At 39.7% G+C, this 57,671-nt stretch carries 53 protein-coding genes (2 of these 53 cut by a window edge); 31 read left to right on the top strand and 22 right to left on the bottom strand.

Going from position 1 to position 57,671, the window contains the following annotated elements; all coding sequences use genetic code 11:
• A protein-coding gene (locus tag J7E57_RS17605) for a Gfo/Idh/MocA family protein (protein ID WP_215131535.1) crosses the window boundary here: on the top strand, positions 1-337 show its end. The gene continues 782 nt to the left of window position 1, outside the view; the window shows 337 of its 1,119 coding nt (coding positions 783-1,119); its start codon lies beyond the left edge, outside the window; the stop codon is at positions 335-337.
• Positions 338-412: 75 nt separating this feature from the next.
• On the opposite strand, the gene J7E57_RS17600 is transcribed toward J7E57_RS17605, so the two are convergent.
• From J7E57_RS17600 to J7E57_RS17590, 3 genes are all read right to left on the bottom strand, one after another.
• Positions 413-1,864: a PAS domain-containing sensor histidine kinase gene (locus J7E57_RS17600; RefSeq protein ID WP_215131534.1), complete on the bottom strand. Its 1,452-nt coding sequence runs from the start codon at positions 1,862-1,864 to the stop codon at positions 413-415.
• A gap of 209 nt (positions 1,865-2,073) precedes the next feature.
• On the bottom strand, positions 2,074-2,826 hold the full coding sequence (locus tag J7E57_RS17595) for an SDR family NAD(P)-dependent oxidoreductase (protein ID WP_215131533.1): 753 nt from the start codon (positions 2,824-2,826) through the stop codon (positions 2,074-2,076).
• A gap of 90 nt (positions 2,827-2,916) precedes the next feature.
• Complete coding sequence (locus tag J7E57_RS17590) at positions 2,917-3,504, bottom strand: Crp/Fnr family transcriptional regulator (RefSeq protein WP_215131532.1); 588 nt, start codon at positions 3,502-3,504, stop codon at positions 2,917-2,919.
• A gap of 290 nt (positions 3,505-3,794) precedes the next feature.
• On the opposite strand from J7E57_RS17590, the gene J7E57_RS17585 reads away from it, so the two are divergent.
• Positions 3,795-4,283, top strand: a complete 489-nt coding sequence (locus J7E57_RS17585; RefSeq protein ID WP_215131531.1) for a hypothetical protein — start codon at positions 3,795-3,797, stop codon at positions 4,281-4,283.
• A 119-nt stretch (positions 4,284-4,402) separates the two neighbouring features.
• Positions 4,403-5,254: a helix-turn-helix domain-containing protein gene (locus J7E57_RS17580; RefSeq protein ID WP_215131530.1), complete on the top strand. Its 852-nt coding sequence runs from the start codon at positions 4,403-4,405 to the stop codon at positions 5,252-5,254.
• 19 nt (positions 5,255-5,273) lie between these two features.
• Here J7E57_RS17580 and J7E57_RS17575 read toward each other — a convergent pair whose 3' ends face one another.
• A complete protein-coding gene (locus J7E57_RS17575) occupies positions 5,274-5,768 on the bottom strand; it encodes a hypothetical protein (protein ID WP_215131529.1) in 495 nt (164 codons plus the stop codon).
• Positions 5,769-5,814: 46 nt separating this feature from the next.
• Positions 5,815-6,723 carry a leucine-rich repeat domain-containing protein gene (locus tag J7E57_RS17570; protein ID WP_215131527.1) on the bottom strand — a complete coding sequence of 303 codons (909 nt, stop codon included), beginning with the start codon at positions 6,721-6,723 and terminating at the stop codon, positions 5,815-5,817.
• A 463-nt stretch (positions 6,724-7,186) separates the two neighbouring features.
• On the opposite strand from J7E57_RS17570, the gene J7E57_RS17565 reads away from it, so the two are divergent.
• Together J7E57_RS17565 and J7E57_RS17560 are read left to right on the top strand one after the other, a co-directional pair.
• A complete protein-coding gene (locus J7E57_RS17565) occupies positions 7,187-8,158 on the top strand; it encodes an aldo/keto reductase (protein WP_215131526.1) in 972 nt (323 codons plus the stop codon).
• Positions 8,159-8,971, top strand: a complete 813-nt coding sequence (locus tag J7E57_RS17560) for a helix-turn-helix domain-containing protein (protein ID WP_215131525.1) — start codon at positions 8,159-8,161, stop codon at positions 8,969-8,971.
• A 117-nt stretch (positions 8,972-9,088) separates the two neighbouring features.
• Here J7E57_RS17560 and J7E57_RS17555 read toward each other — a convergent pair whose 3' ends face one another.
• The 5 genes from J7E57_RS17555 to J7E57_RS17535 form a co-directional block, all read right to left on the bottom strand.
• Entirely contained in the window at positions 9,089-9,544 is a 456-nt protein-coding gene (locus J7E57_RS17555; RefSeq protein ID WP_215131524.1) for a hypothetical protein, read from the bottom strand.
• A gap of 131 nt (positions 9,545-9,675) precedes the next feature.
• Positions 9,676-10,137 carry a DUF4262 domain-containing protein gene (locus tag J7E57_RS17550; RefSeq protein ID WP_251029960.1) on the bottom strand — a complete coding sequence of 154 codons (462 nt, stop codon included), beginning with the start codon at positions 10,135-10,137 and terminating at the stop codon, positions 9,676-9,678.
• A gap of 154 nt (positions 10,138-10,291) precedes the next feature.
• Entirely contained in the window at positions 10,292-11,293 is a 1,002-nt protein-coding gene (locus J7E57_RS17545; RefSeq protein ID WP_215131523.1) for a DNA-processing protein DprA, read from the bottom strand.
• A 42-nt stretch (positions 11,294-11,335) separates the two neighbouring features.
• A complete protein-coding gene (locus tag J7E57_RS17540; RefSeq protein ID WP_215131521.1) occupies positions 11,336-11,974 on the bottom strand; it encodes a phosphoribosyltransferase in 639 nt (212 codons plus the stop codon).
• Positions 11,975-11,976: 2 nt separating this feature from the next.
• Positions 11,977-12,576 (bottom strand): HAD family hydrolase, encoded by a 600-nt coding sequence (locus J7E57_RS17535; protein WP_215131520.1) that lies wholly within the window; start codon positions 12,574-12,576, stop codon positions 11,977-11,979.
• An 855-nt stretch (positions 12,577-13,431) separates the two neighbouring features.
• On the opposite strand from J7E57_RS17535, the gene tcmP (J7E57_RS17530) reads away from it, so the two are divergent.
• Positions 13,432-14,277 (top strand): three-Cys-motif partner protein TcmP, encoded by an 846-nt coding sequence (gene tcmP / locus J7E57_RS17530; RefSeq protein WP_215131519.1) that lies wholly within the window; start codon positions 13,432-13,434, stop codon positions 14,275-14,277.
• Here tcmP (J7E57_RS17530) and J7E57_RS17525 read toward each other — a convergent pair.
• From J7E57_RS17525 to J7E57_RS17495, 7 genes are all read right to left on the bottom strand, one after another.
• Complete coding sequence (locus tag J7E57_RS17525) at positions 14,274-15,035, bottom strand: DUF5131 family protein (protein WP_215131518.1); 762 nt, start codon at positions 15,033-15,035, stop codon at positions 14,274-14,276. The genes tcmP (J7E57_RS17530) and J7E57_RS17525 overlap by 4 nt on opposite strands.
• A gap of 3 nt (positions 15,036-15,038) precedes the next feature.
• Complete coding sequence (gene tcmP / locus J7E57_RS17520) at positions 15,039-16,118, bottom strand: three-Cys-motif partner protein TcmP (protein WP_215131517.1); 1,080 nt, start codon at positions 16,116-16,118, stop codon at positions 15,039-15,041.
• A 317-nt stretch (positions 16,119-16,435) separates the two neighbouring features.
• Positions 16,436-16,972: a hypothetical protein gene (locus J7E57_RS17515; protein ID WP_215131515.1), complete on the bottom strand. Its 537-nt coding sequence runs from the start codon at positions 16,970-16,972 to the stop codon at positions 16,436-16,438.
• A gap of 258 nt (positions 16,973-17,230) precedes the next feature.
• The gene (locus J7E57_RS17510) at positions 17,231-17,749 is read right to left on the bottom strand and encodes a hypothetical protein (RefSeq protein ID WP_215131514.1); all 519 of its coding nucleotides are present in this window, start codon (positions 17,747-17,749) and stop codon (positions 17,231-17,233) included.
• Between the two features lie 23 nt (positions 17,750-17,772).
• The gene (locus tag J7E57_RS17505; protein WP_215131513.1) at positions 17,773-18,387 is read right to left on the bottom strand and encodes a hypothetical protein; all 615 of its coding nucleotides are present in this window, start codon (positions 18,385-18,387) and stop codon (positions 17,773-17,775) included.
• Between the two features lie 13 nt (positions 18,388-18,400).
• Positions 18,401-18,622 (bottom strand): hypothetical protein, encoded by a 222-nt coding sequence (locus tag J7E57_RS17500; protein WP_131030720.1) that lies wholly within the window; start codon positions 18,620-18,622, stop codon positions 18,401-18,403.
• A 295-nt stretch (positions 18,623-18,917) separates the two neighbouring features.
• Positions 18,918-21,302: an outer membrane beta-barrel protein gene (locus J7E57_RS17495; RefSeq protein WP_215131512.1), complete on the bottom strand. Its 2,385-nt coding sequence runs from the start codon at positions 21,300-21,302 to the stop codon at positions 18,918-18,920.
• 109 nt (positions 21,303-21,411) lie between these two features.
• On the opposite strand from J7E57_RS17495, the gene J7E57_RS17490 reads away from it, so the two are divergent.
• Entirely contained in the window at positions 21,412-22,866 is a 1,455-nt protein-coding gene (locus tag J7E57_RS17490; RefSeq protein ID WP_215131511.1) for a sensor histidine kinase, read from the top strand.
• Complete coding sequence (locus J7E57_RS17485; protein ID WP_215131509.1) at positions 22,853-23,545, top strand: response regulator transcription factor; 693 nt, start codon at positions 22,853-22,855, stop codon at positions 23,543-23,545. Before J7E57_RS17490 ends, J7E57_RS17485 begins: the two co-directional genes overlap by 14 nt.
• 82 nt (positions 23,546-23,627) lie before the next feature.
• Here the strand turns inward: J7E57_RS17485 and J7E57_RS17480 are convergent, their stop codons facing one another.
• On the bottom strand, positions 23,628-26,171 hold the full coding sequence (locus J7E57_RS17480) for an SEL1-like repeat protein (RefSeq protein WP_215131507.1): 2,544 nt from the start codon (positions 26,169-26,171) through the stop codon (positions 23,628-23,630).
• 197 nt (positions 26,172-26,368) lie between these two features.
• Positions 26,369-27,796, bottom strand: coding sequence for a S41 family peptidase (locus tag J7E57_RS17475; protein ID WP_215131505.1), 1,428 nt, complete (start codon positions 27,794-27,796; stop codon positions 26,369-26,371).
• A gap of 413 nt (positions 27,797-28,209) precedes the next feature.
• Between J7E57_RS17475 and J7E57_RS17470 the strand changes: the two genes are divergently transcribed.
• The 3 genes from J7E57_RS17470 to J7E57_RS17460 are packed head-to-tail and all read left to right on the top strand — an operon-like array spanning position 28,210 to position 30,805.
• Entirely contained in the window at positions 28,210-28,827 is a 618-nt protein-coding gene (locus tag J7E57_RS17470) for a YceI family protein (RefSeq protein ID WP_215131503.1), read from the top strand.
• 23 nt (positions 28,828-28,850) lie between these two features.
• A complete protein-coding gene (locus J7E57_RS17465) occupies positions 28,851-30,167 on the top strand; it encodes a hypothetical protein (protein ID WP_215131501.1) in 1,317 nt (438 codons plus the stop codon).
• Between the two features lie 47 nt (positions 30,168-30,214).
• Entirely contained in the window at positions 30,215-30,805 is a 591-nt protein-coding gene (locus tag J7E57_RS17460) for a YceI family protein (protein ID WP_215131499.1), read from the top strand.
• 24 nt (positions 30,806-30,829) lie between these two features.
• On the opposite strand, the gene J7E57_RS17455 is transcribed toward J7E57_RS17460, so the two are convergent.
• Positions 30,830-31,195 (bottom strand): helix-turn-helix domain-containing protein, encoded by a 366-nt coding sequence (locus J7E57_RS17455; RefSeq protein ID WP_215131497.1) that lies wholly within the window; start codon positions 31,193-31,195, stop codon positions 30,830-30,832.
• 223 nt (positions 31,196-31,418) lie between these two features.
• Here J7E57_RS17455 and J7E57_RS17450 point away from each other — a divergent pair, with 223 nt between their 5' ends.
• The 17 genes from J7E57_RS17450 to J7E57_RS17370 all read left to right on the top strand — a co-directional run bounded on the left by J7E57_RS17450 (position 31,419) and on the right by J7E57_RS17370 (position 49,697).
• Positions 31,419-32,135, top strand: a complete 717-nt coding sequence (locus J7E57_RS17450) for a universal stress protein (RefSeq protein WP_215131495.1) — start codon at positions 31,419-31,421, stop codon at positions 32,133-32,135.
• 157 nt (positions 32,136-32,292) lie between these two features.
• Entirely contained in the window at positions 32,293-33,327 is a 1,035-nt protein-coding gene (gene adhP, locus J7E57_RS17445; protein ID WP_215131493.1) for an alcohol dehydrogenase AdhP, read from the top strand.
• A 33-nt stretch (positions 33,328-33,360) separates the two neighbouring features.
• Entirely contained in the window at positions 33,361-33,816 is a 456-nt protein-coding gene (locus tag J7E57_RS17440; protein WP_215131491.1) for a pyridoxamine 5'-phosphate oxidase family protein, read from the top strand.
• Between the two features lie 183 nt (positions 33,817-33,999).
• Positions 34,000-35,781, top strand: a complete 1,782-nt coding sequence (locus tag J7E57_RS17435) for a hypothetical protein (RefSeq protein WP_215131489.1) — start codon at positions 34,000-34,002, stop codon at positions 35,779-35,781.
• A gap of 57 nt (positions 35,782-35,838) precedes the next feature.
• Positions 35,839-37,029 (top strand): PAS domain-containing sensor histidine kinase, encoded by a 1,191-nt coding sequence (locus tag J7E57_RS17430; RefSeq protein ID WP_215131487.1) that lies wholly within the window; start codon positions 35,839-35,841, stop codon positions 37,027-37,029.
• Between the two features lie 24 nt (positions 37,030-37,053).
• Positions 37,054-38,085 (top strand): response regulator, encoded by a 1,032-nt coding sequence (locus tag J7E57_RS17425; RefSeq protein WP_215131485.1) that lies wholly within the window; start codon positions 37,054-37,056, stop codon positions 38,083-38,085.
• Between the two features lie 635 nt (positions 38,086-38,720).
• On the top strand, positions 38,721-39,149 hold the full coding sequence (locus tag J7E57_RS17420; RefSeq protein WP_215131483.1) for a lactate dehydrogenase: 429 nt from the start codon (positions 38,721-38,723) through the stop codon (positions 39,147-39,149).
• Positions 39,149-40,495, top strand: a complete 1,347-nt coding sequence (gene hemN, locus J7E57_RS17415; protein WP_215131481.1) for an oxygen-independent coproporphyrinogen III oxidase — start codon at positions 39,149-39,151, stop codon at positions 40,493-40,495. Before J7E57_RS17420 ends, hemN begins: the two co-directional genes overlap by 1 nt.
• 12 nt (positions 40,496-40,507) lie before the next feature.
• Positions 40,508-42,892, top strand: a complete 2,385-nt coding sequence (locus J7E57_RS17410; RefSeq protein ID WP_215131479.1) for a heavy metal translocating P-type ATPase — start codon at positions 40,508-40,510, stop codon at positions 42,890-42,892.
• Positions 42,889-43,068: a cbb3-type cytochrome oxidase assembly protein CcoS gene (gene ccoS / locus J7E57_RS17405; protein WP_215131476.1), complete on the top strand. Its 180-nt coding sequence runs from the start codon at positions 42,889-42,891 to the stop codon at positions 43,066-43,068. Before J7E57_RS17410 ends, ccoS begins: the two co-directional genes overlap by 4 nt.
• Positions 43,069-43,141: 73 nt before the next feature.
• Positions 43,142-45,283, top strand: a complete 2,142-nt coding sequence (ccoN, locus tag J7E57_RS17400; RefSeq protein ID WP_215131474.1) for a cytochrome-c oxidase, cbb3-type subunit I — start codon at positions 43,142-43,144, stop codon at positions 45,281-45,283.
• A gap of 3 nt (positions 45,284-45,286) precedes the next feature.
• Complete coding sequence (locus J7E57_RS17395; protein ID WP_215131472.1) at positions 45,287-45,469, top strand: hypothetical protein; 183 nt, start codon at positions 45,287-45,289, stop codon at positions 45,467-45,469.
• Positions 45,456-46,424, top strand: coding sequence for a cbb3-type cytochrome c oxidase N-terminal domain-containing protein (locus tag J7E57_RS17390; RefSeq protein ID WP_251029958.1), 969 nt, complete (start codon positions 45,456-45,458; stop codon positions 46,422-46,424). Before J7E57_RS17395 ends, J7E57_RS17390 begins: the two co-directional genes overlap by 14 nt.
• Complete coding sequence (ccoG, locus tag J7E57_RS17385) at positions 46,408-47,787, top strand: cytochrome c oxidase accessory protein CcoG (RefSeq protein ID WP_215131470.1); 1,380 nt, start codon at positions 46,408-46,410, stop codon at positions 47,785-47,787. Before J7E57_RS17390 ends, ccoG begins: the two co-directional genes overlap by 17 nt.
• Before the next feature lie 123 nt (positions 47,788-47,910).
• On the top strand, positions 47,911-48,339 hold the full coding sequence (locus J7E57_RS17380; protein WP_215131468.1) for a FixH family protein: 429 nt from the start codon (positions 47,911-47,913) through the stop codon (positions 48,337-48,339).
• The gene (locus J7E57_RS17375; RefSeq protein ID WP_215131466.1) at positions 48,336-49,037 is read left to right on the top strand and encodes a sulfite exporter TauE/SafE family protein; all 702 of its coding nucleotides are present in this window, start codon (positions 48,336-48,338) and stop codon (positions 49,035-49,037) included. Before J7E57_RS17380 ends, J7E57_RS17375 begins: the two co-directional genes overlap by 4 nt.
• Positions 49,038-49,394: 357 nt before the next feature.
• Positions 49,395-49,697 carry a hypothetical protein gene (locus tag J7E57_RS17370; protein ID WP_215131464.1) on the top strand — a complete coding sequence of 101 codons (303 nt, stop codon included), beginning with the start codon at positions 49,395-49,397 and terminating at the stop codon, positions 49,695-49,697.
• Positions 49,698-49,798: 101 nt separating this feature from the next.
• Here J7E57_RS17370 and J7E57_RS17365 read toward each other — a convergent pair whose 3' ends face one another.
• Positions 49,799-52,342, bottom strand: coding sequence for a heavy metal translocating P-type ATPase (locus tag J7E57_RS17365; protein ID WP_251029957.1), 2,544 nt, complete (start codon positions 52,340-52,342; stop codon positions 49,799-49,801).
• Positions 52,343-53,204: 862 nt separating this feature from the next.
• Here J7E57_RS17365 and J7E57_RS17360 point away from each other — a divergent pair.
• From J7E57_RS17360 to J7E57_RS17350, 3 genes are all read left to right on the top strand, one after another.
• Positions 53,205-54,029, top strand: coding sequence for a hypothetical protein (locus J7E57_RS17360; RefSeq protein ID WP_215131462.1), 825 nt, complete (start codon positions 53,205-53,207; stop codon positions 54,027-54,029).
• A gap of 522 nt (positions 54,030-54,551) precedes the next feature.
• A complete protein-coding gene (locus tag J7E57_RS17355) occupies positions 54,552-55,256 on the top strand; it encodes a hypothetical protein (RefSeq protein ID WP_215131460.1) in 705 nt (234 codons plus the stop codon).
• A gap of 137 nt (positions 55,257-55,393) precedes the next feature.
• Positions 55,394-56,683, top strand: coding sequence for a T9SS type A sorting domain-containing protein (locus J7E57_RS17350; protein ID WP_215131459.1), 1,290 nt, complete (start codon positions 55,394-55,396; stop codon positions 56,681-56,683).
• Between the two features lie 601 nt (positions 56,684-57,284).
• Here the strand turns inward: J7E57_RS17350 and J7E57_RS17345 are convergent.
• On the bottom strand, positions 57,285-57,671 hold the final stretch of the coding sequence (locus tag J7E57_RS17345; RefSeq protein WP_215131457.1) for a response regulator. It continues 666 nt past the right edge of the window; the window shows 387 of its 1,053 coding nt (coding positions 667-1,053); the start codon falls outside the window, past its right edge; it ends in the stop codon at positions 57,285-57,287.

Here is a 57,671-nt window from a genome sequence, read left to right as displayed (position 1 = left end):
TCAATTGGGTTTTCCGAGTGGTGCGGTAGCCTCCTGCTTGTCTAGTTATAACATTAATTACCTGGATAGATTTTTTATGAGCGGCGACAAAGGATTTGCAGAAATGCAACCTTCTACCGGTTATGGCCCGATAAAGGGTAGAACACATCAGGGTGAACTCACGCAGCCCATCACTACGCATCAAACTGTACAGATGGATGAAATGGCAACTATTATTTTTGAAGATACCAAGCCGATAGTCCCTGTAAACGGCGAAGAAGGCTTGAAAGATCTTAAAATTATTGATGCCATCTACCAGGCCGTAAAAACAGGAAAAAAGGTCAAGCTAACTGCTTAGCCAAAGGAAATTTTAAAACAGATTCTGGGATTATCCAGCCATACGGTGCACAAAGTAATATATTTCTGATTTAACTTAACTGCCTGCCGATTTTGGAAGCGTGAACCAAAAACCGGTACGCTCGCCAGGCACGCTGTCCACACCGATTTCCCCGCCATGTTTACGAACGATGTTAGCACAGATAAACAGGCCTAGCCCAAGTCCTGAATTTTGCTCCTGCTGCCCTGCTGCCTGGTAATACCGATCGAACAGCAAGGGGATCTTTTCGGCAACAATCCCGGGGCCCTTATCGATAACGGAGATTTTAACGTGGGTTTCATGATCAATGAGCCCAACTTTTATCTCTGCAGTGCCTGGAGCATATTTGACTGCGTTACTGATCAGATTAGTAAGTACCCGGCCGATCCGCTCTGAATCGGCATGGACCATTATGTTTTTTTTTCCTCTTATCGTTACTGCCGGGACATCGGTGGAAGCAAACAGTTCGACTATTTCCTCGACCAGCTCAAACAGGTTGAAGTTCGTTTTCCGTAGTTCTATCTGATCCCGATAATTTTTACCGGCATTGAGCAAATCGTCTATTATCAGTGAGATCCGGTTTATGCCCCTGCTTGCCTGCGCAACCAACCGCTTGGTACGGTCAGATTGCCGGTTCGCGTCCCGTTGCAACATTTGCACTGATCCTTTTAAGCTGGTAACCGGGGTCTTCAGCTCATGGCTGGCAATACTTATGAAATCGTCTTTATGCCTTTCTATAATTTTGTCGTTAGTGATATCGTTAATAACACCGACCAGTTTCACGGCTTTACCCGCTTTATTGGTTTCAGTTTTGCCCTTTATATTCAGCCATTGAAGCTTGCTATCTGCTCTGTTTAGCCTTACCTGGACGTCTACGCCGCCGTCTGCCTGAATATTGTTTAGGGCCTCCTTAAACACTGGGAGATCATTTGCTGATATATGTGGGTAGTAGCTTTCCAGGGTCCAATGCGCTTGCCTTTGCGGGTAGCCAAAGATTTCATCATGGTCACGGGAACGAAAAACTTCCTTTGTCTCAAGGTCCAGTTCCCAGATAGCTGTACCAGTATACTTAAGGGCAAGGTTCAGGCGTTTCTGGCTCTCCTTAAGCTGTTTCATTCCGGAAATATCGTCCAGTACAGTAAATCCAAAGGTTTCCCCCTGATCATTATAGAGGATCGTAGTTACATCAACCCATACGCGGCTGCGGTCTCTTCTGTACAGGCATGCCTGCAGCTTGAAGAATGGCACCTGTCTGGACCAGATCTCTTCCTGGAGGCGATGCCAGTGTGCGATATGTTCTTCACAGGCATGATCCAGAATTTTTGTTCCCTCAATTTGTTCTGGCGGATAGTCCAACAGCTCGCAAAGCGCCTTATTCACCTTTAAGATGGTCAGGTCTGACCGGATGATCTTTGAGGCCACACTGGTAAGTTTAAATATAGCGTTGAACTTATCATCACATTCTTTGAACCGTTTCTCAAAATTATCTTGCGCTCTATTTTCTTGCATAACAATTTCAGCTAATAGAGTGATAACATTTTACAGGCCGAATATGTTTAGCTGTTACAGATAAACTGCCTTTCATATGGCATGCCCGTAATGAAACGACAAGTAAATTCAGGACGGTCACGTGTTTCTTTCCTCAATATTTTATTGCTGATTCCTTAACAACTAGTAATCACTGGTACGGGTTTGATCGCATACCAGTGAATAAGAAATTACTTAGCTAAGTAGGTCATGCCACCATCAACAAGGATTTCTGTGCCAAGCAAAAACGAAGATTCTTCAGAAGCAAGCAAAACCGCGGTTTTACCAATGTCTGAGGGCTGCCCGATCCTGCCTATCGGCATTACGCTTGCAAATTGTGTTTTCACAGCATCGATTTGTTCTACGGGAACGAACTTATCAAATGCAGGCGTATCTGTAGTACCCGGTGTGATTACATTTACCCTGATCTTTCTTGCTAACAAGTCGTTCGAAAAGCTTTTCGCCAAAAAGATCACCGCAGCTTTTGCAGCGCCGTAAAGCCCAAATGATGGGTATGCCCGGTGTGCGGCATTCGACCCGATAAGAATTATAGATCCGCCATCATTCATATATGGTAACGCTTTTTGTACAGTGAAGTAAACGCTTTTCAGGTTAAGGTCCATGGTTTTGTTGTAGTCAGCTTCGCTCACATCTGCCACTGTTCCGGTTGTTCCTGCACCGGCATTGGCTACCAGTACATCTATTTTGCCGAATTTTTCGGCTGTATCTTTAAAAACCCGCTCTAAATCGGCAAGGTTAGTTACATCTGCGTTGATGGCTATAAAATCATTGCCCAGTTGAGCAGCAGCAAGTTCTAACGTTAGGTGATTTCTCCCGACAATAGCTCCGGCAGCGCCTTCACTTTTAAATGCTTCAGCAATACCAAATCCAATACCACTATTGCCGCCTGTAACTACGGCCACTTTGTTTTTTAATTTACTCATGATCTTATTATTAATGTTGATCCAAAGATGCATCTGCGCAACGGACTGCATCTTATCAAAAATCATTAAATAAGCTTGACAAAGATCAATCTATTTTGAGGAGTTCTTCCTGATCCGGCTCAAGGTTTCTGGTGTTAAACCCAGGTAGGAAGCAATTAAATTTTGCGGGAACCGCTGTATAAAGTGAGGGTAATCGTTAACGAGTTCTTGAAACCGTTCTTCGCCAGTTTGACTGATGGAAGACTGCATCCTTTTTTGGGCAGCTATGGTGTTGTTTTGACTCAGCACGTTCTGCATCGCTGAAAAGGCAGGAATAGGCTTTATGAATTCTTCTACCAGGTTATGGGTGATTTGTAAGATTTCCATATCTTCCAGCGCTTCTATATTAAAGCGACTTGGTGTTAACTTGTAAAAACTTTCAAAATCGGCTAACCACCAGTTTTCAATACTTAATTTTAGTATATGTTCATGCCCTTTTTCATCCACCGTAAACGTCTTGGCAGCCCCTTTCACAATGAAGCCAGTATATTTACATACATCCCCTTCCTGTAAAAAGTACTGTCGCTTACGGATTTTTTTGGGTTTGAAATGTGCGATAAATATTTGCTTTTCTTCCACAGAAAGCGTTTTGCCAGAGAGTTTTTGAACGTAATCGAACAGCGCTTGAAAATTATCCATCTTTAGTTTCTTAAGGAGAATCTTCAAAAATAAAACTTTCAGCTTATTTTGCTGCCTTTTTAATTATTCAACTTGTTCTGCTCAGTTGCAGGAAAAGGTACTTCGTCAATCGTCAAATAATGTCCTGCCTGCCAAAACGAAAATACAGGTCCGTCTATTACTCTAGGCCAGCGGCAGCACACCTGGTTATTTTTGAACGAGATTACCAATTAATTGAACGAATAAGCAAAACGCCTTAACCTTACTATAGCCACTTTTGTAACAACAATTACATAACAACAAAAAAGACTATGGGACTATCAGGTTTAGGAATTTTTCATACCTTCATTGGTATCGTGGCCATTGCAGCAGCAATCATTTCATTTATACGCTTTGGCAAAATTGATTTAACGCAGCTTAGCGGTAAAATATACTTTTATACTACTGCTGTTACGGCTTTAACTGCATTGGGGATCTCCAAACATGGGGGCTTTAATCCCGGACATATTTTTTCGGTATTCATTTTTATTTTAGTGGTGGTGGCTTTTTGGCTTTCGGTAAAGCGAAGTACCAATAATAGGGCCCGTTATATAGAGAATTTTTTACTCTCTTTTAGCTTCTTTCTGTCACTCATTCCTACCGTGAACGAAACCTTTACCCGGGTTCCGCTGGGGCATCCACTGGCTAAAAATCCTACCGATCCTGTAATTACCCAAACATTACTCGTGCTCTTAATCGCATTTGTTGCTGGTGCCATTTACCAGTACATTAAACAGCGCAATGCGGTTAAAATACAGTAAATCAAAAATGCGATTTTGGGATAAAGGATCTTTTTATACCGGATAAGCTAATGCATGGGCGAAGAACAGCCAAACCATGCATTAGTTTTTCTATTTTTATAGCTGAAGGTTTTTTTAATATGATCATTGACCATAAAAAATACGATTTGTTTGGTAAATCCATTATCCAAAACATCAGGATAAAGGCACCTTTTACCTTCGATTTTCCCATTACCGATAATGCCTGCTTTTTGTACATGTTACAGGGTGAAATGCAATATCACCGCGACGAAGACCGGGTAAACATACCGCATAAACATGCCTTGTTTTTAAATTGTATCCAAGCCAGCAAAACCATCAGTAACTTAAATGAAGGGGGAATTAACGAAATTATGGTCGTTAATTTTCATCCCGATATTTTAAAGCGGATCTACGATCGGGAGCTGCCGGTTATACTTCATGCATCCGATCGGATGGTTTCGAACAAAAGTGTCGAAGTTTTAAACAACAGTTTTTTAATCGAAAAATATATCGAAGGCTTGCTGTTTTATTTTCAGCATCCGGCACTGGTTAACGAAGATATCCTGGTTTTAAAGTTAAAAGAAATTATCCTGCTGCTGGCCCAAACCGCTAATGCCCGGGCCATACAAACCATATTTGCACAGCTTTTTTCGCCTACTACCTATACCTTTAAGCAAATTATTGAGGCCAACCTGTTTGAGCAGCTCAGTATCGAAGCCCTGGCACAATTGAATAATTTGAGTTTATCGTCTTTTAAACGCGAATTTGCCAGACATTACAACGATACACCGGCCAATTATATCAAAACCAAAAGGCTCGAAAAAGCTGCCGAAATGCTGTTAATTTCAAACGAAAGGATTAAAGACATTGCTTTTAATTGCGGCTATAATGATTTGGCCAATTTCACCAAAAGCTTTCGCGATAGGTATAAGTGCACACCCAGTGATTTTCGGGAACGCCAGAAGGGCTAAGGCCGCGACGCTAAGAATGCTAGATGGATACTACAGCGACGCCAATGTTTTTCTTGAAAAGTACACAGAAGGCCTCATCTGCATGTCCATATCGTTTTTCATAGCCTGTCAGGCCATCAATGTAATGGTTTAATTCCTTGTTGGTTAAAGTAGTTGTTTTAGAAAGGTCTTTTATCGCCCATGGAAAGTTGTTATGGTTCGGATTGGGTGTGTGTAGAAATAAGGCATCGTTATAACTGTCAAAATCGATCAATGTTGCCCATATTTGATAATCAGTTTGCAAAGACTTTGCTTTTTCTTCGAGTAGATCAAAATGTCTAAATAGTTTGTCGAGATGAGGTTTGCGTTTTTTAAAACTATTATTGCCATAACCACACCAGTCAAAATGTGTGTGCCATAAATCAAACCAGGCATGTTCTGGGTCATCGAAGTTCAATCCAGACCAGTTGCTGTTTTTTACCCTAAGGTTTTTATAATAACGTCTAAGTCCCCTATGTCTTTTAGTCCGGTTCATATTGTTTTGGACGGCTGCACTAAGAATGCACTAAATTGAGTGATATTCAAAAGTGAACAATGCAATTTGGTAATGCTGCTTTGATTTTTTGTTTTTCTGCCGTTGTTAGCTTATTTCTTTCAATGTGTAGTTCTTGTAATTTTGATAAGTATTTTATTTCTTCAGGTAAATATGTTAGCTTGTTATTGTCTAGTTCGAGATAAAGTAGGTTTGTAAGTTTACCTAGTTCTTTAGGCAAAGATTGCAATTTGTTATTGTTTAATATTAATATTCTTAAGTTCTTTAAGTTGCCAATCTCAGGTCCAATATTTTCTATTTGGTTGCTGCTTAATGAGATTTCGTCAAGGCTTGTAAGTTTACCCAGTTCTTTAGGAAAGACATTAAGTCTGTTTCCCAGCAAATTGAAAGAAACAACCTTTTCTAGTTTGGTGATTTTGCTAGGCAGGCTAGTTATTCCTTGGCTGGCTACATCTATACTTAATACCTTATCAAATTCGTTTATTGCTACATTTAAGTCATTATATTCATGTAGAGCTCTGTTTTTTCGGATAAAATCCCAGTACGACTTATCTTTTACCAGTCTTACTTCAAAAGTAAATGTTTTATTATTTGATGGAGAAACCCATTTCCCAACAGCTGTTTTTTTATCAGCGGATAATCTTCCTTTAAATTCTCCGGTTATTTTATCATTTTCATTTCGCTCTACAAGTGAAAAAGTCTGATTAGAATTAAGATGCCCAACTAAACCAAGAGCGCCATTCTTTGGAGAATAATAATAAGAGCCTACCAATGTAGAATCTAACAAGACTAAAAAATTCATATTGATACTAAGCTTTTCTCCTTTTTCCGTTTTAATAAACCCTTCATAAACGTAGGTTGGGCGAAATGATTTCTCCTGTGAAAACCCACTAAAGCAGAGGGTCGTGCATAAAATAATTGTAAAAATGTTTTTCATCGTAGCCTGATGCTAGCTTTTCTTATAAATATAGTTAACTCGTAATCTATTAAATTCTTAGTAATGATTTTTGGGTAAATCAGCTAAAGTAACAGTTGCATTTTTGGAGTATTCGTTATCCGTGTTCGGATATTTAAAAGCCTTTAGATTGGAAAAGTTAAGATTGAGCATGATTGTTAATTTAGTTACTACAAGTTATTAATTTTCCCTTAAAGTGCAAATCTTAGAATGGGTTAATGGGCTAGATGATTGTGCATGCACGATAATAATTAATCAAGGTCTTCTCAAAGAGATCTAGGTGTTAATTTAGTGAAAACACAAGTCTGCCCATTGCATTGGGCTTGACACAAGACTTGCGCTAGATAAGTGCTAAAACCATTACCTCAAACAGCTGAGCCATACAAGCAAAATATTTGAGCCGTAGAGGAAAGTCTTGGGTGTTCCGAATGCTGATCTTTGTTTCATGAACAACATCACAAAAATTCAGTTGGGTCAAAATGGCCCTTTCGTATCTAAACTTGGTTTGGGCTGTATGCGTATGTCTTCTGTATGGGGTGGTGCTACACCCAGCGAAACAGAAAGTATTGCCACCATTCAGGAAGCATTAGATAATGGCATTAACTTTTTAAATACAGGTGACTTCTATGGTGCCGGCCATAATGAAATGTTAATTGGCAAAGCAATTAAAGGCCGGCGAGATGATGCCTTTATCAGCGTAAAATTCGGTGCCATCTTTCACAACGGCCAGTGGCTGGGATTAGACCTTCGGCCCATGGCGATCAAAAATTTTATCAATTACTCGCTAACGCGTTTGGGTGTCGAAACCATCGACCTCTACCAGCCTTGCCGAATGGACGATAGCGTACCGGTAGCAGACATCATTGGAACGGTTGCCGACCTGATTAAAGAAGGTAAGGTGCGTCATATTGGTGTGTCTGAAATTACGGCTGATCAGCTTCGTCAGGCAAATGAAACCCACCCCATAAGTGCGCTGGAAATCGGCTATTCGCTGGCCGACCGTCAGATCGAAAACGAGCTGCTGCCTGCAGCAAAAGAACTGGGCATTGCCGTAGTGGCCTTCGCCAATACCGCAGAAGGTTTATTAACCGGCGACATGAAAGCGCCACTTGCAGAAAATGATTACCATAACCATTTCACCCGTTTTCAGGGCGAAAACCTGGTTCACAACCTCGAAAAAGTAGAAGTATTGAAACAATTGGCGCACAACAAAGGCTGTACACCTACACAGCTTGCTATTGCCTGGGTAAAGGAGCAGGGCGATCATATCATGCCTTTAGTGAGCATGAGCCGCAGATCGCGCCTGCCCGAAAATATTAAAGCGCTCGATATTGTATTTACACCGCAAGAAATGAACACTTTAAATACTACTTTTGCAATAGGTGCCATACGTGGCGGTACTTATTTACAACGTTAAATGACCAATCCAGCAGAAATCCTCCCAGGCCTGATCTTTTATTCTTACCTCTCTGCCCTGCGGAAAGAAAAAGTGTGTTTCTGGAACCACCATACCCTGGTACTGCAGGTGTCGGGGCAGTTCACCTTAGAAACCGCTGGGCAAAGTATTTCGATGACCGGAGGAGAACTGCTGTTGATTGGCAAAAACCAGCTGGGTACGCTCACCAAAACACCACTGCCGGGAGGAAACTATGAAACCATCGTCATATCCCTTCAGGAAGACCTTTTGCGCAAAATCGTATTGGAAGAAAAGTTAACAGCAGACCATAAATACATTGGCCCGCCAAATATCCTGATTCCATCAAATGAATTCCTAGAGGGCTATTTCCAGTCTATTGTTCCCTATGCCCGAAGCTCGGGTGCCACCATGAGCAATGAAATGGGCATTTTGAAAGTGAAAGAAGGAATTAAACTACTGTTACTTGCCCTACCGGCACTGCGTAACTTTTTATTCGACTTTTCAGAACCCTATAAAATAGACCTGGAAAAGTTTATGCTGAGCAACTTTCATTTTAATGTGCCCATCGAAAAATTCGCGCAGCTTACTGGTCGCAGCCTGGCCGGTTTTAAACGCGATTTCCTGAAAACATTCGGTGCACCACCCCGCCATTGGCTACAGGATAAACGGCTAACAGAAGCCAAACACCTCATCGAAAGCAAACATCAAAAACCTTCTGCCATTTACCTCGACCTGGGCTTCGAAAGCCTGTCGCACTTCTCACATTCCTTCAAAAAGAAGTTCGGTATGGCACCTACAGCATTAAATGCGTAAGGTGTGGATTTAAAGAAAGCAGATTCTGTCCATTGTTTTTAGGTAGCGGCAATAAGACTGGCGCTAGCTAAAGTTTTAATATCAGCTCTCCGGCCCAAGACCTTATACGATATTCCCCTAGTCCGTATTTTCAAGCCAATCTCTTGTATGTCTTTTAATGCCAAATCCTAATGTTGTAAATTCGTCCAGCCCTTTTTCAGTAAGTACTCCAAAGTTTTTTAAAACATCATTAATTCTGCCTTGGCTAAAAGATAATAATTTATCCCTTTTATTATTGTCCCAAACAATTGCAATTTGCCCACCTTGGCCGCCAAAATATGCTGTTTCAACATAAGCAAATTTTTTGTTTTCAATGAGTTGTAAAATCTTAGTTTCGATATGGTCTGTCAAAAATTCAAACCTATCAGCAGTATTAGATTGCTCGAAATTATTTATTTGATCAAACAATTCTTCTGTCATAGGAATTAGGCAAAGTCCTTGGTCGAGGTCAACTTTAAGGGCTTTGTCTAAATGATTGGTCAATAAACCTGCATCATCTTGTTTGCAAATAAATGTCTGTAAATAATATCCCATAGGGTCGGTTGTAGTTTTGCGGTAGGTGGAAAATCGAAATGCAAAGTCAATTTGTGATTAAAGTACAATTGAAATACTGCAATGAATTTCGCAATCAATCCAATAGCAGTAAACCCTTGTTGTTTGCTATTTTATTCTGGTTCGAATTCTCCAACAATTTTCTGGTCATAATCATAGTTTGGCTCATTTGGGAAATTTCCATGTAAATCAGGAAATACAAGTTGTAAATACTCATATTTTTTGTCCTCGTAATGCCTGATTGAAGATAACACATAATCAGATAAACTTTCATTGGTGACCTTAATAAAGTATACTGGAAATCTTTCCGTTAAGTCTGTAATTCTTTTATTTAGCGGAACATGCCCAAGTTTATATTGATCTGCATAATTTTTAATTAATTGCCCCGAAAGGTTTGGTCCGAGACCTGAAATAAATAATTCAGGGATTTTGAAATTCTCATAAATCCCTGTTGAGTAAGCAAAAGGTGTAGAATTTTCTGCTTCTAATACAGCAGTTGTATGATAGCCATCTTTAAGGATATTATCATTGACATTTTGGAAGTATTTTTTCTTTTGCGCTTCAGTTATCTTCATGACAGAACTTTTTTGCAAAATAGGAGATAATCTAAATATGGGCAAGTAAGATTTTATTAGATATTCGGATTGATTTTAGTGACACACGCTGCATGCGTGCGCTGTTAAAGATTAATTTTTATCAACTATAATTTGCTTTTTTACTAATGTTTTGTTAGTCAAATAAGTTTTTCTGAACTGTTATTTCACTTTTCAAAGCTGAAATTTTATTCGTTAAAGCCTTTACGGTTTCTGAGACATTTTTTTGTGTTATAATTACAATATCTTTCTGTTCTTCAATAAGCTCTCTGTTTAAATCAAACATTGGGTTATTTTGATCCATATTTTTGTCATACATTACAGCACGTTGAATGTTGTAGTCTTTTGCATAATTCATTGCTAAACGCGCACCACTATCAAGTTTTTGTCCGAATATTTTCCATAGCTCAGCAGAATTCCTTGCATAACTTGCCGCTAATACTATTGTATCGCAAAACAATGCTTGTAGACGATCACGTTCTTTATACCGGCTACTCAATTCCATTGCGCTTTTAAAATCATTACCATATTCTGTAACAAGTAGCCCGCCTTCTTCTACAATTTGAAATGCTAAACTTTTGTTTCTCGCTGGCAATATATTATTCAGAGGGCTAGGCAAAATAGCGATAGTACTCCCTTTAGATTCTAATGCTTGCTGGTGGGAAATGCTATCACAACCAAACGCTAATCCACTGACTATTGTAGCCCCATTTTTAACAAGCTGATCAACAATAGTCCGTTCTCTTTCTTCAATATCGCCCATCGGGTTCAAAAGTCCAATGACAGAAATGTTTTTATTTTCAAAACCTAATAAGTTAATATTTCCCTTGTAGTAAAGGAAAACAGGTCGCTCACTTTCTTTTACATTGCCACGATATTTTGGGAAATTGTGATCACCTAAAGCGACAAAGCCATCGCAACAATTTTCAAACTTTTGTGTAAGTTTTGCTTCAAAATCTTTTTTTAGAGATTCAAATTCTTTTACTGTGGTTGGTTCTCCTTTGATTGTTTTGTTTAGTAAAGAAATAATGGTTTCAACATTCTCATTTCCTTTTAAATTTTTTATAATCCACGCATTCCCTATACCCTTGTAAGATTTAATAGTTAAAATATTTATTGAATTTTCTGTGTATTTCATTTTCTTTATATGTTATGCAAATTTAATAAAGTATTAAAACGATCAATCGATACTTCTTGATTTTGTTTTACCTAAAGCATAAAATAACACGGAATTTGCACCTTTGTCTAACAACGCCTGAAGGGCATCTTCATCAATATTTACCGTTTTTGTGTACAAATCATCTACCAATAAAATATCTTTTCCCTTCACATTATCAGATATTGTACAGGTATCTTTTGTAATACCCGGATATGGTAATTCACCATCGCCTCCATATCCAGATCTATCCATATGTGTTGTTCGTGTGTCAGTGTGTCTGATTATGTAATTAGTCCCATCTATAAAACTGTTTAAGTTAGTTGCGGTAATGGTTACGGCTTTTTTAAAAACTAGTTGAGTTGAGGTGTAATTCTTTTGTGCTTTTGCCCTTGGAATAACGCAAACAGTAAGGTTGTTTTTTCCTGTTATTTGAAGAATTTGTAGGAAATCGCCGTTCAAAATTTGAATTAAATTATTTCCGGCTTTTGTCAATGCCTCTTTGGTTTTGTCTTGAAATTGATTTTTTAGAGTACAAATGATATTTTCAATCGTTCCAGCAATATTTCTTAGTTCGGCATCTCCTCCGTGGTAATCAGAATGATAAAATGCTTGTATCTCTTGTCCTAAATAATTATTTGGATAAATTTTGAAACTATTCATATTTATATGACTTGAGGGTTAATGATTTCAATACCTGCTTGTTTTGCATCTGCGATCTCTATTTCTTCATTTTCAAAAGCAATAACTAAGTTTGGTTGTACTCCTAATTCCGAAATGGCATATTGGAATTTGTTCATTTTTTCATTATTGTTCATTAACTGGCAGTAAAAAATGTTACTAAATTTGTCAACGAGACCAAAGTGATTTAAAACTGTCAATGCTCTCTCTTCCCGGCAGTTTGTAATCAAGACAGTTTTATTCGTTTTTGAATATTTAGAAAGAATGCTTGCAATTACCGGATTAAGTTTAGTTTTGTATAGAAAATCCTTGTAGTATTCTTCTTTCTTCTTGATTATTCTTTCGTATTGGATTTTACTTAAATTTGGTATTGCATTTTTAAGTTTGCTACGATTAAGACGCTCATTAGGATTATAGGTTAGGTTGTAGTCTTTACTCGTTACTGATCGTATTGCTTTATTAAATGAAAGAAAGTTAGCTTCATCTGTATAAATCAATGTTCCGTCCAAATCAAAGAATAAAACCGCGTCAGTTGTAATCTTACAGTCAATTTCATATTTTACTTCGTTTGTTTCATTTTTCATTGCGTTTTGTTTGTTGTATCCAGAAGTAGATTTAGTTGCTCAAGCAAAAGCTATAAATCAATAGCAGTGAAAACATGTATAACAGTTCTTCCATATGGTATAACGTGCTTGCTCACTCTCAATATGCGATTTTCAACTTCTTTGTTGTATTCACGAATGTAGTTTATTAATTAAGCGGTGATTTACGGGAAACCATAAAATATATGGCCTTCATTCAAGTATTTTCACCTTCTTTAATTTTTGCAGCAGGTAAAGTGCATTTTTAGAAAGTTGCTCTAGGGCAGTGGAGTGGACGTTATGATAAGATTATTTTTTTTCATGTTCAATTGATTGCGAAATTTATAATGATAACAATTTAAAACTTTCATGTTCTTTAGACAATACTTAATTTTAGGTATTTTCTTTAAATTATGTTTTATACAATAGGCTTACTAGCTGAAAAGTGAAATGCGATTAGATGTTTTGGAAGGTCTAAAGAAGGAATTATTCAACTAAGGCGTAATGCCAAATTAATGAATGTTGTAGTAAGCCCGCTTGCATAAGAATCTTAGCGGCTAGGCCACGGGATGAATAACTTGTGCATTTCACGGGGCTTAATGAATTAAGATTTTCTAAATAGACTGAATATATCGATTTAATAAAAGGCATTTCAGAATATTGTTTTAGATAGGCGATAAGACTTATGCTTGATAGGGTGCTTATATTCTGATATGGGAATTTTTACCATTGTTATTTGTCTAGCCTTGTTTTAAAGCTTAATAAATTTCCTATTGTCCGAGTGTTAAATTAAACCTGAATGAGATTTTTTCTTTTAATTTTAAAATTAGTACCTTATTTGAAATTAGTACTCTCCTTATGCAAAATGAATTTGGTGGATTATGGACCGAAACTAAAATTAATATCCTATACAAATACGCTTCTGCCTATTTATTTATAATGAATAAACAGAAGTTTCATCTTACATATTTTGATGGCTTTGCTGGAAGTGGGGAAATTAAAATTGGTAATGAAAAGGATTTTAAGATAATAGAAGGTGCAGCCCAAAAAGTAGTAGGAATTACAATGCCACGTGGTTTTGATATTTATTATTTTGTAGAGAAAGACCAAGAGAAAAAAAGACTATTGGAATTTGCACTCAAAACTAAAAGACCAACAAATAATATATTTGTTGTTGCTGAGGACTGCAACATTGTTTTAAAAAGACTTGCTGCATATCTTCAAAAAGATTCATTTAGAAAAGCTCTCATCTTTTTAGATCCATTTGGAATGAACTTAGACTGGAGTTCCATTGAGATACTGAAAGGCCTCGGTGTAGACCTTTGGGTCTTGAGTCCTACTGGGGTAGGGGCGAATAGGCTTTTAAAAAAGGACTTGAAGATATCTGAAGCATGGTGGCTGCGTCTGGAAAAATTTTTTGGAATTGACAGGCAAATTATAACTAACAGTATCTATGATGAAGAAATTGTTACTGACTTATTTGGACCGAGAAAAGTAATTACCAAATCGAGTAGCGCAAACGACAAACTGTTCAAGATTTATAGCGAAAAATTAAATACGGTTTTTGATCTGATTTCAGATCCTTATGTAATTGTAAATAGTAACAACTCCTTAATGTACCATTTTTTTTGTGCGTCAAACAACGTCAGTGCGATCAAGATAGCGAATGATCTGGTAAAAAGCCATAATAAAAAGAAAACCTAAGCAGCTTTTTTAGGCATTTCTCTGAAAATTTTGCCATCTAATTCGCATCCCCCTTTTGCGTGTTTCGGATGCTTTGCGTCTATAGTAGGGTCATTCTGGTTTACGTTGAATTTGGGCTTACCCCATTGTTTAAAGAAAAAAGCAACTCTTTCCTGCTGGCATTTATTTTTTACATAATCAATCCATTCTTTTTCTAAAGGTCTTGCCTTGTGCCCAGATTCTCCGCCAACTATAACCCAATCTATATTTTCTAAATGTAAAGTTCTAACGGGACCGATCAATGGTTCGATGGAAAGGAATTTCACTTTTGCCGGAGTAAGTGAAAGGTCATCGATCCTATAAGTGTAATCCTCGTTCTCTACAGAAACACCCATCCAGATGTTTGATGACCATGTTAAGTCACTAGCGATATCTAAAAGTCTTTCAGATCTTTTAGTTAAAACTTGGTAGATATGCTGTGGCGTATTATTCATTACAGCGAATACTGCCTTTATAAATTCTGTAGGCACATCTGGATGAAATAGATCACTCATTGAGTTAACAAAGACAACTTTTGATTTTTTCCAGGTAAAGGGTATATTCAATGTATCGGGGTGAATGCGGACTTTGAAGCCATCTTTATATTTTTCAACACCCATTGCAGTAAGGCGTTTAGTCATTGTTTCTGCATAACAAAATTTACACCCAGGGCTAATCTTGCTACAACCTGTAACTGGATTCCAAGTTAGTTCAGTCCATTCAATATTTGATTGTGCCATAATTTATATTATTATAGGTACGTTTTGTCTGTTTTTGTGCAAATCTGCTGAAATATACTCAATAACAGATTTTATTTTTTTCTCAATACAAAGCTTCTTTAGAACTATGTTTGCATCTTTTAGTAGAAAGCCTTCATTAAGTGCATAAAGGTAAGCATCATCTCGCTGCATTATTTCACCACCAAGAATTTTTAAGCTTAAGTTTTTTTCGAAAACATCCCGTTTACTAGGTACATTCAATTCTGGAAAAAGTCTTGGTGATTGGAGATCAATTTTTTCACTATCGATATCATAATTAGCTTCGCCTCTTAATTTATCATTTTTCCAGGCGACATTTAAAAATTTTTCTATGCCCAATGTATGATTTGTTCCAAAAATTAATCCATATATATTCCGCTCTTTCCTAATAGAAAATGGTGCTAAATAATAAGTTTTTCCAATAGGAATCAATGATTTATAATGAGCAAGAACTTTTCTGTGTATATGATAATATTCAATATTTTGCATTTCGATCGGATCAAAGGGAAAATGTTTTTGGAATTCTGGTGTATTGGCAAACCTCCTAAAATACGAGGATGATATAAAAAATAGAAAATCGGTCTGTTTAAGTACAATTATCTTTGCAAATAATTCTGATGTTATTTCCTTAATGCCATTTTGATCGAGAAATAGAAAATTCGCTGATTCTTTCATTGATTCATAAGTCTCGTTAAATAAGCTCTTGAAATCCTGTTGATATGTTTTAATTTTAAAATTTCCTTCACAACCTTCAAGACAATCAACTAGTGCATTATACTTTTCTTCTTCTAGTTCGTTAAAATGAAGTACAACATTTAGTTCCCTTTCAATTATTAATTTTTCAAAAGACCTAATTACTTTTAAAGCTATTAAAGGACTTCCTGGGTTGTCGAGAGAATCTTTTCCCTGTCCAGCAAAAAAGTCGAATATTTGTACTGTCTTCCATATTGGAACTTTTTTGGATAAAAAAACTGGAGCCCACTCCTTTAAATAATCTGTATAAAGTTTAAGCTTTACGATGGTTCCTTCATCAAAAGGTTTTCTGAACAGATTCTTAGCTGCCACAAACAAATATACTAAAAATATTAGTAAATGAAAAATTGTAACTTTTATTATTACAAAGCGGCGCAGAGAAAAAAGAAACTTCTTTTTCTCGTCTTAAATTTAAAATGAAAGCTGTTGTTATGTATTTGGTTTTTGAGAGTGTTTTATGCATGAGAGTGTATTTGATATTTTTAAATTTAGTAGAAAATAACTGAATAACAATACTGTTAGTATGATTAACTATAAAACCAAGCGTATCGAATACCCTTCAAACAAAAAAAGCCCATCTTTCGATGCGCTTTTAATCCTTAGGGAGGTACGGAATGTCGAGCTTTTTGTTAGCAACCGTTATTTTTGCTAAAGTCACGTTTAAAAAGTACCTTATTATTTTGCTCAATATAGTCGCCGGATACAATCAAATAGGGATGATTAGGCGAATAGCCAGCGCTGTGGCTTTTTACCATTATTTTGTCGTTAACTTTCAGGCCATTTAACTGGTGAAAATCCTTAAGACTAAATTGCATCATGTACTCTTCACCATTAATCCTGACGATAAGCCATTTTGGTCCTGATTTCGCGTTTGCGCGCTGAAAAGTAACAGAGGTGACCACGGCCTCCATATTGCTGAAATCCTTTAAGTACCTCCTTATTTTATCATGACTGGCATGTACTTTTTTACCTTCAGGAGAAAGCTCCCATTTTTTGTACCTGATCCCGTCAGGAGAGGCTTCCCATTTTTTCCGGTCCTCCACCATACGGGCTTTCCGCTCAGTGATAGATAGGGGCTTTGGAGATGGCTTAATTTCACGATTGGCAAATACTAATCCGCTCACCACAACCAGTGGTAAGATCAGCACATAGATGGTTTTTTTCATATGTTTCATATCCTTTCAAATTGATTTAGCGAATCTAGTTTGATATTTTTTGGATGGAGTGATTTGGATTGTAAATAAAAATGTAAATTTTGTAAATAAATCGTAAATCGTATTTTAAGGCCGATTGTAGCCTGCTTTACACCTGTACCTAACCAATGCAAGACTTTAAAACTTGAACGACAAATAAGGATTGAGGCTACTGATGTAGATCAGACGTTTTTTTGGGGGAATAAATCTAAAACAAGGAATCTGAAATCATTAGCCGTTATCCTGTGATGATTGCTGGGCATCAGAATTAGAGTCTTGAGGTGGTGATGAAGAGGGAATTGTAGAAATCACTACAATAGCGGCAACAAAAGAGCCGATTGAAATCCAAACATTGACAACTCCCATCAGGTAGAGGATCCATAACGAACTGGAAATAATTAATGAAGAGGCAGTTATCCACTCAAGGCTTTGCCAAGTCCTTTTCAAAAATAATAGGCGAAAGTTGGCTAAGCCCATAAATGCGAAAATGCCGTAGAAAAATTTTTCCCAGAATCCCACTATACCATAAGAACTTAAATCAAACCAAAACGAAGCGGCTACAAAGGTGAAAAATAGAAAGAAAGCTATATTAATCGCAATCAATGAAAGTTTATTCAGGTTCCGACCACGATCATCACGATAAACGTACACTAAATTCATGTTTGCTACCGTTTTATACGGAATACAAAAAGCTGCTCCAGGAATTTCTCTTGACTTCACCTCTACTGTATTACCCGCAGCATCTTTCACCTGTTTTAGCGCACGCGCATTGGTCAGAAATAGGTTTTCCAGGTTATTTCTTCCTTATTAATTGTATACTGCGAGAGGATGCCAGAATACAACTTAGTTTCACCTGCAATCTCACATAACACATCTACCATAGTAAAAGCAGGCTTTTTGTTGCCTGGACTGCTATAAAGGATTTTACCCCCATGAATATAGTAATACCAATAATTTTTAAATCGAAACAGCTGGAAATGTACGTCTAGTCTGAGCCCTCTAACCAGCCAATGCAACATAAAACCAAAGAAACAGGAAATAGCGTAAATAAGCGCAATGATCAATAGTAAATCCTGATAGGTTTTGTACATCAGATCCTTCTCCGGAATCTTATTGTCCGCAATTGGCATTGCAATCTGTCGTACAATATCGTAATTAAGTGAATCTAGAACTTCAAGACCCGACATCGATCGGAAAGCATAAACAGAGAGAAAAGTGACCCCCATGGAAACCCCACTGAAAAATACATTCCACAACAACTTATCAAACTCATTGGATTGATTAAACTGCTTGGTGAACTCACCACGATAATAAAATTTTCTAAAAAGGAAACCCGGAAAAATCGCCATCATCACAGCGATCACGGTATTGAGCGCAACCTGTTCCAAAGAAACTTTATGTTTAAGCTTCTACGAAAAACTTAATATCCTGACCTTTCAGATTAAGGGTGACCTCACCGTGTTTACGCTTGCTCATGATTTTGTCATAAAGCTCGACTTTACCCTCCGAATCATTAAGGATTGCTTTAGTCTCCTCACTGATCAGCGGTTCCTCTGTACTGAACTGAGTAAGCATATTTGAGGCCGCTCTAAAAAGATTGTTTAAGATACTATCCTTGCTCATGATATATAAATAAAAGGGTTGCAAAAGTAAAGATATTTTTCAGATAACCTGTTGTTAAACAAAAAAATATGTCCACCCCGGACACATCGTTAATTTTATCTCTAACCTGTTAACATACAAGATAACAAACAGTTTTTCAAATTGCAAGTTATTTCATCTTTTTACTAAAGAAACATACCATCATGGCCGTAGCGTCTTGCTAGGCCCAAGCAGCAAAAATAATTTAACCACAGATAGAAAGGATGCACACAGATATGAAAATCCGTGTTTATCTGTGTGCATCTGTGGTTAAAATTTACTGTGTGCGTTTCTTTTCCTCCTCACTGGCCGAAGTTCTTTTCCTGGCCGCTGTTGGATTACCGCCCAACCGGTACGAGAAACTTAAAGTAGCACTGCGTGTATCGTTTTTCTCATAAAAACCGTTATGTTGATTTTCGTAATCAACATCAATGCGGTAGGCATTTCCATAAAACATATCGTTTACAGCCAACCTCAAAGTGCCTTTGCCCTTAAACAAACTCTTGCTCACACCTGCGCTCACATCATAAAGCTGTGCAAGTTTATAAATCCCCTGTATGGTTGGAGAAGAGTACCATGCGCTGATTTCCGCTTTCAATCCCTGTGTTTTGTTCAATGTAAAAGTATGGTTAGTGCTTAGGTAAATACCCCAAACGTGATAATCATAACGGGCCTGTAAATATCCCGACTTTTCCTGGCGGTAGGAGCCCTGTGCATAATTGTTGACTTCCCACCAGGAAGCTGGCTCAATGGGGAAGGATGCCGAGAAACCCATTTCCTGACTTAAATCGAGGTTTCTTTGGGTATCATAAAAGAGTTTTGAGGTGTTATCCTGTACCGAGATATTGCTAAAATAATCAACCACCCGCCGTAGGTAAAATGAAATGTTATATTGCTGTTTATAGGTATAGCCCAGTTCGCCATTGTAAATAAAGGCTGGTTGCAGTGCAGGGTTTCCTTCCAGGTAAGTGTAAGGGCTGGTATAAGATTTAAAAGGGTTTAACCTCCAGTATTCCGGTCTGTTGATCCTTGAATTATAAACGAGGTTTATTTCGTTGTCTTTATTCATTTTATACGCTAAAAAAAGCGTTGGGAAAAGCTTAAAATAGTTGTTCTGGTTGTTGGTATTTAATACCAGTGATTTTCCGTTTGTCCGGGTATATTCGCCACGTAGACCGCCCTCAAAGCTCCATTTGCCCACATCTCCGCTAATACTGGCATAAATGGCCGATATGTTTTCTGCATATTCAAAGCGGTCGCTGCGGTTAGGTACCAATTCAGGGCCGGTTGTCGGATTATTATAAAAATCAAAACTGTTGCGTGTACGGATACTGCTATATTTTACGCCCGATTCAAACGTCCATTTTTTCCAGAACTTATCCGTATAATCCAGTTTTCCCGAATAGATATCAATATTTTGGTCAGATGGGGTAAAGATGTGGTAATTGTCGGGAAGCAGATTGCCATTACTCAATGTGCCATAAGTATCTACCTGCTGGCTGTTTTTGTTCTGATAAGGAACATAATCTAAATCCACATTAATATTCCGACCATTGGTATCTAATTTGATTTTGTAGTTGAGATTGAAACTATATTGATAGGCTTTTCCATTAGAAACGTTTTGGGTATGAAGAATAGAGTCTGGTAGTGCCGAGTGGTTGTTAACAATAGTAGTTAATGTACTATTCGGTCTGCTGTTCGCACCATTGTAGCCATTTACCAAAATTCCGATTACCTGTTTGTCGGTCAGGTTGTAGTCTGCACCGATTTTATAACTATTGGCGTTCCCCGAACGTATTCCCGATTTATCATTCTTCCAGTCTGCATAGTTTCCCGGCGAGTCGAAAATGATGTACTCATTTTCTGTATGGTCCTTTTTACGCCTGCTGTAGCCGTAACTGCCATATACATTTAATTTCTCTTTCCGATAATTGAACACCGTACTTGGGTTATAGCTGCTATAGGTTGATTGGGTATAACCGCCGGAAAGCACCAGGTTAAAGCCATCGCCTTTTGGTTTTTTAGAAATAATATTGATTACTGCGCCGCCCTGGGCATCATACCTGGCCGTTGGATTGGCGATAATTTCTATTTTGGCAACATTGTCCGAAGGAAGGCTCCGGAGATATGCGGCCAGATCTTCGCCCGATAACCTGATGGGCTTATCATCCATGTAAATCACCACACCTTTGTTGTTCGCCGTTACCCCACCGTCAAAACGGGTCTGTACGCCCGGTGCTTTGCCCAATGCATCCCAAACCGTTGCACCACTGGCTACGATGCTATTTTCGACATTGAATATCACCCTGTCGATTTTTCTCACGATAAGTGGTTTTGAAGCAGATACCGTTACCTGCTCCAGGGTTCTATCCTCACTGATCATCACGATAGCAACCGAATCCATCGGAAGATTCAATGCCTGAACCGTATTTTTATATCCAACAGCATTAACCTTTAAAATGTAACTGCCTTTAAAAAGCTGCGGGAAACTGAACAACCCGTTTTTTGAAGACTGGATGGCTAAGGTCGAGTCTCCACGACGTAGGCTAATGGTTGCCCCATCAATCGGTTCACCGGTTTTATCGGTTACCAAACCTTTACGTAATTGCGCTAATGTGACCAGGGGGAAACAGAAAAGAAGGAGTAGGGTTAACTTTTTCATGTTTCAAAACTAAACGCTTTGCATGTTAAGCAAAGTTAATCTCGGTTAAATATGGTTAAATCTTCGGCCCAGACTTCCATTGATAAAATGAATTGTTCAATTTAGGAGAATGAAATGGCTTCGCTCCAGATATGTTCTTCCGCTGGCGGTTATTACACTGATTATTAGCCTGTGCCTGCAATGTGCATGGATACGGCAGTTGTATCTGGCGCAAAAGAAATCTGTTGCTACAGTACTCGAATCTATTGTTAGCGATGCATCGAGGCAGATAAGCTACCAGAGCATCGCGAAGGGGCACGAGAAAAGTATCCGTTTTCAGCAGTTTTTCCTCTCACCAGAATGGCTGGTGCTCAAGCACGCTTTTGATGATTTAAAAGTGGATAACCTGCGCAGCCGGTTCCATTATGGAATTACCAATGATAGTTCAGTGGTAGAAATGAAGATGTCGTTCCCGAACAATCCTAAAAAGCAGACCGATAACAAATCAACAGCCATTATCGATGGCAAATCACAACGGGAAGTTTCACTGGAAGATCAGCAGGACCTGAAGGAGATGGATAGTTTGGTGAACCATCGGCTCAATGGCTTGGGTGTGGCTATCGATAGGCACTATGCCCTTTACGACTATTCCGATGGGAAGTTGGTGAAAGGGAAAGCGGTTTCTAAAAATGCATCTGCTTTCGTCAGTGGGAAATATACCTATAACCTTAAGTTTCAGAAACAGTATCAGCTGGTGGTGCCAAGCATTACCTGGCTGATCATTTATCAGATGAGGTATTACCTCATTTCGTCGTTCCTGATGCTGGCGCTTACGGCAGCCGCGTTCTACCTGCTCATCAGGCTGATGAAAAATCAGCAGCTTTATGCCCAGGCGAGAATGAGCTTTACCAGTAACATAACCCATGAACTCCAAACGCCAATCTCGACGATTGCTGTGGCACTTGAATCGATCAGTAAATATCATTTGATTGATGAGCCCGAAAAGCTGCAGAATTACATCAATATAAGCCGCCACGAATTGCAGCGTTTACAAACGATGATCGAAAAGGTGCTTAAGCAGGAACAAATGGACCTTGGAAAAACAAAATTGCAGTTTACCCTCTTCGAAATTCAATCCGTAGTCAAACAAGTGATTTTTTCGATGGATATTCAGGTACGCGAGAAGAATACACAGCTTATACTTGTGCCTTCTGATGAGCCCTATTTTATTAAAGGTGATGCGATGCATATTGCTAACGTATGTTATAACCTGATTGATAATGCATTAAAATATTCGCCGGCGCAATCCAAAATTGAGGCCTCCTGCAGCATTGCTGATCGTGAGTTAACCATCAGCTTTAAGGATAATGGTCCGGGGATTAAAGAAATTTATCAGCAACAGGTTTTCGAACGTTTTTTCCGGATTTTTAGCCAGGATAATATCCACAATGTGAAAGGATCCGGTTTGGGGCTTCATTATGTAAAACAGGTGGTAGAACTCCACGGCGGGCGTGTTGCGCTGCAGAGCAAAATAGGGAAAGGAAGTAATTTTATGGTCATTTTGCCATTGTATGAAGAAAACTAAGGTTTTATATGCAGAAGATGAGCCTTTTTTGGCGCGCATTGTGCTCGATGGTTTAACCAGCAGTGGTTACGAGGTAAAGCTGGCTTTAAATGGAGCGCTTGCCTGGGCGCAATTTAAAAAAGAAAAGCCTGATATCTGTGTACTCGACATCATGATGCCCCAAAAGGATGGTTATACACTGGCGGCCGAAATCAGAAAATCAGATCCCAATATGCCGATCATCTTTTTGAGTGCCAAAGCCCTTACCGAAGATGTGGTGATGGGATTTAAAAGCGGTGGAAACGACTATCTTAAAAAACCTTTTAGTATTGATGAGCTCCTGGTGCGGATGGAATCACTTTTAAAGCGGTTTGGCCCTGCGAACAACGGGGAAACCGATGCCGATAGAAAATACCGGTTCAGGAACTGTGAACTCGATCCTGTAGCCCAAAAACTAAAAACTTCTGTCGGTGAATATTCACTTTCTTATAAAGAAGCTATCCTGCTAGAATTATTACTGAAAAACCGCAATAACATTTTGGAACGTGAGGATGCGCTGATCAAAATATGGGGCGAAGACAGTTTTTATAATGGCCGCAGTATGGATGTTTTTATGGCACATCTGCGAAAACTCTTAAAAAGTGAACCTGAAATACAGATCATCAGTTTGCGTGGAGTAGGGTATAAGCTCATTTGTTGATGATGTATTAGTTAACTTAGAATCTAAAATCCCGAAATTGATAACCAGGGTTGAAATACATGGCAAATACATCTCTCACAACTTAAAAATCAAACCAGCCTTTCTTTTTGATTAGCAGGTTTTCGGGTATTTCCAAACCTGCTGTTTTGGCCGCATCGAGATGCTGCTGTACCTTTTGCTCATCCTTAAAGCCTGCTTCATTCCTGTAAATTAAGGCAAGATCTATATTTGCCTGATGATATCCGCGATCTAATGAAAGCATAAAGTTCTCTATTGCCTTGTTCACATTTTTGCTGGTTCCCAGTCCATTTAAATGAAAAATGCCAAGATTATAGGCAGAAATATCAATGCCTTCATCAGTACCCAGCTGATAATACTTCAGTGCCTTTTCATGGTCGCCTTTTAAATCATAAAGGTAGCCCAGCCAGTTGTTTTTAGGTTCACCGAGTTCGGCAGCAGTTTGATAATATTGAAGCGCCTTATCCGGATTGAAGGGAACTAATAGATCTTCGGAATAGATGTCGCCAAGGTTATTATTGGCTATTGCCAGTTGAGCATCAGCTGCTTTGTTTAGCCAGAATAATGCCTTTTCTATATCTACTGGTGTACCAACTCCATATTTATAGCACATGCCCAGTCCATTCATGGCATTCTCTTCATTGGCAATTGCACTTTTATGGAACCAATAAAAGGCTTTATCATCATCAATAAACTCTTCAATGTTATAATAAATATGTGCAAGGTTATTCATGGAGAGGGCATAATCTTTTTCGGATGCAATGGTATCATAATATATTGATTTTGCATAATCCTTAACGTTATAAGCTTCTATAGCCTTAATACAAAGATTGTAAGCAGCGTCCAGTTCGTCTGTTATCTGTTCATCATTTCTGCTTAACCCTTTTCCGTAGGCTAAAAGTCTCTTCCTGCTTTCATGTTCAAAATAATAAGCGTAATCCTCGCTGGCATGCTCCTGCGCAACTGATTTAGGGGTAGCGGTAATTGCCGTATCGCTAACGGAATAAACGTTGTCGTCTTTAAATGCGTAGGCAAAACCATCTTCATTGGGTTTCTGTACAACCAGATCAAATTCGAAACCGCTAATATTATTGTTTGCAACATTGGAAATGCACCACAACTGGTTTTTTTGCAGTGTAAAAACGGTTTCATGAAGCCACAGGATCTGCTGGTAGTCATCAAGAGGGATTAACCATGATGGGTTTTTCGGATTACCATCATAAATGCCCTTTTTATCCCCCTGATGGACCAATGCGATATCACTTATCTCATCTTTAATTCTGGCACGGATATCCAAAATTGCATCATACTGGCAGGGCAGCACATAACATTCATTTTTTCTGCTGATGGCACCATGTTTCTTGTTTTTTCGAATAACCAGCAGGTCGTTGAAATTTGTTTGTCTGTTTATTTTTTCAAACCCGCTATCCAGCAGGGTTCCATCTTTTTTGTATAATAGCCCCGAACTAAGTCCTTTATGTGGCTTAATCATTAACAATCCATTATCGAGATTTTCTATAGAATCAATTGGGAATTCGCCCAGGTACTTAAAAAACTCATTGTAGATCTTTTGATTTTTCTGTCCACTCACCTTGGTGTAATAAAAACCGTATCCGGCATTAATTATATCCTGATGCTCAAAACCAATAACCACCTGGCCGGTGGCATTGATGACACCCCAAAGCGATTCTTTTTTTGCATTGAAGCTATTCCCCTCCCCAATAGTTTCCAGTTCGTCATAAATAAGCTGGGTGATCTGCTCGCCTTTTGAATTAATCAATCTTGATTTTTGTTGCACTGTAACTACGGCAACACCCGAATACTCGAAATCGTAAGCATCTTCCCAAATCAATGGAATGGCTATTTTTCCAGTAGTATCCACATATCCGTATTTGCCGTTTTTTGATACCACTGCTAGGTCCTGCGGCCCGAAGCTGTAAAATTCATCAAACTGGGGGGCTAGTAAGATACCGCCATCCTTATCCTTTAGTCCCCAAAGTTTATTTTCTTCAAATATTTCATAGGTAAGGTCTTCTTCAACAGCTGTCCAGATACAGGACCAGCCGTAGTTGTAGCCTTCGTAATTCAATAGGTCCGGGAAAGAGGTAAAACCAGGATTGACATCATTAAGATCTTTATAATTCAGCAGGCTAATATCGCCTGCGTCCATCGCTTTGGTTATTATCTGATTGTTATGGGCAATGTTCGCGAGCCAACGCTTTGCCTGTTCGGCGTGAGGCGAATCCTCCATATTTAAAACGTCCCACATATCCAGATGAAAGTAACTGCCTGTGAGCTTATCCAGATAATTGAAAAGCTTGTCGCGGGCATCTTTAAACTTTTCTATATCTATGATCAGACCAGGTTGGTCTTCAAGAAATTTATAAAACCGTTTCAGGTTTTCAATTCCTGGTTTGGAATAATAGAACAATCCGGAATCATTAAATTCAATATGATTGTTGTAATTGTTGCCTGAAACAAAGCCTCCTTCTACTAATAATGGCTGAAGTATAAGCGGCATTTCGTAACCCCATTCTATCATCATCTTATCTGAATCTTCTGCAACTGACGGGGTATCGATATTGTATAAATAGGTACGGTGTGACATTCAATTTTATTAAGGGGCTGCAAATCCTGGAGCCAATTTTATGCCATTTATTGGTTTGGGGTTAATTCATTTTATGGAGCTGTAGTTATGCTTTACCGTGTCTCCCAAAAAATGACCTCAGAAACGATGGGGTTACTTGTGGGGAATTCGCATAAAGCTTAAAACCTCCCTAAAGAAAATTGTGAAAAAGGGTTAATTCACCTTTTCCTTTTGAGGTCTTTGATAATGTATTCAACCCACTGATCGCCTGGTATGTTAAGCTTAACATCAGGACTGAACCCGGTTGCATCAATAGGCTTCTTATCGGTCCAGCTCGATTTTGAAACCGGCATCATGAGTATCAGTGTTTTGCACGGAAGTGGCGTTGGTGATGTTGGGCCTTCATAATCCATCATGCCTACACTATTCCTACCGTACCGTGTTGTCTTTTTGCTTTGTTTCATTAAGTGAAAAAAGTATTCTGTAGAGCTACCGCAAAGTTCATCAGTAATTAGTGCAACTTTAGCAGGACTGCCAAGAACAGAATCAAGAGGGATCGTTAATCCAGGGATCTGATAAAAGGTGTCCTTGGCAGATGTGAGTTCTGCGTAGATTTTTTTGAGGTTAGCTACATATTGATCAGGATAGTATTTTTTTAGATCTACAGGTACTGGATTTTTGACGAAGTACTCAAGCTCTGATCTTTTGAGCCGGACATTGTCCTGCGAAATGCGAAGTAGGGGGCTGTCCTGTTTGATAGGGTTGGTCATCACGTAGGGTAAGAGAAAGCTCCAGCCGGAATTGCCTCCTCCGTTCCCACGCAGATCTATGATCAGGTACTTACTATTCCGGATGGCTTTATCATGGGCTGCAACTAACTGCTCGATCTTACTGTTATTATTAAAGAAGGTCGGTATTTTGATATAGCTGGTTTCCTCGTCCAATCGAGTATAATCGAGTCCATTGTTGTTGTTTTTCCATGTACCTAACTCCTTTTTTTCTTTTGCCGTCATTTCATCTGGGAAAACCCTTCCAAAAAGTGAAAAATTCCACAGCTGCAGCAGGCTGCCCCTTTGCTGGGCATAAAAATCTATACTGTTAAATACATTGTACTGATTTAGCAGATAGCCTTTTTGGTGTGGTTTTAGTGTAAAATAGACAAGTCCCTTGTGGAGCATACTATCCTTTGCACTAAGTACAATAGCCTTGTATTCATTGCCCGGAAATTTTTTTATCCCAAGGGTAACTGAACTGTCTGCGTTTATCCATATGCCTTCAGCGCCAATACCCGGTTTCAGTGTTTTAAAATAAGATTCGTCTACAGCTACGGTTTCTTTTTCGTAATCGTCCTTGTTGAGGTATGTTAATGAAAAATGTTTGTCTGCAAAAAATCTAACATAATCTTTAATAAGATAGTAGCAGTTTTTAGGATTGTTTTCATTTTCTGCCTTTTTGCGGAGACTGGTTACCAGGTTCTCATAGGCTGGTTTTGTCTTAGTATATACTTTTTGCGGAAATCCGGCATAGTTGAGCTCAGTTTTAACAATTGCTTCATTTAAATTCTGCAGGCAGTTACAGGGTAGCTGTTGTGCCATGAGTAAAAAGGGAAAAGTAGTGGTAATAAGGAGGAGGCTTAGTCTTTTCATTACAGTAATTTGATTGAACACTAATATATTAAAGTTATCAGGTTTTTTGATAGTATAGCCCCTGGTTTAATTGCCTAATCAAAATTTATGACTGGCAACGCAGGTATATTATAATACAAAGTAAGACCTGGTCAGACGTAAAAATGAAAAGGTCCCTCACGACCTGATTGGATCTATTTTGGTCAATCATTAAGATGCCTTTAATACTGCATGGCAAATAGTTGAGGCTACAGTTTGGAGCGGAATCAGGTGAACTTTAGCCGAAAAGCCATTTTTAAAAATTATATTATTGATTTTCAGAATGTTGATGTGGTTGAAAAGTGATGACCATCAGTTTTCAATCTGGTGCGCCTCACAAAATTTGACGCAGAACAGGGTAGGTTTGACCAACAGTTTAATCCAATAACCCTGCTATGAAAACATTTAACATATTCCAGAAAAAAATCAAACCTATCATCCTATTGTTTATGCTCTTCCCGCTGGTAACAGTGGCGCAAACAACATATCAGCTTTCGCAAACAGCCAGCAGTTCAGTTAAGGTAACGGGTACATCCAATGTTCACGATTGGTCGATGACATCCAAACAGTTCGAAAGCACAGGTACATTTAATTTCAATGCCCGTGGTGAAATGACAGATGTAACGGCCCTAAAATTTACCCTGGCAGCAAAGAGCCTCAAAAGCGGTAAATCTGCTATGGACGACCGTACCTATAAAACGCTTAACGCAACTGAGTTCCCTAAGATAAGCTATCAGCTCACTTTTGCAACAGTTACCATGGTACAGGCAAAAAGGTATTCTATCCAGACAACAGGAATCCTGACCATTGCAGGAAAAACACAAAGCCTTTCAATGAAGGTAATAGCTTTGGTAAATGCAGATGGTTCCATCAGTTGTCATGGCAACGAAAACTTAATGCTAACCGACTATAGTATTGAACCACCAAGTTTTATGCTTGGCGCAATGAAAGTGGGTAATAACCTCGTTGTCAGGTTCGAGTTCGATTATGTTAAGACATCAGTAGCAAAATAACAGCTCATCACTAAGATAAAATCATGAAAAATAAATTTACACTAGTTTCTGCCCTCGTAGTTGCAATTATAAGTTCGTATAGTTTTGGGCTACAGGCACAGGTTTCCAATCTGAGGCCCTATGATAAATCCGGTATCAATGTTTTTGAGGCGCCCAAAGATAGCAATGCCGTGTTTGATAAAATAAAAGTCCGTTTTGGTGCAGGATTTACCCAGTCTTTTCAGGGGCTGAAACATGAAAACACATCGGGGGGACTATATAAAATGACCCCGGGTTTTAATACAGCCAATGCCAATCTGTTCATGGATGTACAACTCTCAGATGGAATCAGGCTGAACCTCACGAGCTACCTTTCTTCCCGCCACCACAACGAAACCTGGGTAAAGGGTGGATATATCCAGTTTGATAAGCTGCCGTTCAAGGGTAAATTGTGGGACGATATTATGTCGGTAACCACCATCAAAATCGGGCACATGGAAATTAACTACGGCGATCAGCATTTCCGCAGGTCCGATGGCGGGCAAACGATTTATAACCCATTTATTGAAAATTACATCATGGATGGGTTTACAACTGAAATTGGCGGAGAGGTTTTAGTGAGAAAAAATGCACTGTTTGGTTTAATCGGTGTTTCCAATGGAATGATTAAAGGTAATATCGATAGCCTGATCGCTACTCCTCAGGATGCAAACGTGCATAAATCACCAGCGGTTTATGTAAAAGGTGGTTTTGATAAACAGCTGAACAGCGATTTGAGGGTGCGTTTTGCGGCCTCCTATTACAGTAATAACAGTTCTGGCGGACAGACCTTATATGGCGGCGACCGTACCGGGTCTAACTATTTTATGGTGCTGGAAAAAGTTGGCGCAGTAAATACCACCAATGCCTTCTCCGGGCGGTTTAACCCTGGCTTTACTAAAAAGGTAAATGCCTTTCAATTAAATGCATTTATAAAATTACAGGGAGTGGAACTCTTTGCAACATATGAAAATGCAAAGGGCAGATCAAAAACAGAGACAAGTAGCCGGGGAGCTGAGCAGATAGCAATAGATGGTGTATACAGGTTCGGAAAGACAGAAAACTTCTTTATTGGTGCAAAATACAATGTGGTTACCGCCGCAATGCCTAATGTGGCAGCTGCCGGCACAACTCCTGCAATAACCTATGCCGGGGATGTAAAAATAGATCGTATTGCCATTGCTGCGGGATGGTTTATGACCAAAAATATATTGTTAAAAGGCGAATATGTGAGCCAGAAATATAAAGATTTCCCAACTGCAGATTTCCGCAGCGGAGGAAAATTTAAAGGTTATGTGATTCAGGCTGTTGTAGGATTTTAGCCAATAAACCATTAGGCGGTAATGATTGTGCCTGCCTTAAAAAAAACATGATGAAGCTACTGTTAACCATCTTTTTTTTGCTGTTGGCCGGCTTGAGGCCTGCAGGTAAAACCAAAAGTACCTCCAGATGGGTGGTGAGCGAAAACAGCATGCTCACTGTTAATGGAACCACCAATATAAACCGCTTTTCCTGCGTAATCCTGCGTTATCCCAAAACCGATACCGTTCTGGTTTCGAAGGATAAAACAGACCATATTGCGCTTTCAGGAGTCTTAAATCTGGAGGTGAAAAATTTTGATTGTAGCAGTGCGATGATGACTAAACAACTACTCAATACACTGCAGGAAAACAGGTTTCCAGTCCTAAGGATCAAATTCCTGTCCTTAAAAGAAATCCCTTCTGAAGGTCAGAATAGTTTTGTTAAGGGAGATGTGGAGATCACGCTATCAGGGGTATTAAAAAGATTCGAAATCTGTTATCAGATAAATGTTAAACGAGGCACTATCGAGCTGATAGGGCAACAAGCCATCAATTTTTCTGATTTTCATCTGATTCCTCCACAAAAAATAGGCAGACTCATCCGGGCTAAAGATCAACTGGTTGTGGCTTTCTTTTTAAAAATGGAACGGGCAGGGTAATTCAGGTGTTTTAGTGCATTGTGTTTATCTAAACTGCCCTTTTTCCAACAATGAAATCGTACTGAGCTGAATCTTATTTAACCTTTCCTGAAGTTCGAGGGCTTTGTTCTTTTCGTTAAGTAAAGCCTTCAAACGGTCTACTTCTGCTGCAAGTCTTTGTTTCTCCTGTAACTCCATCTTCGAGAAAACCTTTCCACTTTCGTAATAGCTGAAAAAATTATAGTTCAGGATTTCACTCACGCGGACCAAAGTAAGGATATCGATAGTTGCGGTATTCAGCATCTCCTGCGTTTTTGTTTTGCTGATCTTAAGGGCGGCGGCAATGTCTGAAACAGAGATATCTTTCTGCTTCATTTCCTTCCAGATCATTAAGCCTATATGGACACTCATCTTATATTATGGGATAATTTTAAAACATTGAAATTACGGAAAGCATGCTGATTTAATCATTTTTTGTGGTAATGATAATTAGTCTAAATATTTCTTTAGCATATCATCATAATGATCGGGCACTTAAATGCTAACACCGGAAGAATCATTTTAATAACTGATGCGGCTCATATTTTTAACACGGGCTTTTTACAAACTTTATACCTATCAAAAAAGACCCATTATGAAAAAGATCCTGGTACCTGTTGATTTCTCTACAACTGCAGAGAACGCAGCCGATTATGCAACTGATCTGGCCCATGGTATTGGTGCCAGAGTAGAACTGTTAAATGTTTTTCAGGCTCCTGAGTTTTCTCCTGCTGCGGCATCTCTGGTATGGCCGCTTGAAGAATATAAGCTTATAGAAGACGATGCTAAAAAAGCCTTGGGCAAATTGGTCGAAAAGGTTGAAGAAAAGTATAAAAAAGCCCATCATGAGCTTGGTTTTAAAGCAGAAGTGTTTGGGAAATCTGTTCGTGGCGAGGTTGAACAAGAGGTTAGCAAGTATTTTACCGAGTGTAAAATGAACCTCGTTGTGGCCGGATTAAACCGTGCAGATAAGTTAACCAAAACACTTATGGGCAGTGTTGCCAGAAAAATTATTGAGCAGGAAATACCTGTTTTGCTTATCCCTGCGGGATACAGGTTTAAGAAACCTAAAAAAATCGCCTTTGCTACAGATTTTAGCCATAGTGATATCCCTGTTTTATGTACACTTGCCGAATTTGCAAAACCTTTTAATGCCGATATACTCATTACACATACCGGTAATTCAAAATCAGAACCAGAAGGTTATAAGCATACAACAGAAAATTTTTTAAACCGGGTTGCCGATCGGGTCAACTATAGAAATATCTACCATAGGCATATATATCCTGACCATGGTGCACCGAAAACATAGTTTTTTTCATCGCCTGCTTAAAGGTAGTTACACCCTGAACATGTCAGATCATATTCAGATCCCGCTTTTGGTTTTACCGCCATCACACAATATTCCGATGTAATAATTCATCACCAGATAAAATTCAATTATTATAATCTATTGTAAAACAGAATATATGTATCCTAAAACAATGAAAGCCGCAGTTATCCATGAATATGGAGGACCACTGGCCATAGAAGAACTTCCGGTTAGACTACTCAATCAATATGAGATTTTGGTTAAGGTAATTTCATGTGGGGTATGCCACACCGATCTGCATGCCTGTAATGGAGACTGGCCTGTAAAATCAAAAATGCCATTGGTGCCAGGCCACGAAGCCATTGGGTTGGTAGCTGCAATGGGACATGATGTTAAAACTGTTAAGGAAGGAGATGTGGTTGGTGTGCCTTGGTTATACAGTGCATGTGGCTGTTGCGAATTCTGCTTAACCGGCTGGGAAACATTATGCTATGAGCAGCAGAATGGAGGCTATAGTGTTGATGGAGGTTTTGCAGAGTATGTAATTGCCGATTCGAGATACGTTGCCCATTTCCCTTCGCATGTAAATTTTGCAGAAATGGCGCCGATTATCTGTGCCGGGGTTACCGTATACAAAGGTTTAAAAGAAACTGATGCAAAAGCAGGTGAATGGGTAGCCATATCAGGTATTGGCGGGCTCGGCCATCTTGGAGTTCAGTATGCAAAGGCCATGGGCTTTCAGGTTGCCGCGATTGATATCTCAAACGATAAACCGGAAATGGCCAGAAAACTGGGTGCAGACATTGTTGTTAATGCGCTAGAACATGACCCAGGCGAATTTCTTAAAAAACAAACCGGGGGTATGCACGGCGTATTGGTTACGGCAGTAACACCTGTCGCTTTTAGTCAAGGGCTTTCGGCATTGCGCAGAAAAGGCACCTTATCCCTAAACGGACTACCTCCAGGCAGTTTTGACCTTCCCATATTCGATACCGTGTTGAACAGAATAACAATCAGGGGTTCTATTGTCGGCACAAGAAAGGATATGCAGGAAGCGATCGAATTTGCGGTAGATGGAAAGGTAAGGGCGCAGGTTAAATCAGCAAAACTGGAAGATATCAATAATGTGTTCGATCAAATGAAAAAGGGCGAGATTGATGGACGGATTGTTTTGGATATTTCTGGTGATTAGGTGTTTATTAATCAATATTTAACGAATAAGAAGATGTTAGGGACATTAAAAGAAGAGGATATAGAAAAGCTCCTTAAGGAACAATATATTGGCCGTTTGGCCTGCCATGCACATGGAGTAAGTTACATTGTGCCCATTAATTATGTGTACAGCAGCAGCACAGTTTATGCTCATTCTGCTCCGGGGCAAAAAATCAGGATGATGAAAAGCAATCCTCAGGTATGCTTTCAGACCGATCAGATCCGCGATACTTATAATTGGAAAAGTGTGGTGTGCTGGGGCAAATTTGAAGAAATTACGGATGCTGCAGAAAAACAAAGGGCGCTACAGGGAATTATCCACCGAATGATGCCTTTAACCAATACCCCTTCTGAGCAACCATCGCATGGAACTGGCAAAAAGGATACTTATGATCAAGATATTATCGTGTTCAAAATTATCTTTCATCTTAAAACAGGTAGATTCGAGATAAACGATAGTGTTGAATAAGCGGTTTAGCAAAATAAATATACCCCAACCTTTCCCAAAGGCATATTATAAAACGTTAAAAAGTGACCTCACTCACTTTTCGTTTTGACAGGCATCATCTCCAGATCAGTTCAACTATAATAGTTTTGCTGTCGAAATCATCGGCTTTTTGTTATAAAAGGCCAAACCTTATTACGAAACACCATGCCACATTCATTCCATATCCCTGTATTAGGCCTAGGCTATTCTATTGATACGCCATTAAAAGTTGCCAGGTACGGTATTTCGTCCGTGCTGTCTATTGTTGATGACGAACTGATTGAGCGCATGCGTGCTTATCATTCAAAAAACCGCCAGATTTATTTCGAAGCGATTCCGAAAGGAGCAGCTGACTGCCGGAGTAAACGTATTACGGCCTACCTCAACTTTTTGTCGGAAACGATAACCGACGATTTTAAAAACTTAAAAAAGCAGGATTTTGTCACTGGTAATGATATATGCCGTTATTTCGAACTACTTCCTGATACGTCTAAATTAAAACATGGTTACGAACTGATGCTGGACTATCCCGAAGGTGAAACCAAGCAGACCTTCCAGGCGCTTTTAAAAAATTCGATGCGGGTAGGGGCTATTGATGTAAACATCATGGCCAAGGTAGATAAAATGAATTATGTAAATGGCGAATATTCTGGTGATACCAATACGGATGCATTAGCTGCACTCCGTGGTTTTGCGGAAAGTAAACTGAACGCTTCTGTTGTACTCTCTGCTGGCATGAACCCGAAATTATACAGCTATATGGAAAATTTTGAAGACTTTTTTCCTGATGAAAATGGCAAGCTGAAAAAGAAAATCATCTTAAAGGTTAGCGACTTCAGATCGGCACTGATCCAGGCTAAATTTTTGGCAAAAAAGGGTTTATGGGTTTCCGAATTCAGGATAGAGTCGGGCTTAAACTGTGGAGGCCATGCATTTGCAACAGAAGGCTATTTACTGGGGCCGATTTTGGAAGAATTTAAGCTCAAAAAAAACGATATGCTTGTTGAGCTTTTTAACATGTACCAATCTGCTTTAGTGCAAAATGGAATCCCAACAGAAAAACAGCCCAAGCAGCGGATCAGTGTCCAGGGTGGGATTGGTACGGCTGCAGAACACGATTTCCTCCTTCAACATTACAATCTCGATGCCACAGGATGGGGAAGCCCGTTCCTATTGGTACCCGAAGTAACGAATGTAGATGCCGAAACATTGGCGCAATTGGCCAGTTCAACAGAAAGCGATTTTTACCTGAGTGGAGCCTCTCCGCTGGGTATTCAGTTTAATAATTTTAAAAACAGTACAATAGAACTCCAACGTACCGAGCGGATTGAAAAGGGCAGGCCGGGAAGCCCATGTACCAAAAAATACCTTTGCAACAATACCGAATTTACTGAGCAGGCCATCTGTACGGCATCCCGCGAATATCAGCACTTAAAAATCAAAAGTCTTAAAACTGCTGGCCTATCCGCAGGCGAATACCAAAAACAGTTTAATCTGGTAACCGAAAAAGTTTGCCTTTGTGAGGGCTTATGCGCCGCTACCTATCTCAAATATAACATGGCTAAACCAAAAGAAAGCACCGCAGTAGCCATTTGCCCAGGGCCAAACCTGGCCTATTTTTCTGATGTGTATTCACTTGATGAAATGGTTGGCCATATTTACGGGAAAATTAACCTGTTGAGACAGGTAGAACGGCCACATATATTCATCAAAGAACTCAATCTTTATATCGATTATCTTCAGGAAGATATCAAACAGCAGCTTCAACATTTCAGCGATAAAAAAATAAAACAGTTAAACGGATTCAAACTCCAGCTGGCCGAAGGGATTAATTATTATAAAAAGCTTTTTGCCGAGGTTGCAGATCAGGCATCTGGAGAATTAAAGGGATTATATGAACAGCTGGCGAAGTCGAAAGACAAACTGGACGGATTGATTATTGAATAAGAGAAAAAAGATGGCAAATAACTTTTCTATATTTACAAGGATATACTGATGTATTACATGGATAGATCGAAATTTTTAGATGCCATTATTGAAAATGCCATTGATGGGATTATTACCATTGATGATAAAGGGATTATAGAACATTTAAACCCGGCTGCACTTGAGCTTTTTGGTTATGGCAGAGCAGAACTGGTTGGAAAAAACGTATCGGTGTTAATGCCAGAACCCGATCATTCGCGCCATGATGGTTACTTATCCAGATATGAACATACCGGGCAGAAACACATTATCGGAACCGGGAGAGAAGTTTCTGGTAAACGTAAGGATGGCTCGGTTTTTCCTTTTAGGCTGGGGGTAAGCGAAATAAAATTTAGCGACCGTAAAATTTATACCGGTTTTATCCACGATCTGAGTAAAGAAAAGGCCAATGAAGAGCAGATCAGAAGTTACACCGAAAAATTAGAGGTCAAGATCAAGGAACGCACACACGATCTGGTAAAGCTGGTATCAGAACTCGAAATGGCCAAGGAAAATATGCAGGCGCTTTTTCAGAAAGAGAAGGAGCTCAATCAGCTCAAAACAAGGTTCGTGTCTATGGCCTCGCATGAGTTTAGAACACCACTCAGTTCGATACAATTATCGGCTTCTTTAATCGATAAATATACTTCCAGGCATGATGTGACCAGTGTAGAAAAACATACGCTGAAAATCAAAAATTCGATCAACAATCTCACTACGATCCTGAACGACTTCCTCTCATTGGAAAAACTTGAAGCGGGAAAAGTGGAAGCGTCGGCACAATCTTTCAACATCATCAGTTTTGCCGAAGAAATAGCTGAAGAAATGCAGATGATGACCAAACAGAACCAGCACATTATTTACGAACACACCGGTACAACCGCCGAAGTTTATCTCGATCCGAACCTGTTGAAAAACTGCGTCATTAATCTGATTTCCAATTCGATAAAATACTCTGGCGCAGATACTTTGATCCAGTTCAATTCTATATTAAAAGATGATGAACTCATTTTGGAGGTGAAAGACAATGGAATCGGCATTCCAAAAGTGGATCAGCAAAATCTGTTCGAACCATTTTTCAGGGCACACAATACGGGCGACATCCCTGGCACTGGTTTAGGCCTGAACATTGTAAAAAGATATGTCGGTCTGATGAATGGTACCGTAGCCTGCCAGAGCGAACAAAACTCAGGTACCACTTTTACACTCACCTTTGCGCTCGGTAAATAATTTACAATTAAACATCCAATCTCCATGAACAAGAAAGTTTTGATTATTGAAGATAATGACGATATAAGGGAAAGTACAGCTGAGGTGCTTGATCTGGCAGGTTACCAAACTTTTACCGCCAAACATGGTAAGCTCGGTGTAGAAATGGCTTTGAACCATTTGCCTGATGTGATTCTTTGTGATATCATGATGCCAGAACTGGATGGTTATGGGGTTTTGTACCTGCTGAATAAAAACCAGAAAACAGCAAATATTCCTTTTATTTTCATTACGGCAAAAACCGAGCGGGCAGACATGCGAAAAGGCATGGAAATGGGTGCAGATGATTACCTCACCAAACCGTTTGATGATATAGAACTTTTTAAGGCCATAGAAAGTAGGTTTAAAAAGAAACAACAATCAGCTGGCTTTAATTCAAGTGCAGGCAACAGTGAAACGGTGATGGATGAGCTTCGTAAAAAGGGCAAATTAAGACCAATTGCCAACAAGCAGATTATTTATGTGGAAGGGGATGAACCTAGCCATTTGTATTATTTGGTTAAAGGCCAGGTAAAAACCTACAAACGTTTTAAGGATGGCAGGGAACTTTCGTCGAGCTTGTATCATGACGGCGATTTTTTTGGATATGAAAGTTTGTGTAATGGCGAAGTATACACAGACAATGCAGCAACCTTAATTGAATCAGAGATTATCCAGATCCCCAAAGCCGATTTTATGGAGTACCTGCTCAACCATCAGGCCGTATCCAAAACTTTTATTGCTTTATTGTCTGGAAATGTGCGCGATAAGGGAAAGCAAATGCTTCAACTGGCCTATTCATCGGTACGGAAACGTGTAGCAGAAGCGTTGCTACAAGTGGCCGCTAAATTTGGAGACGGTGTTGAAGATAGCTGTACCATCCGGATTTCTCGTGATGACCTTGCTGCATTGGTAGGTACGGCCAGCGAAACCGTAAGCAGAATGCTTGCTGATTTTAAAGATGAAAAACTGATAGATAAAACAGGGAATGCCATAAATATCCGCTCGATCGAAAAACTCCGAAACATTAAACAGTAATTTGTTCATTAGGCAATAGTTCGTGATGATGATCGTTTATAAAACCTGTCATTCTGAACGTAGTGAAGAATCTTTAACCTTTAACTGCCGAAATAAGTTCAGCAGGATATAAGGCATAGGGCAGCGCGATTTGCCCCAGCTACGGTCGACTTTCCCAGAGGTCCGTTTTTTAGCCAAAAACAAAAGAGTTGGGTTACAGGTAAGATAAATCGTCATCTCGACCGCAGTGGAGAGATCTTTTAACATAATCTAAAGACCTCTCCACTCCGCATTCGCTTCGATCGAGATGACGTCAATTTTTAGAACCTGTCATTGGTAATTGATTGGGAACCACGAAGTGCTCATCGAAGATAATCTTAATGCTTTAGGATTCCCACCTGCGTGGGAATGACGATCGTATTATAAAAATTAGTCAATAGTTCATATTTATTGCCGAGGTTGATTCATCAGTAAATTGTTTAAAGCGGTTAATCAACGCTATGCTCCGAGCCCCAAACTCAAATTATTAATCGGTTAACTGACTCCAAACGCCCAACGCCAAACTAAGAAATGTAATCAAAATCATTTTTTTCTCTAATCATTCTCACCTGCGGCACCTGCCCAGGACCATAGTTTTGTATATATAAACTCTGTATATGAAAGCTATAGCTTACAACATCAAACCCGATGAAAAGGAATGGTTGGCACTGGCCAATTATAAAAAACACGACATTACCATAATTGCGAACAGTTTAACAGTCGATACGCTTTCATTTGCAGCCGGAAAGGAGGCCCTCTTGGTTTTTAACAACGATGAACTAAGTGGGGCGATGATTCTGGGGCTAAAAGCCCTGGGCATAAAATACATTGCAACCTCATCTTCCGAAACAGATCACCTCGATTTAAAAGCTGCGGGTTCTGCTGGGATCAAAGTGGCAAATGTTCCTTTGGCATCCGGCGATGCCAACGCTAAACAACGGATGGAGCAGGTGATCAGAAACCTCGATCAATGGGCTGTGGGTAAATGCGTAGGTAGCGCGTGCTGTTGTCAAAACGAATGTTCCACCGTAAAAGCGCTCAAATAATGGAAACTTCTGCATTGCTTAAAAAATACAATGTTGCCACACCAAGGTACACCAGTTACCCAACTGTTCCTTACTGGGATATTGAAAATTTCACCGCAAATGGTTGGTTAGCCAATGTAGCCAACACCTATGAAAGCCATAAAGATGAAGGGATCAGTATATATATCCACCTTCCATTTTGCGAGAGCCTATGCACCTATTGCGGTTGTAATACCCGGATAACAAAAAACCATGGTGTAGAGGTACCGTATATAAATGCTGTACTGGCAGAATGGAAAATGTATGTAGAAGTTTTGAGGGAGAAACCTAAACTAAAGGAACTGCACCTGGGTGGTGGAACACCAACTTTTTTCAGCCCAGAGAACCTGGGATTATTGATCAATGGCATTCTGCAAAATTCAACTTTGGCAGCTGATGCAGAATTTTCTTTTGAGGCACACCCAGCCAATACCACCAGTGAACATTTAACTATGCTGTACAGTCTTGGTTTTAAAAGATTAAGTCTGGGAATCCAGGATTTCGACCCTAAAGTACAGTTCCTGATCAACCGCTTTCAAACGCCCAAGCAGGTAGCTGAGGTTACAACAGAAGCAAAGAAAATCGGTTATACCTCTGTTAATTTTGATCTGATCTATGGCCTTCCAGGGCAAACTGTTAATGGATTAACAGACACCATAAAACAGGTAATCGATATGCGGCCAGACCGGATTGCCTTTTACAGTTATGCGCATGTGCCCTGGTTAAAACCCGGCCAAAGACATTATACCGAAAAGGATCTTCCCCAGGGCGACGAAAAATTTGCGCTCTACCAATTGGGCAGGCAGTTACTGGATGAAGCTGGTTATAAAGACGTTGGTATGGATCATTTCGCACTAAAAACCGATTCATTGTTCCAGGCGATGGCTGATCTGAAACTCCATCGCAATTTTATGGGCTATACCAATCAGCATACCCGTTTACTTATCGGATTGGGCGTGTCTTCCATCAGCGATAGCTGGACAGCCTTTGCACAAAACCCGAAAACGGTAGAAGATTATCTCAATAAAATTGAACAAGATACACTACCTGTAGAAAAAGGCCATTTCCTTACCGGTGAAGATCTTGAGATAAGAAAACATATCCTTAACCTCATGTGTAAGGAAAATACAGTGTACAACGAAGGCATTCCAGAACAAGTATATGGTAGGCTGTTGCCCTTATTACACGATAAGCTGATCTGGGTAACCGAAAAAGAAATCAGGATTACCACCAGAGGACGATCTTTTTTACGGAATGTGTGCATGGCTTTCGACGAGAAACTATGGCTCAAACAGCCCAAAACCCAATTGTTCAGTTCATCAATTTAAGAACAGTCTAAAATGGAAGATCAAAATAAAACCGCAACACAGGCCCTTTGCTATCATTGTGGCGAAGATCTGCCCAAGGTAAAATATCAGGCAGAAGATAAAGATTTTTGCTGCGCGGGCTGTATGGCCGTTTTCAAGATCCTTTCAGCGAATAATTTATGTAATTATTATGTGTACAATAACAATCCGGGCAGACAATTTAAAAATGAAAGCCATTTAGAATATCTGGATGAGCCAAAAATTATTGATCAGCTGCTCGATTATAAGCACGAAAGTTCGAGCATTATCACCTTTTATATCCCTGCAATACATTGCAGTTCGTGCATCTGGTTGCTGGAACACCTCTATAAAATCAACCCTGCTATATTCAGCTCAAGGATCGATTTTCTTAAAAAACAGGTGACTATAAGTTTCAATCACAACGAAATTTCGTTAAGGCAACTGGTACAAACGTTAAACCAGATTGGATATGAGCCTTTAATCAGTCTGCAGGATGTTGTACAGGAACACAGCGGTTCGGCAGATAAAGCTTTGATATTAAAAATAGCCGTGGCCGGTTTTTTAATGGGCAATGTTATGCTCTTTAGTTTTCCGGAATATTTTGGTTTATCGGGTTTCGAGAAACAATTTCAATCGCTTTTCGGCTGGCTAAACCTTACGTTCTCTATTCCTGCCGCTTTTTATTGTGGCCGTGATTATTTTACCTCGGCGATAACAAGCCTTAAACACAGGCACATTAATCTCGATACGCCTTTAGCATTAATTATTGCTATACTTTTCCTGCGCACTGCTTTTGAAGTTGTTTTTGGTACAGGCCCGGGTTTTGCCGATACCTTAACCGGTTTGGTGTTTTTGCTTTTAATGGGCAAATGGCTCAAACAGCGCACCTACCATCACATTTCATTTGATCGCGATTACCGTTCCTACTTCCCTATTGCGGTAACTACACTGCTAAATGGCAAAGAAAAACCAGTTGCTATTAACGAAATCAAGATCGGCGACCGGCTATGGATCAGGAGTGGCGAGCTGGTTCCGGCTGATGCTATTCTGATGAAAGGTGAGGCCTGGATGGACATGAGTTTTGTTACAGGTGAGTCTGATCCTGTACATAAAGTTTTGGGCGAAATTATTTATGCCGGTGGCAGACAAACCAGTGAGGCCATAGAGCTTGAAGTAATTAAACCTGTTTCGCAGAGTTATTTAACCGGTTTATGGAACAACGATAATTATAAAAACAATTCCGAAAAACAGAATTTTAACGATAGCATAGCCAAGTACTTCAGCCTGGGTGTTTTTCTGATCGCATTTGCCGCCACGGGGTATTGGTTGCTTCAAAACGATAGCCACAAGGCCTGGTCGGCATTTACTGCCGTAATTATTGTAGCCTGTCCATGCGTGCTGGCTTTGAGCACACCATTTACCTTATCCGCAATTTTATCGGTTTTTGATAAGAAGGGTTTTTATGTGAAAAATACAGATGCCGTTGAAGAACTTGCTAAATGCGATACCCTCATTTTTGATAAAACGGGTACATTAACAAGTAACGAAAACGCCGAAATTAATTTTAACGGATCTCTAACAAGCGAAGAAAAAATTATTGTGGCATCGTTGCTGCGAAACTCTATTCATTCCTTAAGCCGGCATATCATTAAGGCTTTAAATGTTGACCGGTTTTATTCGCTCAGCGATTATAAAGAGGTGATTGGGAAAGGTTTGACGGCCAAAATTAACGGCCAAAGTATTTATGCGGGGCACCTGTCAATGCTACCGATCCAAGTAGCGTCTGCCGGGGAGAGCGGGGTGCATATTGTGATCGATCACGTATATAAAGGATGTTTTGATATCAGGCAACAGTGGCGGCTAGGGCTGGAACAAATGATTCTAAAACTTTCTCGATTCAATTTGCAGGTTTTATCTGGTGATACCGATAAAGACCGTTGGATGCTGGATACCATTTTCACGAAAAATACAACCATCAGTTTCCGCCAGAGCCCGCACCAAAAACTGAATGCTGTTCTACAGCTTCAACAGCAAGGAAATAAAGTAATGATGTTGGGTGATGGGTTAAATGATGCCGGAGCCCTGAAACAGAGCAGCTTTGGGGTTGCAATAACCGATAATATTAACAGTTTCAGTCCTGGTTGCGATGCCATTCTCAAAGGCAGCGCCTTAAATTTTCTGCCAGATTTTATCCAGTTAAGTAAAGACGGGCTGAAGATCATTAAAACAAGCTTCGCAATAGCCATCGTGTATAACTGTATTGGTATTTACTTTGCTGTGCAGGGCACACTTTATCCTTTGGTGGCCGCAGTACTGATGCCGATTAGTACGGTTACCATTATCTCCTTTACCACTATGGCAACCAGGTGGTTTGCCGGTAAAAATAAACTGATATGAACATCCTTTACTTTTTGGTTGGCTGCAGTGTTCTAATGGCGCTCATTTTTTTGGGTGCATTCTTTTGGGCTTACAAAACCGGTCAGAACGATGATGTACATACCCCGGGTATCCGCATGCTCTTCGATGATGAAGTTGTTGTTGAAAAAAGTGAAGAAGATCACTTTTCTAGCTAAGCATCATCATCCTTTGTCTGTTCACTGGAGAATACCTTTGGTGTACAAAACATACAAAAATTCAGCTTCTATTATGCAGTTAGAAAAATTTACTTACGATAACAAGATTGTTCGGAACTTTGGTATTGCCACCCTGGTATGGGGAATTATAGGAATGACCGTTGGCTTGCTTGCAGCCATGCAACTGTTTAAACCCGCAATGAACATGGGCAGTCAGTACACCACATTTGGCCGCATCAGGCCGCTGCACACCAATGCCGTAATTTTCGCCTTTGTGGGCAATGCCATCTTTATGGGCGTTTATTATTCCCTTCAGCGTTTGTTAAAAGCACGGATGTTTAGCGATGTACTGAGCAAAATCCATTTTTGGGGCTGGCAGCTGATCATTTTATCGGCAGTAATTACCCTGCCGCTTGGCTTTACCACTTCGCACGAATATGCCGAACTCGAATGGCCAATTGATATTGCCATTACCATTATATGGGTGGTTTTTGGCGTTAACATGTTCGGGACCATTTTCAAAAGGAGAGAACGCCATTTGTATGTGGCCATATGGTTTTACATTGCCACTTTCGTTACCATAGCCGTATTGCACATCGTAAACTCTTTTGAACTGCCCATTTCTTTCATGAAAAGTTATTACGTGTATGCCGGCGTACAGGATGCATTGGTACAATGGTGGTACGGGCATAATGCAGTAGCGTTTTTTCTAACTACACCTTACCTGGGCATGATGTATTATTTCTTGCCGAAGATGGCCGGAAGACCCGTTTACTCTTATAAATTAAGTATCCTGCATTTTTGGTCGCTCATTTTTATTTACATCTGGGCCGGCCCGCACCATTTATTATATACTTCATTGCCTGGTTGGGCACAATCATTAGGTGTTGCCTTTTCGATCATGCTAATTGCACCAAGCTGGGGCGGTATGATTAATGGCTTGTTAACCTTGCGCGGTGCCTGGGATAAGGTAAGAGAAGATGTAACCCTTAAATTTATGGTGGTTGCCCTTACCGCTTATGGTATGGCCACCTTCGAAGGTCCGTTATTATCTTTAAAGCAGATTAACGGTGTAGCCCATTTTACCGATTGGATTGTAGCCCACGTACACGTTGGTGCTTTAGGCTGGAACGGCTTTTTAACCTTCGGTGTACTTTACTGGTTAATCCCCCGCATTTACAAAACAGAGCTATACTCGAAAAAGCTTGCCGGTTTCCACTTTTGGATAGGTACTTTGGGTATACTCTTTTATGCTGTGCCAATGTATTGGGCAGGTTTTACGCAGGGGCTGATGTGGAAAGAGTTTACGCCCGAAGGTTTATTAAAGTACCCGAATTTCTTAGCCACCACACTACAGATTATCCCGATGCATGTTTTACGTTCAATTGGTGGTGCACTGTATTTAATAGGGGTAATTGCCATGACTTATAACCTGGCCAAAACCATGTTGGGTGCTAAATTGCTTGCCAACGAACCGGCAGAAGCCATGCCATTAAGCAAAATTATCATCGAAACTTCTTCAGCGGATAAAGCCTGGCACAGGGTTTTAGAACGTAAGCCAATGAAATTTATGGTGTTATCACTCATCATTATCCTTATTGGGGGGATGGTAGAAATGATGCCCACTTTTACCATTCAATCTAACGTGCCAACCATTGCCAGTGTAAAACCATATTCGGCACTAGAGCTTCAGGGCAGGGATTTATACATCAGAGAAGGCTGTGTAAACTGCCATTCGCAAACGGTGCGGCCTTTCCGTTCAGAAACTGAGCGATATGGAGAATATAGTAAAGCCGGAGAGTTCGTTTACGATCACCCGTTTTTATGGGGCAGTAAACGAACAGGGCCAGATCTTCATCGCATAGGCGGGAAATATTCTGATGCCTGGCATTACAACCACCTGGTCGATCCGACTTCAATGTCGCCGGGAAGCATTATGCCGTCTTACGCCTGGCTCATCGAACAGAAACTGGATATTACAACTACAGCAAGCAAGATCAGGGCCATGCAAACATTGGGCGTTCCTTATCCCGATGATTATGATAAACGTGCCAACGATGATTTAAAAGTTCAGGCCGACAAGATTACACTCGACCTAAAACAGAATAACATTAAGGTTAAAAGCGACAGGGAAATAGTAGCCATTATTGCTTATCTGCAACGTTTGGGTACCGATATCAAAGCAAATAAAGAAACCATTCCTTCAAATCAATAAAATATGTTCAACCAGATCAAAGACTTAGCCGGCGGCGAATTATACCTCATCACCTCACTGCTCATGTTCATGGTGTTTTTTGTAATCGTGGGTATTTACCTGCTCAAACTAAATAAAAAACATATCGAAGTAATGAGCCAGCTTCCCATTCAAGACAATCAACCTAATGCATATGAAGAAGATTAAACTATTGTTATTATTCCTGTTCATCTCAATTACAGCCTTTGCTGCAGAAGAGAAAGCCGCAGAAACCGTAACACCTGCTCAGGCAGGCTTGGGGCTAAACCAGTCGGAAATACTGATTATAATCCTCTTGGTTTTTGCAGTTGTGCTTCTTGTTGTTTCAGTAACCCTGTTAAATGCATTCAAGGTAATGTACCAGGAACAGTTAAATCCTACACCATACACCAAGCCGGTAAAAGAGCTGGTTTTGGATTACGATACCTGGTTAAAACAACAGCCTGTTAAACCTTCAATCTGGACAAAAATTTTAAGCTTAAGGCCAATTGAAGAAGAAAAGGATCTGGTAATCGATCATGCTTACGATGGCATTAAAGAGCTTAATAACCCAGTGCCGGCCTGGTTTAACTTCCTTTTCTACGGTACAATGATTTTTGCTGCGGCATATCTTTTTTATTACCACATTGGTGGCTATGGAGACCTGCAGGATCAAGAATACGAAAATGAAATGGCCAAAGCGAAGATAGAAAAAACAGCCTACCTCGAAAAATCGGCCAATACCATTGATGAAAACTCTGTGAAGTTTGATAATACACCAACAGTGCTGGAAGAAGGCAAAACTGTTTTCACTACAAACTGTGTGGTTTGTCATGGCGATAAAGGCCAGGGCATCATCGGGCCAAATTTAACCGACGAATACTGGCTACATGATGGAAGCATTAATAATGTATTCAAAACCATTAAATATGGTGTTCCTGAAAAGGGGATGATCAGTTGGGAGAAAAACTTAAACCCAAAACAGATCAGTGCAGTTACCAATTTTATTTTATCGCTAAAAGGAAGTAATCCTGCAGGAGCCAAAGCTCCACAGGGTGAAAAATACGAAGCGAAAGATTTAAAAGACAATGAGGTGAAAATACCAACCGACAGTGTAAACCAAGCCAATGTTACCAAAAAATAAAAAAGAAAATAAAGGCAGGGGCAGAAATTTTATCTATCCCAAACAGCCATCAGGCAGGTTATATACCTACCGGAAATGGGTAAGTTATGTGCTGCTGCTGTTTTTATTCTCTTGCCCGTTTTTAAAGCTTAACGGTGAGCAACTGGTACTGCTCAATTTTATAGAAAGAAAATTTGTATTCTTTGGATTGATTTTTACCCCGCAGGATTTTTACCTCTTTGCCCTTGCCATGCTCATTTTTATCATGTTCATTGTGTGCTTTACGGTAGTGTTGGGCAGGCTATGGTGCGGATGGGCTTGCCCGCAGACAATTTTTATGGAAATGGTTTTCCGTAGGATTGAATACTGGATCGAAGGAGATGCCAATAAACAGAAAAAGTTGGATCAGGCTGACTGGAATGCAGAGAAAATATTCAAAAAAGGCAGTAAACATTTCATCTTTCTAATGATTTCTTTTGCCATTGCGAATACTTTTCTAGCTTATATGATCGGTTCTGATGTACTCTTTAAAATTATAACGGAGCCCGTCTCAGGCCATATTTCTGGCTTTGTATCCATCTGGCTGTTTACATTTATTTTCTATGGGGTATTTACCTATGTACGCGAAGTGGTGTGTACGGTAATCTGTCCGTACGGTAGGTTACAGGGCGTTTTGTTAGATAATCAAAGTTTGGTAGTAGCCTATGATTTTACCAGGGGCGAACCACGTGGGCATCTTCAAAAAAATGCTAATGAGTTAACAGCCGGCGACTGTATAGATTGTGGACTTTGCGTGCAGGTTTGCCCCACGGGTATCGATATCCGTGAAGGTACGCAGCTCGAATGTGTAAACTGTACGGCCTGTATCGATTCGTGCAATGAGGTGATGCTTAAAATAAACAGGCCTAAAAATCTGATTGGTTTCTTCAATCAGGATTTTATTAACGAACGTAAACCCTATAAAATTGGTTTAAAATCTTACGGTTACGCTGCAGTACTGTTTGTGGTAATGATGGTTTTTTCTTCACTGATCTATAAAAGAGAAGATATCCAGACTACGGTATTAAGGGCAAGTGGTACTTTATACCAGAGTAGGGGAGCAGATAAAACGAGCAATCTTTATAATGCAGAGCTGATCAACAAAACCAATAAAGCAGTAAAATTCAGATTTAGGTCGCAAAATGATGGCGATGAAATTGATTTCATCCAAAAGGCTGATGTTTTGCCAAAAGAAGGCTCCGTACATCTCACTTTTTTTCTGATCAGGAAAAACAGTTCCATTAAGAAATATAAAACCGATGCTGTTTTCGAAATTATTGCCAATGGCGAGGTTTTAAGCACAGCAACTACAAGTTTTTTCGCGCAACCGGAAGGAATTGAATGATTGAATGATTGAATGAGAGAATGATTGAATGATTGAAGGATAGAATTTTGAATGATGAATGTGGAGTTATCGTTGCCATTCACTCATTCAATCATTCTCTCATTCAAAATTAAAAAAACAGATATGAACTGGGGAACAAAAATAGTGTTGGGAATGATTGCATTCATGATGTTTATTGTGGGGATGGTAGTTTATATGTTCCATGTTCACGGAAGAGATGCCCTGATAGAAGAAAATTATTACGAAAAGGGGATCAATTATAATGCAGAATACAATGCCAAAGTGAACGTTATAGACGATAATGCCAGTCCCAAAATTACCATTACAAAAACTCAGATTATCATTCAGGTAAAAGATAGTGCAAAATACGATCTTGTTTTAATGCGACCTGCCAATAGCAACGATGATGTTAAGTTAAAGGGACAGACCTCAGGAACGGCGAATCTTATTCTGGTTGATAAAACTAAAATGCCTAAGGGAATGTGGTTTTTAAGTCTCCAGTGGCACTCCTCAGGAAAAGATTATCTGTTTAAAAATAACATCACCCTATGATGGATTTTTTACCATTGGCATTTTTGATGGGGCTTTTCGGAAGCCTCCATTGCGCCGTAATGTGCGGGCCGATTATGCTGGGTATGCCATTCGCGAAACAGAATTTCTTTCGAAGTGGATTTCAGCTTTTGTTGTACCAATTTGGCAGAATTGCCGTGTACACTGTGTTAGGATTGTTGGTGGGTGCTTTAGGTAGCAGTATCCGCATCTTTAGCGATCAGAAAATGCTGAGTATCTTAATCGGTTCTATACTGATTTTATTTACAGCGCTACAGTTTAATGCTGTTTATAGAAATAGGTTTTCTAAGTTCCAGTCATGGGTACTCAATCCGCTGAGCAGGCTTATGGGAAAGGTATTCAATTTGCCATTGTGGGGATTGTTTGCCGGAATGCTTAATGGCATCATCCCCTGCGGGATGGTTTATCTGGCACTTGCAACTGCTTTAAATACTGGTAGTATTAAATCTGGTGGTACTTTTATGTTCCTCTTTGGATTGGGTACCGCACCACTGATGCTCATGATTTCGTTAGGCGGGATCTTCCTGAAGAAATACATCCGCTTTAATACCAACAAACTTATTCCCTGGTTTATGTTTTTTATGGGGGCATTGCTCATATTACGGTCGGCCGATTTGGGTATTCCCTTTATATCTCCAAGAAATACAAGAGCCTATGGTCATGTTATAGATTGTCGGTAAAAAAGCTTCAATAAAAATTGCTCTTTCCAATTTAAAGGAAGAGGATATATTTGAAAGCTATAAATAGAGAAAGTAATAGATAAATTAAAGGTCTCAGAAGAGTAAAAAACATACGCAGAAATTCAATCTGACAATTAGTGAACTGTAAGATTAAGTAGTGGCTATTACACTTCATCTAACGGCATCAGTACAGTGATAAGAGCCTCATGGGGTCAACACTGCGGTTTATCCAACCCACGCATCTTCCAGCTAATTTTCCCTCTTATATTCTCTAAGGCGATCGTCATGCTGTCCCGAATGTTCGGGATCAGCATCTTTCCTGCTAATAACAAACTTTGATATCTTAAAAACTAAAGTTTGGAGATAAATGTTGATTTTTTTTTCGCTCTTTGCCGCGGGGCATGGTACTTTGGAGCGCCAAAGTACCCAAAGCGCTTTGTCAATCCGGCAATGTGGCTCCTCACCACCCACGCTCATCAAAAAACAGCAGCACTTTGTTTTGTGTTCAATTCTTGTGAAAGCTTTGACTCATCGCTTATGAACACAAAACCACTGCGTTTAAGGTTTGGTAGTGCTATTTGTTCTATTCTGCACCTGTTTTTTGATTTCCTGCCACTTGGGATTGACGGGCGTTCTTCGGTAAAACCTGTGTATTATTAAAGCAGGTCAGCATAACGTCGAAAAACCCACACATATAAAGATGTGTCCACACGAAAGCTCTTGTCAGGAAGTTCTCGTCCAGTTTGCCCCTTGCTAAAAAATCAATCGATATTTGCGTTCCTCAGGCGCAGGGAATTGAGGATAACGGAAACGGAACTCAAACTCATGGCGAGGGCTGCGATCATTGGCGAGAGCAGTATCCCAAAAAAAGGATACAGCAGGCCGGCAGCAACCGGGATGCCCACAATATTGTATCCAAGTGCAAAAAAGAGATTGCCTTTGATATTAGCCATTACTTTGTGGCTTAATAGCCTTACTTTCGCAATTCCATTTAAATCTCCTTTCACAAGAGTGATCCCTGCGCTTTGTATGGCCACATCGGTTCCTGTTCCCATGGCTATGCCGATATCAGCCTGGGAAAGTGCAGGGGCGTCGTTAATGCCATCTCCCGCCATCGCCACTTTCTTGCCTTCAGCCTGGAGGCTTTTTATTTCCTTTAATTTATTTTCAGGAAGCATCTGGGCTTTATAACCGTCTAATTTCAGCGTTTCGCTAACGGCTTTAGCTGTGTCGTCATTATCGCCGGTAAACATCATGACCTTTATGCCCTCACCCTGGAGTTTTTGAATTGCAGATGCACTCGAAGGCTTAATTTTATCAGAAATCACAACATATCCTACAGCTTTTTCTCCTACAGACAGATAAGAGACCGTCTTGCCCTCTTTTTGAGCAGCCTTAACCTGCTCTTTTAATTCAGGATCCATTGCCGCTTTAACCTGCTCCATTAATTTCTGGTTGCCTAAAGCCAGTGTCTCCGATCCCAAATTGCCTGTTACGCCCATTCCCGTGATTGCCTCAAAGCTTGTTAGGGATTTGACCTCTATCTTGTTTTCTTCGCCATAGCGTAAAGTTGCCTGTGCCAGTGGATGTTCACTGCTGCTGTTCAAAGCCACAATTTTTTCAAGAATATCCTTTTGGGTAAAGCTTGAATTTACACTAACCACTTTTTCAACCGAAGGTTTACCTTCGGTTACCGTTCCGGTCTTGTCAATGACAACTACATCAATAACATTCATTTTCTCCAGCGATTCCGCATTCTTTATCAGGATACCCGAATGTGCACCCTTGCCAATGCCCACCATTACAGACATCGGAGTCGCAAGTCCCAGGGCGCAGGGACATGCAATAATCAATACCGCTATCGCATTTACAAAGGCATAAACATAAGCTGGATCGGGACCGTACAATGCCCATAATAAAAATGTTATAATGGATATGAGCACCACAACCGGCACAAAATATCCGGAGATCTTATCGGCCATCTTTTGGATGGGCGCTTTGGATCGGCTGGCGGAATTTACCATTTCGATGATCTGGGATAAGAGGGTCTCCGAGCCTACCTTTTCAGCTACCATTACAAAAGTCTTATTTCCGTTGATTGTTCCCGAAGTTACCTTTTCGCCTGTTTTTTTCTCCACAGGAACCGGTTCTCCTGAAATCATCGATTCATCAATTACCGCTTCCCCGGTCTCAATACTGCCGTCTACCGGAATGCTTTCTCCTGGCTTTACCCTCAGCAGATCTCCTTTATGGATGTCTTCAATAGGTACCGACACTTCCTTACCCCCAACCACTTTTGTAGCGGTGTTTGGGGCTAGTTTCAATAGCTCCTTAATGGCACTATTGGTTTTTCCATGCGCCCTGGCCTCTAAAAGTTGTCCGAGCAATACCAATGTCAGGATAACCGTTGCGGCTTCAAAATAAACAAAGACCGTCCCGTGGTGCGTTTTAAACTGGGCAGGAAAAATATCGGGGAAAATCAGTGCGACCAGACTGAAAAGCCAGGCTACTCCCGCACCTATTCCTATAAGGGTAAACATATTCAGTTTCCAGGTTATCACCGATATCCAGGCGCGCTGGAAGAACATCCAGGTAGCATAGAAAACTACAGGAATGGATAGTCCAAACTGAATCCAGTTCCAGTATTTAAGTTCCAGCAAATCAAACAGTGGGTTATTGGGAATCATTTCCGTCATTGCGATGACAAAAATGGGTATAGTAAAGGCTGCTGCAATCTTAAACTTTCTGAGCAGCGAATCATAAGTTTTATCTTCTTCTTCCAGAACTGCCCCGGTAGGAACCAGATCCATTCCGCAGATTGGGCATGTGCCCGGTTCATCCCTGATAACTTCGGGATGCATCGGACAGGTAAATTGTAACGACCGGATCTTTACAGGCTGTTTCACCAGGTCCATTCCGCATACAGGGCAATGCCCCGCTCTTGGATAAGTCTTTTCGCCCTCGCAGTGCATCGGACAATAAAATACTTCTTCACCTTTGTTTATATCGTTTTTTTTAGCCGGTGAATTATGCTGGTATGCTGATTCATGATGAACACGATTTATTTGCCCGGGTGTTTTTGAAACCCCTTTTTCATGAGATCCCATCTCAATACCGTAATTTCCCGCCGCAGATAGTGTCTTTTGCAATTTCTCGGTTGGGACATGTTTTTTCATGCTAATAATGGCTTCAGCAGGCTCCAGAGATACCTTTGCAGAAATGCCATCAATAGAGTTTAGTGCATTTTCAACTTTTGCCCTGCAGCCCTGACAGCTCATTCCGGTTATTTTATAACGATGTTCCATGTTTTTGATTTTTTAGGATTTAAATTTAATGCCGGAGGATAGCACATACTATTCAATTTTACTCAAGTCACCAGTCCGTTCCCGGGTTCTTAGCCCTGCAAAGTCGGATATATTTACGTTCAGCTGGTCCTGAGCAATTTAGGTTAGCGGAGACCTGCATTTAAAAGCGCTAAAGGTTAATTCTTATATAACAAATCTATATAAAGACCTGCAATTAGCCTTACACAATTTTCCTTATGTTTTATATAATTATAAACGACAAGTAAATTCATAACGAGTCACCTATTCGGGAAACGTGGCAGAGGCGTTGTGGCATTCAAAAAACTGAACGCTGAAAGTTTGGATGAACTTTTATCTTTGGGACAGATTGATTCAAACTCCCTGGCATTCCGGGACTAAAGCCGGGTGCACATTTTGGATTGAAATCCGATGTCTACTATCCCTCAAATCCCTAGTCAAAGATAGAATCCATCCTGATGAACGAAAAGTGCGTCACCAGATGCGTCAGTAAAGCGAATAATGAGGTGGTTTTTTGTTTTAAACTTAGATAATTGAATATATTAGATCAATCAAATGCTTGTCGTTATTACTGCATAAACACTCACTCAATGCACCCTTAAACAAAAAAAGCCCATCTTTCTATGAGCTTTTAGTCAGTAGCCCATGTTGGGCAATTCTCGAACTATTTTTTGGATGATTTACGTGAATTGGCTTTCTTAAGCTATCGACCAAAATTAGAAATATAGCTTTTATAAATAACGATCTGAATGGTTGAAACCAATTCGTTCTATTGCAACCGCGTTATGCAAAATCCGCAAGGTTATTTATATTCACAAAATATTTACCAACCTTTTCGCCATTAATGAAAAAACTGTTCACGTTGATTACCCTATTTATCCTGGCGCAAAACGCAACAGCACAAAAAAATGCGCTGAAAAAGATTGCTGATAGCATTAATGCAGAGGGGGAAACGCTTTATCGTTCCGAATGGGCTTCGGGTCAGAGTGCACAGATTTTCACCTCGAGTTTCGGCGGGAAGAAGCGTTTATCTGGGGGATATTTTTCTTATGAGACAAAAAAAGAAATGACTACTATCTTTTTTTCTAAAAATAACGACCCAGTAGTGTTAGCGACAGTTAAGTTCGACCATAGTTTAGACTCGTCTAAATATAGTATAGACACCACAACAAGAAAATTTACCGAAATTGAAAAAGACTTGTATACCATCCGGTCAAAAGCTGTACAGGCTGTTTCAAACGACACGCTTTTTAAATTTTATCAAAATACCAGTTTAAATCTTGTTCCTATCATAAAAAATGGTGCAAAAAAAGTATATGTCATCACTGCACAAACAGCGCCGGATGAAGTGTTATTAGGAAATGATTACCTGATTAATTTTGACAAAGACAATGATATCATTAAAAAGACTAAGCTTCATAACAATCTTATTCCCCTGGGAACCGGTGGTATAGACGCGATAAAAGCATCCTCACATCAACACTTAGGTGAAACAAGTCCTTTTATTACCGCAACAGATATTTGTGCATTTAAATTATGGAAGGCAAAGACCACTTGGGTGATCAGTTTCATTGTCTCAGCTGAATATGTATCTGCATGGCACTTTCGCGATGAGTTTTTAGAAATTCTAACCCAGGCCGAATGGGAAAAAATAATGAAAAACAAATAGCATAAGGTATTCACGCCTTCTAAATTCGAAATAGAAAATCTACTTTCACAAAGCTATCCGAGTCGCACGCGTGCCGTATGGGAAAAACATAGTATTTAAACCTATTTTTAACTTTGGCGGTTCAATTGCACACGCGGCACGCGTACACCAGCAAAAGGGAGATGCAGGCATGAGGATGCTGGTTAACGTAACCAAAGCCGTTTAGCAGAAAAGCTAAAATGTTTAATGCATCCGTCGCCAATAACCAATTTTTCTGATTGGTTTAATTTAAAAATTATAAGGTTTAATTGTGCGCAAACGTTTGCGTTTGCATACGCCTGATATTTAATACTTTTTATCCAAGTTGTAGCCAGTTTTTCTGGTTTCGATCTGGTATGATTTCATGTTTTTTAATGTACTATTGACCTGGTGTGACAAAAATGCACGCAAACGCTTGTCTGGTTTTATTTATCATTTTTGACTGATTTTAGCTTAATTTAGGCTATAGTTAAATATACAATAATTGATACTCTTTTAACGCTCATGAAAATTACATACCTGATGGTTTTGTTTATGTTGCTGCAGATTACTGTTGTAAGCTCACAAACAAAATACACTTATCCTGTGCAGCCTGGTACATCTGAATGGAAAAAATTCAAGTCTACTGCAGAAATGATTAATGCTTGTCAGTTGCCTGATGACATTGTAAGAAATTCAACTACGGAAGAACTCCTGGAAATCTGCCTGAATTATCCGCTTATTGATAATTACGTTGCAAATAACAGTTATTATGAAGGTTTTAACAATATCGTGTTGGGTTTTAACGGTCTAAAAGAATTTTTCTCCAGAGACAATGCCCATTCTGTATTGTTAAAATATTACCTGGCGGAGGATTTGACGAATATCGAAAAATTAAATGCTGATATACTGAAAGGGAAATTCGTATACAGAATTACAACCCTGGAGCTGATGTTAGCCAATACCAGCATTATCAATAAACTATCACAGACAGAAAAAACAGCTGCATTAAAAGGTTTGGAAACAAAATATGCCCTAAAAGGTAAATATGCAGACTATTTTGGTTACACGGGAAAAGCTTCAATTGCCTTTTTAGGGAATAAAATATTACCCGATCTAGGTAAACAAAAAGAAACCGTAAATTCTGCGCTTGAAAGTTTCCTTACGAGAATGACCTATCTGGACGAAAAATCAATGGACAGTTTAATCAATAAATTATTTGCTAAATAAAACTAATCATGGCGATGTTGCTTCTGGTGTTTAATAATGGGGTGTAAAAAACAATATTTCTCCAAAACTACTTTCCGAACAGGGAAGAAAACCTATACATCACTCTGTCATGATTTTGAACCCACTACATTATAAAAATGAAAAAAATACTATTTATCGCTCTATTATTATATTGTAAGATTTCTCATGCACAATATACACCTAACTGCTCTGATTTATCCCTTTACGCTTCTTATCCTACGCCGCTTACAGCAGCAGAGGTGAGCTACATCAATTCAGTACAGCAAAGCCAATATCCTAATGCCGTAAAACTTGAAGATCCTTCCTCTGCCTACAACTGTCACAATTACGCTTGGGTGAAAAGAGATGGTGGAAATGCTTTCTGGCTCAATACACCCGGGGATGACGTGTTTTGGAATGATGGCAGTTACATTGTAAGCTCAACTACTTCCGCGCTTGAAACCAGGGTTTCCTATCAGGGAGATCATTCGGCTGTGATTACCGGAGCCAATAATGAATGCACATCCAAATGGGGCCAAATGGGGCTTTATAAACACGATATCAATTATGTTCCTGCCAGTTATCTTCCGGGGCAAACCAAAGGTTTTTATAAACGCAACCTGCCTGAGATTACCGGTTCGTCTAGTTTCTGTAGTTCAGCCAGCTACGCGCTTTCTAGTGTACCTGCAGGGGCAACTGTAAGCTGGAGCGCCAATCCGTCTGAACAAGTGAGTATTAGTACAACTAACAATGTAGCCACTATCACTAAAATCGGAAACGGTTCTTTTCAGCTGAGTGCAACGGTTAGCAACAGCTGTGGGAATTTTATCGTACCCGCTAAAACAGTTTTTGTGGGAACTCCTGTTCCTGGCGACTTCCCGATAAGCGGGCAGACCTCTATCTGTGCCAATTCTGTTACTACCTACAGCGTTAATGCTTTACCAGGGGCAACAAATTATAACTGGATAATACCTCCTGCAGCCTTAACAAATGGCTGGTATATTATTGCCGGACAGGGAACACCGGTGCTTACCGTGAATACCGGATTAACTTCCACCTCAATCAGGTTAAAAGTATCCAATAATTGTGGTGAAGGAACCAGCCCGGAGATTTTATTTGTTAATGTAAACTGTGGAGGTTTCAAGTTCGCCGTATCTCCCAATCCCGCCAGCAACACCATTAAGATCAGCCAGAACGAAAGTGTTGTTCAAAAACAAGCCAGCAATGAAACAGTTTCTCAAAATGCGTCGCTTAGTCCTTTCAATGTGAAAATCTTTGATCATAATGCCAGATTCCTAAAAAGCGGCTTATCAAAAAGCGGTGAAAACATTGAGTTGGTTACCAGTGATATCCCAAATGGAACTTACTTTTTACACATCTTTCAAGGGAAAGATGTAGTTAAAAAACAGATCATTATCAATCATTAGCATTTTTTTTTTTCGGGGAGGTTTAATAGAAAAGAATATTAACCGTTTCTTCAGTTTACCTGGCAATAAAAAAGCCGGGTGCTTTTGTGCATTCATCATGCTCCAGGCTTGCCCTCGCTGGCGCAGGCGTACCGCGTGTGCATGTTTGCGATAGCTTTATTTTACAATAGCAGAAAAATTTTAGGTTAATTAAAAAGCCTTAAACCCAAAAAAGCCCATCTTTCGATGCGCTTTTGATCAGTAGCGTTAAGCGGCGAAAGTTCGAGCCTGTTAGAGCATTGCGAAACGGTTGTGAATTTTGAAAGAACTTCGAAAAATATACTTGAAGGTCGGTATCGGAAGAAGAAGCTTTAAATTTTATTAATACAGGTTTGACTTATATCTCAATGTTCAAACAATTTTTTATAGAATTGACTTCTTGAGAATAGATGCCAGCGCTGATCTATACTGCATTTGCTTATATAAAGGGATTATTGTGCGAAAGGTTATTCCTTTGGGGAATAATCGAATCGTTGGGGCTACTTAAATTCCTTATGGTCATTACAGGATGTTATAAAGGAATACTTTTTTATAATAGCTATTGTATTTAATATTATAGACTTCAATTTTTCATTTTAGAAAGTCCCTCCTGATTAAGTATCGCTATTTTTGTTCCGTTTCTATCAATAAGCTGCTCATCCTTAAAATCAGATAAGGTGCGGCTCACCGTTTCAGCGGCCATGCAGGCCATAGCGGCAAGATCTTCCCTGGAGATATTTATTAAATTATCATTTGCCTTTGTCTGTCCATAAAGCCGGAGTAGTATACCGGCCATTTTTTTTCTCACCGAATGATAGGCCAGTTCCAACAGCTGTTCTTCCTTTGCTCTATTGTCCCTGGAAAGCAAATGGATGAATTTTCTTGCTACCTCGGGATATAAATTAAGTATGGTTTCCATTTGATCTATTGGAATTAGGCACACGCTACTATCTTCAAGCGCTGTGGCAGT

The organism is Pedobacter sp. ISL-64 (assembly GCF_018613605.1).
Taxonomy (GTDB): domain Bacteria; phylum Bacteroidota; class Bacteroidia; order Sphingobacteriales; family Sphingobacteriaceae; genus Pedobacter.
This window is presented reverse-complemented; position numbering and strand designations above follow the sequence as displayed.

Coding starts and splice junctions, on each gene's coding strand:
- J7E57_RS17580 (WP_215131530.1), top strand. CDS start 4,403: ATGATCATTGACCATAAAAAATACGATTTGTTTGGTAAATCCATTATC.
- J7E57_RS17495 (WP_215131512.1), bottom strand. CDS start 21,302: ATGAAAAAGTTAACCCTACTCCTTCTTTTCTGTTTCCCCCTGGTCACA.
- J7E57_RS17425 (WP_215131485.1), top strand. CDS start 37,054: ATGAACAAGAAAGTTTTGATTATTGAAGATAATGACGATATAAGGGAA.
- J7E57_RS17515 (WP_215131515.1), bottom strand. CDS start 16,972: ATGAAAAAAACCATCTATGTGCTGATCTTACCACTGGTTGTGGTGAGC.
- J7E57_RS17535 (WP_215131520.1), bottom strand. CDS start 12,576: ATGAAAAATGAAACAAACGAAGTAAAATATGAAATTGACTGTAAGATT.
- J7E57_RS17590 (WP_215131532.1), bottom strand. CDS start 3,504: ATGGATAATTTTCAAGCGCTGTTCGATTACGTTCAAAAACTCTCTGGC.
- J7E57_RS17360 (WP_215131462.1), top strand. CDS start 53,205: ATGAAAAAACTGTTCACGTTGATTACCCTATTTATCCTGGCGCAAAAC.
- adhP (WP_215131493.1), top strand. CDS start 32,293: ATGTATCCTAAAACAATGAAAGCCGCAGTTATCCATGAATATGGAGGA.
- J7E57_RS17565 (WP_215131526.1), top strand. CDS start 7,187: ATGAACAACATCACAAAAATTCAGTTGGGTCAAAATGGCCCTTTCGTA.
- J7E57_RS17465 (WP_215131501.1), top strand. CDS start 28,851: ATGAAAAATAAATTTACACTAGTTTCTGCCCTCGTAGTTGCAATTATA.
- J7E57_RS17525 (WP_215131518.1), bottom strand. CDS start 15,035: ATGGCACAATCAAATATTGAATGGACTGAACTAACTTGGAATCCAGTT.
- J7E57_RS17355 (WP_215131460.1), top strand. CDS start 54,552: ATGAAAATTACATACCTGATGGTTTTGTTTATGTTGCTGCAGATTACT.
- J7E57_RS17435 (WP_215131489.1), top strand. CDS start 34,000: ATGCCACATTCATTCCATATCCCTGTATTAGGCCTAGGCTATTCTATT.
- J7E57_RS17365 (WP_251029957.1), bottom strand. CDS start 52,342: ATGGAACATCGTTATAAAATAACCGGAATGAGCTGTCAGGGCTGCAGG.
- J7E57_RS17570 (WP_215131527.1), bottom strand. CDS start 6,723: ATGAAAAACATTTTTACAATTATTTTATGCACGACCCTCTGCTTTAGT.
- J7E57_RS17550 (WP_251029960.1), bottom strand. CDS start 10,137: ATGAAGATAACTGAAGCGCAAAAGAAAAAATACTTCCAAAATGTCAAT.
- J7E57_RS17585 (WP_215131531.1), top strand. CDS start 3,795: ATGGGACTATCAGGTTTAGGAATTTTTCATACCTTCATTGGTATCGTG.
- J7E57_RS17395 (WP_215131472.1), top strand. CDS start 45,287: ATGTTCAACCAGATCAAAGACTTAGCCGGCGGCGAATTATACCTCATC.
- J7E57_RS17460 (WP_215131499.1), top strand. CDS start 30,215: ATGATGAAGCTACTGTTAACCATCTTTTTTTTGCTGTTGGCCGGCTTG.
- J7E57_RS17430 (WP_215131487.1), top strand. CDS start 35,839: ATGGATAGATCGAAATTTTTAGATGCCATTATTGAAAATGCCATTGAT.
- J7E57_RS17480 (WP_215131507.1), bottom strand. CDS start 26,171: ATGTCACACCGTACCTATTTATACAATATCGATACCCCGTCAGTTGCA.
- J7E57_RS17540 (WP_215131521.1), bottom strand. CDS start 11,974: ATGAATAGTTTCAAAATTTATCCAAATAATTATTTAGGACAAGAGATA.
- J7E57_RS17375 (WP_215131466.1), top strand. CDS start 48,336: ATGATGGATTTTTTACCATTGGCATTTTTGATGGGGCTTTTCGGAAGC.
- J7E57_RS17545 (WP_215131523.1), bottom strand. CDS start 11,293: ATGAAATACACAGAAAATTCAATAAATATTTTAACTATTAAATCTTAC.
- J7E57_RS17560 (WP_215131525.1), top strand. CDS start 8,159: ATGACCAATCCAGCAGAAATCCTCCCAGGCCTGATCTTTTATTCTTAC.
- J7E57_RS17440 (WP_215131491.1), top strand. CDS start 33,361: ATGTTAGGGACATTAAAAGAAGAGGATATAGAAAAGCTCCTTAAGGAA.
- ccoG (WP_215131470.1), top strand. CDS start 46,408: ATGTTACCAAAAAATAAAAAAGAAAATAAAGGCAGGGGCAGAAATTTT.
- J7E57_RS17475 (WP_215131505.1), bottom strand. CDS start 27,796: ATGAAAAGACTAAGCCTCCTCCTTATTACCACTACTTTTCCCTTTTTA.
- J7E57_RS17500 (WP_131030720.1), bottom strand. CDS start 18,622: ATGAGCAAGGATAGTATCTTAAACAATCTTTTTAGAGCGGCCTCAAAT.
- ccoN (WP_215131474.1), top strand. CDS start 43,142: ATGCAGTTAGAAAAATTTACTTACGATAACAAGATTGTTCGGAACTTT.
- hemN (WP_215131481.1), top strand. CDS start 39,149: ATGGAAACTTCTGCATTGCTTAAAAAATACAATGTTGCCACACCAAGG.
- J7E57_RS17410 (WP_215131479.1), top strand. CDS start 40,508: ATGGAAGATCAAAATAAAACCGCAACACAGGCCCTTTGCTATCATTGT.
- J7E57_RS17595 (WP_215131533.1), bottom strand. CDS start 2,826: ATGAGTAAATTAAAAAACAAAGTGGCCGTAGTTACAGGCGGCAATAGT.
- J7E57_RS17470 (WP_215131503.1), top strand. CDS start 28,210: ATGAAAACATTTAACATATTCCAGAAAAAAATCAAACCTATCATCCTA.
- ccoS (WP_215131476.1), top strand. CDS start 42,889: ATGAACATCCTTTACTTTTTGGTTGGCTGCAGTGTTCTAATGGCGCTC.
- J7E57_RS17380 (WP_215131468.1), top strand. CDS start 47,911: ATGAACTGGGGAACAAAAATAGTGTTGGGAATGATTGCATTCATGATG.
- J7E57_RS17450 (WP_215131495.1), top strand. CDS start 31,419: ATGAAAAAGATCCTGGTACCTGTTGATTTCTCTACAACTGCAGAGAAC.
- J7E57_RS17490 (WP_215131511.1), top strand. CDS start 21,412: ATGAAATGGCTTCGCTCCAGATATGTTCTTCCGCTGGCGGTTATTACA.
- J7E57_RS17575 (WP_215131529.1), bottom strand. CDS start 5,768: ATGAACCGGACTAAAAGACATAGGGGACTTAGACGTTATTATAAAAAC.
- J7E57_RS17455 (WP_215131497.1), bottom strand. CDS start 31,195: ATGAGTGTCCATATAGGCTTAATGATCTGGAAGGAAATGAAGCAGAAA.
- J7E57_RS17485 (WP_215131509.1), top strand. CDS start 22,853: ATGAAGAAAACTAAGGTTTTATATGCAGAAGATGAGCCTTTTTTGGCG.
- J7E57_RS17420 (WP_215131483.1), top strand. CDS start 38,721: ATGAAAGCTATAGCTTACAACATCAAACCCGATGAAAAGGAATGGTTG.
- tcmP (WP_215131519.1), top strand. CDS start 13,432: ATGCAAAATGAATTTGGTGGATTATGGACCGAAACTAAAATTAATATC.
- J7E57_RS17350 (WP_215131459.1), top strand. CDS start 55,394: ATGAAAAAAATACTATTTATCGCTCTATTATTATATTGTAAGATTTCT.
- J7E57_RS17600 (WP_215131534.1), bottom strand. CDS start 1,864: ATGCAAGAAAATAGAGCGCAAGATAATTTTGAGAAACGGTTCAAAGAA.
- J7E57_RS17555 (WP_215131524.1), bottom strand. CDS start 9,544: ATGGGATATTATTTACAGACATTTATTTGCAAACAAGATGATGCAGGT.
- J7E57_RS17390 (WP_251029958.1), top strand. CDS start 45,456: ATGAAGAAGATTAAACTATTGTTATTATTCCTGTTCATCTCAATTACA.